The 56,946-nt window shown below is 65.3% G+C and carries 51 protein-coding genes, 1 tRNA gene and 1 pseudogene (1 of these 53 only partly in view); 29 read left to right on the forward strand and 24 right to left on the reverse strand.

Features of this window, described 5'->3' with window-relative positions; all coding sequences use genetic code 11:
• Nucleotides 1-767, forward strand: partial view of an LpxI family protein gene (locus tag AUL33_RS00350; RefSeq protein ID WP_280137789.1) — the 3' portion only. The gene continues 112 nt to the left of window position 1, outside the view; 767 of the gene's 879 nt are visible here — the last part of the coding sequence; its start codon lies off the left edge, out of view; its stop codon occupies nt 765-767.
• Nucleotides 764-1,945, forward strand: a complete 1,182-nt coding sequence (locus tag AUL33_RS00355) for a lipid-A-disaccharide synthase (protein ID WP_062202499.1) — start codon at nt 764-766, stop codon at nt 1,943-1,945. Before AUL33_RS00350 ends, AUL33_RS00355 begins: the two co-directional genes overlap by 4 nt.
• A gap of 38 nt (nt 1,946-1,983) precedes the next feature.
• On the opposite strand, the gene gltA is transcribed toward AUL33_RS00355, so the two are convergent.
• Nucleotides 1,984-3,273: a citrate synthase gene (gene gltA, locus AUL33_RS00360; protein WP_062202501.1), complete on the reverse strand. Its 1,290-nt coding sequence runs from the start codon at nt 3,271-3,273 to the stop codon at nt 1,984-1,986.
• 151 nt (nt 3,274-3,424) lie between these two features.
• On the reverse strand, nt 3,425-4,846 hold the full coding sequence (gltX, locus tag AUL33_RS00365) for a glutamate--tRNA ligase (protein WP_062202503.1): 1,422 nt from the start codon (nt 4,844-4,846) through the stop codon (nt 3,425-3,427).
• A 323-nt stretch (nt 4,847-5,169) separates the two neighbouring features.
• On the opposite strand from gltX, the pseudogene AUL33_RS23000 reads away from it, so the two are divergent.
• Both AUL33_RS23000 and AUL33_RS00370 read left to right on the forward strand, forming a co-directional pair.
• Nucleotides 5,170-5,607, forward strand: a pseudogene (locus tag AUL33_RS23000) (DUF4131 domain-containing protein); the annotation flags it as partial.
• A gap of 150 nt (nt 5,608-5,757) precedes the next feature.
• Entirely contained in the window at nt 5,758-7,395 is a 1,638-nt protein-coding gene (locus tag AUL33_RS00370; RefSeq protein ID WP_244491791.1) for a ComEC/Rec2 family competence protein, read from the forward strand.
• Here AUL33_RS00370 and lexA read toward each other — a convergent pair.
• The 6 genes from lexA to AUL33_RS00400 all read right to left on the reverse strand — a co-directional run bounded on the left by lexA (nt 7,349) and on the right by AUL33_RS00400 (nt 13,547).
• Entirely contained in the window at nt 7,349-8,074 is a 726-nt protein-coding gene (gene lexA, locus AUL33_RS00375; RefSeq protein ID WP_062202507.1) for a transcriptional repressor LexA, read from the reverse strand. The two genes, AUL33_RS00370 and lexA, sit on opposite strands and share 47 nt — an antisense overlap.
• A 68-nt stretch (nt 8,075-8,142) precedes the next feature.
• On the reverse strand, nt 8,143-9,357 hold the full coding sequence (gene glp / locus AUL33_RS00380; protein ID WP_062202509.1) for a gephyrin-like molybdotransferase Glp: 1,215 nt from the start codon (nt 9,355-9,357) through the stop codon (nt 8,143-8,145).
• A complete protein-coding gene (gene moaC / locus AUL33_RS00385) occupies nt 9,354-9,830 on the reverse strand; it encodes a cyclic pyranopterin monophosphate synthase MoaC (RefSeq protein WP_062202511.1) in 477 nt (158 codons plus the stop codon). Before moaC ends, glp begins: the two co-directional genes overlap by 4 nt.
• A complete protein-coding gene (gene trpC, locus AUL33_RS00390; protein WP_062202513.1) occupies nt 9,827-10,636 on the reverse strand; it encodes an indole-3-glycerol phosphate synthase TrpC in 810 nt (269 codons plus the stop codon). Before trpC ends, moaC begins: the two co-directional genes overlap by 4 nt.
• Complete coding sequence (gene trpD, locus AUL33_RS00395) at nt 10,633-11,664, reverse strand: anthranilate phosphoribosyltransferase (protein ID WP_062202515.1); 1,032 nt, start codon at nt 11,662-11,664, stop codon at nt 10,633-10,635. The genes trpC and trpD overlap by 4 nt, the downstream gene beginning before the upstream one ends.
• Complete coding sequence (locus tag AUL33_RS00400) at nt 11,661-13,547, reverse strand: peptidylprolyl isomerase (RefSeq protein ID WP_062202517.1); 1,887 nt, start codon at nt 13,545-13,547, stop codon at nt 11,661-11,663. Before AUL33_RS00400 ends, trpD begins: the two co-directional genes overlap by 4 nt.
• 163 nt (nt 13,548-13,710) lie before the next feature.
• Here AUL33_RS00400 and tpiA point away from each other — a divergent pair, with 163 nt between their 5' ends.
• The 15 genes from tpiA (at nt 13,711) to AUL33_RS00475 (ending at nt 29,008) form a co-directional block, all read left to right on the forward strand.
• Entirely contained in the window at nt 13,711-14,469 is a 759-nt protein-coding gene (gene tpiA / locus AUL33_RS00405; RefSeq protein ID WP_082652219.1) for a triose-phosphate isomerase, read from the forward strand.
• 84 nt (nt 14,470-14,553) lie between these two features.
• A complete protein-coding gene (secG, locus tag AUL33_RS00410) occupies nt 14,554-15,219 on the forward strand; it encodes a preprotein translocase subunit SecG (RefSeq protein ID WP_062202519.1) in 666 nt (221 codons plus the stop codon).
• Nucleotides 15,220-15,330: 111 nt separating this feature from the next.
• The gene (locus tag AUL33_RS00415) at nt 15,331-16,959 is read left to right on the forward strand and encodes a CTP synthase (protein ID WP_062202521.1); all 1,629 of its coding nucleotides are present in this window, start codon (nt 15,331-15,333) and stop codon (nt 16,957-16,959) included.
• Nucleotides 16,959-17,789: a VOC family protein gene (locus AUL33_RS00420; RefSeq protein WP_062202523.1), complete on the forward strand. Its 831-nt coding sequence runs from the start codon at nt 16,959-16,961 to the stop codon at nt 17,787-17,789. Before AUL33_RS00415 ends, AUL33_RS00420 begins: the two co-directional genes overlap by 1 nt.
• Nucleotides 17,790-18,620, forward strand: a complete 831-nt coding sequence (gene kdsA / locus AUL33_RS00425; RefSeq protein WP_062202524.1) for a 3-deoxy-8-phosphooctulonate synthase — start codon at nt 17,790-17,792, stop codon at nt 18,618-18,620.
• An 89-nt stretch (nt 18,621-18,709) separates the two neighbouring features.
• The gene (gene eno, locus AUL33_RS00430) at nt 18,710-19,987 is read left to right on the forward strand and encodes a phosphopyruvate hydratase (protein WP_062202527.1); all 1,278 of its coding nucleotides are present in this window, start codon (nt 18,710-18,712) and stop codon (nt 19,985-19,987) included.
• A gap of 258 nt (nt 19,988-20,245) precedes the next feature.
• The gene (locus tag AUL33_RS00435) at nt 20,246-20,575 is read left to right on the forward strand and encodes a septum formation initiator family protein (protein ID WP_062202531.1); all 330 of its coding nucleotides are present in this window, start codon (nt 20,246-20,248) and stop codon (nt 20,573-20,575) included.
• A 147-nt stretch (nt 20,576-20,722) separates the two neighbouring features.
• On the forward strand, nt 20,723-21,817 hold the full coding sequence (gene pdhA, locus AUL33_RS00440; protein WP_082652220.1) for a pyruvate dehydrogenase (acetyl-transferring) E1 component subunit alpha: 1,095 nt from the start codon (nt 20,723-20,725) through the stop codon (nt 21,815-21,817).
• A gap of 9 nt (nt 21,818-21,826) precedes the next feature.
• On the forward strand, nt 21,827-23,242 hold the full coding sequence (locus AUL33_RS00445; RefSeq protein WP_062202533.1) for a pyruvate dehydrogenase complex E1 component subunit beta: 1,416 nt from the start codon (nt 21,827-21,829) through the stop codon (nt 23,240-23,242).
• A 300-nt stretch (nt 23,243-23,542) separates the two neighbouring features.
• A complete protein-coding gene (locus AUL33_RS00450; protein WP_062202535.1) occupies nt 23,543-24,934 on the forward strand; it encodes a pyruvate dehydrogenase complex dihydrolipoamide acetyltransferase in 1,392 nt (463 codons plus the stop codon).
• A 35-nt stretch (nt 24,935-24,969) separates the two neighbouring features.
• Nucleotides 24,970-25,611, forward strand: coding sequence for an SGNH/GDSL hydrolase family protein (locus tag AUL33_RS00455; RefSeq protein WP_062202537.1), 642 nt, complete (start codon nt 24,970-24,972; stop codon nt 25,609-25,611).
• A gap of 64 nt (nt 25,612-25,675) precedes the next feature.
• The gene (lpdA, locus tag AUL33_RS00460) at nt 25,676-27,127 is read left to right on the forward strand and encodes a dihydrolipoyl dehydrogenase (protein ID WP_062202539.1); all 1,452 of its coding nucleotides are present in this window, start codon (nt 25,676-25,678) and stop codon (nt 27,125-27,127) included.
• Between the two features lie 130 nt (nt 27,128-27,257).
• The gene (locus AUL33_RS00465) at nt 27,258-27,512 is read left to right on the forward strand and encodes a GlsB/YeaQ/YmgE family stress response membrane protein (RefSeq protein WP_062202541.1); all 255 of its coding nucleotides are present in this window, start codon (nt 27,258-27,260) and stop codon (nt 27,510-27,512) included.
• A gap of 41 nt (nt 27,513-27,553) precedes the next feature.
• Nucleotides 27,554-28,528 carry a lipoyl synthase gene (lipA, locus tag AUL33_RS00470; RefSeq protein WP_062202544.1) on the forward strand — a complete coding sequence of 325 codons (975 nt, stop codon included), beginning with the start codon at nt 27,554-27,556 and terminating at the stop codon, nt 28,526-28,528.
• Between the two features lie 15 nt (nt 28,529-28,543).
• On the forward strand, nt 28,544-29,008 hold the full coding sequence (locus AUL33_RS00475; RefSeq protein WP_062202546.1) for a type II toxin-antitoxin system RatA family toxin: 465 nt from the start codon (nt 28,544-28,546) through the stop codon (nt 29,006-29,008).
• Here AUL33_RS00475 and AUL33_RS00480 read toward each other — a convergent pair.
• Both AUL33_RS00480 and AUL33_RS00485 read right to left on the reverse strand, forming a co-directional pair.
• Nucleotides 29,005-29,517, reverse strand: a complete 513-nt coding sequence (locus AUL33_RS00480) for a CinA family protein (protein ID WP_062202548.1) — start codon at nt 29,515-29,517, stop codon at nt 29,005-29,007. The genes AUL33_RS00475 and AUL33_RS00480 overlap by 4 nt on opposite strands.
• Before the next feature lies 1 nt (nt 29,518).
• Nucleotides 29,519-30,703 carry a bifunctional 2-C-methyl-D-erythritol 4-phosphate cytidylyltransferase/2-C-methyl-D-erythritol 2,4-cyclodiphosphate synthase gene (locus AUL33_RS00485; protein WP_062202737.1) on the reverse strand — a complete coding sequence of 395 codons (1,185 nt, stop codon included), beginning with the start codon at nt 30,701-30,703 and terminating at the stop codon, nt 29,519-29,521.
• A gap of 127 nt (nt 30,704-30,830) precedes the next feature.
• Here AUL33_RS00485 and AUL33_RS00490 point away from each other — a divergent pair, with 127 nt between their 5' ends.
• From AUL33_RS00490 to hflX, 8 genes are all read left to right on the forward strand, one after another.
• Nucleotides 30,831-31,973, forward strand: coding sequence for a tRNA-dihydrouridine synthase (locus AUL33_RS00490; protein ID WP_244491793.1), 1,143 nt, complete (start codon nt 30,831-30,833; stop codon nt 31,971-31,973).
• Nucleotides 31,974-31,977: 4 nt separating this feature from the next.
• Nucleotides 31,978-33,123 carry a nitrogen regulation protein NR(II) gene (locus AUL33_RS00495; protein ID WP_062202550.1) on the forward strand — a complete coding sequence of 382 codons (1,146 nt, stop codon included), beginning with the start codon at nt 31,978-31,980 and terminating at the stop codon, nt 33,121-33,123.
• A complete protein-coding gene (ntrC, locus tag AUL33_RS00500) occupies nt 33,123-34,571 on the forward strand; it encodes a nitrogen regulation protein NR(I) (protein ID WP_062202552.1) in 1,449 nt (482 codons plus the stop codon). Before AUL33_RS00495 ends, ntrC begins: the two co-directional genes overlap by 1 nt.
• A gap of 75 nt (nt 34,572-34,646) precedes the next feature.
• Nucleotides 34,647-36,890, forward strand: coding sequence for a PAS domain-containing sensor histidine kinase (locus AUL33_RS00505; RefSeq protein ID WP_062202554.1), 2,244 nt, complete (start codon nt 34,647-34,649; stop codon nt 36,888-36,890).
• The gene (locus AUL33_RS00510; RefSeq protein ID WP_062202556.1) at nt 36,890-38,251 is read left to right on the forward strand and encodes a sigma-54 dependent transcriptional regulator; all 1,362 of its coding nucleotides are present in this window, start codon (nt 36,890-36,892) and stop codon (nt 38,249-38,251) included. The genes AUL33_RS00505 and AUL33_RS00510 overlap by 1 nt, the downstream gene beginning before the upstream one ends.
• A gap of 22 nt (nt 38,252-38,273) precedes the next feature.
• Nucleotides 38,274-39,650 carry a Trk system potassium transporter TrkA gene (trkA, locus tag AUL33_RS00515; protein ID WP_062202563.1) on the forward strand — a complete coding sequence of 459 codons (1,377 nt, stop codon included), beginning with the start codon at nt 38,274-38,276 and terminating at the stop codon, nt 39,648-39,650.
• Nucleotides 39,651-39,897: 247 nt separating this feature from the next.
• Nucleotides 39,898-40,146 (forward strand): RNA chaperone Hfq, encoded by a 249-nt coding sequence (gene hfq / locus AUL33_RS00520; protein WP_062202564.1) that lies wholly within the window; start codon nt 39,898-39,900, stop codon nt 40,144-40,146.
• A 57-nt stretch (nt 40,147-40,203) separates the two neighbouring features.
• Nucleotides 40,204-41,526 carry a GTPase HflX gene (gene hflX, locus AUL33_RS00525; protein WP_062202742.1) on the forward strand — a complete coding sequence of 441 codons (1,323 nt, stop codon included), beginning with the start codon at nt 40,204-40,206 and terminating at the stop codon, nt 41,524-41,526.
• Nucleotides 41,527-41,568: 42 nt separating this feature from the next.
• Here hflX and mazG read toward each other — a convergent pair whose 3' ends face one another.
• From mazG to pcsA, 13 genes are all read right to left on the reverse strand, one after another.
• Nucleotides 41,569-42,447 (reverse strand): nucleoside triphosphate pyrophosphohydrolase, encoded by an 879-nt coding sequence (gene mazG, locus AUL33_RS00530; protein WP_062202566.1) that lies wholly within the window; start codon nt 42,445-42,447, stop codon nt 41,569-41,571.
• Between the two features lie 405 nt (nt 42,448-42,852).
• Entirely contained in the window at nt 42,853-43,680 is an 828-nt protein-coding gene (locus tag AUL33_RS00535; RefSeq protein WP_062202568.1) for an MBL fold metallo-hydrolase, read from the reverse strand.
• 4 nt (nt 43,681-43,684) lie between these two features.
• A complete protein-coding gene (locus AUL33_RS00540; protein ID WP_062202569.1) occupies nt 43,685-44,491 on the reverse strand; it encodes a TatD family hydrolase in 807 nt (268 codons plus the stop codon).
• Nucleotides 44,488-46,035, reverse strand: a complete 1,548-nt coding sequence (gene metG, locus AUL33_RS00545) for a methionine--tRNA ligase (protein ID WP_062202571.1) — start codon at nt 46,033-46,035, stop codon at nt 44,488-44,490. The genes AUL33_RS00540 and metG overlap by 4 nt, the downstream gene beginning before the upstream one ends.
• A gap of 83 nt (nt 46,036-46,118) precedes the next feature.
• A complete protein-coding gene (locus tag AUL33_RS00550; RefSeq protein WP_062202573.1) occupies nt 46,119-47,180 on the reverse strand; it encodes a DNA polymerase III subunit delta' in 1,062 nt (353 codons plus the stop codon).
• On the reverse strand, nt 47,177-47,878 hold the full coding sequence (gene tmk / locus AUL33_RS00555) for a dTMP kinase (RefSeq protein WP_062202575.1): 702 nt from the start codon (nt 47,876-47,878) through the stop codon (nt 47,177-47,179). Before tmk ends, AUL33_RS00550 begins: the two co-directional genes overlap by 4 nt.
• A complete protein-coding gene (locus tag AUL33_RS00560; RefSeq protein WP_062202577.1) occupies nt 47,878-49,071 on the reverse strand; it encodes a D-alanyl-D-alanine carboxypeptidase family protein in 1,194 nt (397 codons plus the stop codon). The genes tmk and AUL33_RS00560 overlap by 1 nt, the downstream gene beginning before the upstream one ends.
• Before the next feature lie 111 nt (nt 49,072-49,182).
• Nucleotides 49,183-50,343, reverse strand: coding sequence for a septal ring lytic transglycosylase RlpA family protein (locus AUL33_RS22905; protein ID WP_082652222.1), 1,161 nt, complete (start codon nt 50,341-50,343; stop codon nt 49,183-49,185).
• A 452-nt stretch (nt 50,344-50,795) separates the two neighbouring features.
• On the reverse strand, nt 50,796-51,092 hold the full coding sequence (locus AUL33_RS23005; protein WP_082652223.1) for a helix-turn-helix transcriptional regulator: 297 nt from the start codon (nt 51,090-51,092) through the stop codon (nt 50,796-50,798).
• 25 nt (nt 51,093-51,117) lie between these two features.
• A tRNA-Ser gene (locus tag AUL33_RS00575) sits at nt 51,118-51,207 on the reverse strand.
• Between the two features lie 48 nt (nt 51,208-51,255).
• Nucleotides 51,256-52,452, reverse strand: a complete 1,197-nt coding sequence (locus AUL33_RS00580; protein WP_062202583.1) for an acyltransferase — start codon at nt 52,450-52,452, stop codon at nt 51,256-51,258.
• 57 nt (nt 52,453-52,509) lie between these two features.
• Complete coding sequence (locus AUL33_RS00585; RefSeq protein WP_062202585.1) at nt 52,510-53,484, reverse strand: quinone oxidoreductase; 975 nt, start codon at nt 53,482-53,484, stop codon at nt 52,510-52,512.
• A complete protein-coding gene (gene pcsA / locus AUL33_RS00590) occupies nt 53,481-54,221 on the reverse strand; it encodes a phosphatidylcholine synthase (protein WP_062202587.1) in 741 nt (246 codons plus the stop codon). Before pcsA ends, AUL33_RS00585 begins: the two co-directional genes overlap by 4 nt.
• A 152-nt stretch (nt 54,222-54,373) precedes the next feature.
• Here pcsA and AUL33_RS00595 point away from each other — a divergent pair, with 152 nt between their 5' ends.
• Nucleotides 54,374-55,597: a UbiH/UbiF family hydroxylase gene (locus AUL33_RS00595; protein WP_062202589.1), complete on the forward strand. Its 1,224-nt coding sequence runs from the start codon at nt 54,374-54,376 to the stop codon at nt 55,595-55,597.
• A gap of 77 nt (nt 55,598-55,674) precedes the next feature.
• Nucleotides 55,675-56,007 carry a heat shock protein HspQ gene (hspQ, locus tag AUL33_RS00600; RefSeq protein ID WP_062202744.1) on the forward strand — a complete coding sequence of 111 codons (333 nt, stop codon included), beginning with the start codon at nt 55,675-55,677 and terminating at the stop codon, nt 56,005-56,007.
• An 89-nt stretch (nt 56,008-56,096) separates the two neighbouring features.
• On the opposite strand, the gene AUL33_RS00605 is transcribed toward hspQ, so the two are convergent.
• Complete coding sequence (locus AUL33_RS00605) at nt 56,097-56,663, reverse strand: invasion associated locus B family protein (RefSeq protein WP_062202746.1); 567 nt, start codon at nt 56,661-56,663, stop codon at nt 56,097-56,099.
• Nucleotides 56,664-56,946: the final 283 nt, after the last annotated feature.

The following is a 56,946-nucleotide window of genomic DNA, read 5'->3' on the forward strand; positions in this document are numbered from 1 at the left end:
CTTTCATCGTACCGATCGCCGACGGGCGTGCGGGCGACTGGTCGGCGTGGGATCACAAGCCGCTGTCTTGGGCGAGGACGGGCGACGTCTTTGCGCTCCTGCGCTCGCGCGGCGTCGGCACCGTCGTGTTCTGCGGCACGATCTCGGTGCGGCCCGACTACCGTTCGATGATTCCGAGCCTTCGCACGCTCGCCTTCATGCCCGAACTCTTCCGAATGGTCAGGGGCGGAGATGACAGCTTGATTCGCGCGGTTTCGCGAGCGTTCGAGGCGCGCGGGTTCGAGGTCGTCGGCGTCCAGTCGATCGTGCCGACGCTGCTGATGCCGGCGGGCGTCCTCTCGGCTCGCACACCCGATCTCCGCGAAATGGACGCGGTGCGGCGGGCTGCCGAAGCGGCGGACCTGATCGGCCGTCTCGACGTTGGCCAAGCCGTGGTGGCGTCCTGCGATCGGGTCATCGCGCTCGAAGGCATCGAGGGCACGCAGGAGATGCTGCGACGTGTTGCCGATCTTCGCGCCCGCGGCCGAATCGGCCGCCGCGAGCCGACGGTTCTCTTCAAGGCTTTCAAGCCGCAACAGGATGCGAGGTTCGATCTTCCCAGCATGGGCCGCGACACCGTGGATCAGGCGGTGGCTGCGGGACTGTCGGGCATCGCGCTGACGGCGGGTCGGTCGCTGCTCATCGAGTCCGAACGCGTGCTCGAGGCGATGAGCGCCACGGATCTCTTCCTCGTCGGCATGGAAACCCATAGCGAGAGCGCCGCATGAAGATCGCATTCGTCCTCGGCGAAGAGTCTGCCGACCGGATCGGCGCCGATCTTTTGCGTGGCCTGCGAAGGGGAAGCGATGAACCGATCGAGGCGATCGGGCTCGGTGGCGACGCCATGCGGGCCGAGGGCCTTGAAAGTCTGTTCGATATCGAGGACCTGTCGATCATCGGCATCGGTGCGATCGTCGCCCGGCTTCCCAAGCTGCTCGGCCGTCTCCGCCAGACCGTGGACTTCCTCGTCGCGGAGCGTCCCGATGCGGTGGTGACGATCGACAGCTTCACCTTCACAAACCGGGTGGCGCTGCGGTTCCGCACCGCGTTGCCGCAGACGCTGATCGTCAACGTGGTACCGCCGGCGATCTGGGCTTATCGCCCGCAGCGGGCGCAGGCGCTCGCCGCGGCCGTCGATCACAGCTTCAGCCTCTTTCCCTTCGAGCCCGCTGTGCTGGCCGAACATGGCGGACCGCCAGCCACCTATGTTGGCCATCCCCTGATGGGGAACGAACGGCTGGCAAGGCTCATCGAACGCGATCGTCTGGTCGGCATGCGTCAGCCTGCGGCACCTCCGCGATTGCTGATCCTCCCCGGTTCACGGCGCGGCGAGATCTCCCGCCTGATGGACGATTTCGGCCGCACCTTCGCATTGCTCAGCGAACGGATCCCCGGCGTGACCGGCGTCCTTCCCGCCATTCCTCGTGTTCGAAGCCTGATCGAGGACAAACTGAAGACTTGGCAGGTGCGTCCCGAGGTCGTCGAGGGCGAGGACGCCAAGTGGCAGGCGTTCGCATCGGCGGATGCTGCTCTAGCGGCCTCCGGCACAGTCGCGCTTGAGTTGGCGCTCGCAGGCATCCCAATGGCGCTCTGCTACCGAGTCGATCCGCTTACCTACCTGCTACGCCACATGATCACGGCCTGGACGGCGGCGCTTCCGAACTTCATCGCCGGTCATCCGCTCGTGCCCGAGCATTTCCACGAGTTCATCCGTCCCGAAGCTCTTGCGCGAAGGCTTGAACGGCTGATGACCGAGACGCCGGAGCGCCACGCGCAGATGGCGGGCTTCGCTGAGATCCGGAGAGCCATGAGCGTCCCGACTTCGCCCGGTGAGACCGCCGCGAAGCTGCTGCTCGAACAGATCGCCCGGCGCCGTCTTCATTCGCATAGTAAAACGGGCGCCTGAGCGCCCGTCTCTTATAGCGATGGGTCGATCGGGGCTGTTCAGCCGCGCTCGCCGACCGCGACGTAGTCCCGCTGCGGGGCGCCCGTGTAAAGCTGGCGCGGACGACCGATGCGCTGATGCGGATCCTCGATCATCTCCTTCCACTGCGCGATCCAGCCGACCGTGCGAGCGACGGCGAAGAGCACCGTGAACATGGTGGTGGGGAAGCCCAGCGCCTTCAACGTGATGCCCGAGTAGAAGTCAACGTTCGGGTAGAGCTTCTTCTCGATGAAGTAGGGATCGTTGAGCGCGATGTGCTCGAGCTCCATGGCCACTTCGAGCAGCGGATCGTCCTTGAGGCCGAGCTCGTCAAGCACCTCATGGCAGGTCTGCTGCATGATCTTGGCGCGTGGATCGTAGTTCTTGTAGACCCGGTGACCGAAGCCCATCAGGCGGAACGGGTCGTTCTTGTCCTTGGCGCGGGCAATGAACTCCGGGATGCGGTCCTTCGTGCCGATCTCGGTCAGCATGTTCAACGCCGCCTCGTTAGCGCCGCCATGCGCGGGGCCCCAGAGGCAGGCGATTCCGGCCGCGATGCAGGCGAACGGATTGGCGCCCGAGGAGCCTGCCAGACGCACCGTCGAGGTCGACGCGTTCTGCTCGTGGTCGGCATGAAGGATGAAGATCCGGTCCATGGCTTTCGCGAGCACCGGGTTGATGTGGTACGGCTCGCAGGGCACCGCGAAGCACATGTGCAGGAAGTTTTCCGCGTAGGAGAGGTCGTTGCGCGGATAAACGAAGGGCTGCCCAATGTGATACTTGTAGGCCATCGCTGCCAGCGTCGGCGTTTTGGCGACCATGCGGATCGAGGCCACCATCCGCTGATGCGGATCGGCGATGTCCGTCGAGTCGTGGTAGAAGGCCGACAGTGCGCCGACAGAGCCGACCATGACGGCCATCGGATGCGCATCGCGGCGGAAGCCGGTGTAGAAGCGCGACATCTGCTCGTGAACCATCGTGTGACGCGTCACGCGGTAGACGAAGTCGGTCATTTCGTGCGCGGTCGGCAGTTCGCCGTAAAGCAGCAGATAGCAGGTTTCGAGAAAGTCGCCCCGCTCGGCCAACTGGTCGATCGGATAGCCGCGATGCAGCAGAACGCCTTCGTCGCCGTCGATATAGGTGATCTTCGACTCGCAGGAGGCAGTCGACGTGAAGCCCGGATCGTAGGTGAAGAGGCCGGTGTTCTTGTAGAGGGACGCGATGTCGACGACATCCGGCCCGATCGTCCCATGGCGGAGTTCGAGTTCGGTACTCTTGTCACCAAGGGCCAGTTTCGCCGACTGATTCATGCGTTACCCCTTCTTCGAAAGCTCAAAGACATCGGGCCGCCGAGCGCCCGAAAGCCAGCTTCGATCGAATGCCTATCGGAAAGGCGGACACGGAACAAGATTTGGACACCGGTCATGTTGCATCGCAACCGCCGGCATCGCAAAAATTCTTTCAGTTCGCCTGATCGCGGAGCCGGGCGAGCGTTTCGTCGCGTCCCAGAACGGCCAGAACGTCGAAGACGCCGGGCGATGTCGTCTTGCCGGTGAGCGCGGCACGAAGCGGCTGCGCGGCTTTGCCGAGCTTCAAGCCGTTCGCTTCCGCGTACTGCCGCACCGCATCCTCGATCGTCTCGACCCGCCAGTCGGCAACCGCTTCGAGGGGCTGCAGCAAGCCCTTGATGATCTCGCGCCCTCCGCTGGCGAGAATCTCCTCGGCCTTCGGTTCGATCGGCAGAGGCCGCGCGGCGAAGAGGTAGGCGCAGCTCTCGGTCAGTTCGACGAGGGTCTTGGCGCGCTCCTTCAGGCCCGACATCGCCGCCGTCAGCATCCGGCGAACCGTCTCGTCGTCCTGTGACTTGAGGATGGCACCGTTCGGCAGCACGTCGCGCTCGCGCATCAGCGTCTCGACGAGATCGCCGTCGTTGCTCGCTCGCAGCCAGTGGCCATCGATCGCGTCGAGCTTGGCGAAGTCGAATCGCGCCGCGCCCTTATTGATGTCGACGATGTCGAACCAGTCGATCATCTCCTCGATCGACATAATTTCGTCGTCGCCGTGGCTCCAGCCGAGGCGCGCCAGATAGTTCAGCAGCGCGGACGGCAGGTAGCCCATTTCGCGATAGGCCTCGACGCCGAGCGCGCCGTGGCGTTTCGACAGCTTGGCGCCATCGGCCCCGTGGATCAGCGGAATATGCGCCATGACCGGCACGTCCCAGCCCATCGCCTGATAGATCAGTGTCTGGCGACCGGCATTGGTCAGATGGTCGTCGCCACGGATGATGTGGGTGACGCCCATGTCGTGATCGTCGACGACGACGGCATGCATATAGGTCGGGGTGCCGTCCGAGCGCAGGAGAACGAAATCGTCGAGGTCCTTGTTCGGGAAGCGCACGTCGCCCTGAACCTTGTCGGCAACAAGCGTCGTCCCGTCGAGCGGTGCCCGGATGCGGATCACCGGCTTGACGCCTTCGGGGGCCTCGCTCGGGTCGCGGTCGCGCCAGCGTCCGTCGTAGCGCGGCGGTCTCTTCTCGGCCTTCGCGAGCTCGCGCATCTCCTCAAGCTCCTGCTGGGAGGCGTAGCAGAGATAGGCCTTGCCGGCGGCAACGAGGTCCTCGGCGACCTCGCGGTGGCGGGCGACGCGGGCGAACTGCGAGATCGGAGGCTCGTCGGCGGTCAACCCGAGCCAGTCCAGCCCTTCGATGATGGCGTCGACGGCGCCCTGCGTCGAGCGCTCGCGGTCGGTGTCCTCGATCCGCAGCAGCATCTTGCCGCCCATGCGGCGGGCATAGAGCCAGTTGAACAGGGCCGTCCGCGCACCTCCGATATGAAGGTAGCCGGTCGGCGAGGGGGCAAAGCGGGTCACGACGCTGGATGTCATCGGCTGTCCTCGGCGCAATATCGGGCAAGACAAGGCGGGCGAGTGGCGCACAACTGACGGTGGATTATCATCGCGTGTGGCTGGAAAACGCCTGCTTTCGGTCGGTGGGTGTGTAGCATAGGGTTCGCTCGGCACAAGGCAGGCTGCTCCCGGTGACGTCGTCGCAAATTCCGGCCGGATCGGCTCCGCCTCGTCGCCTGCGGCCCGTCTTGTTCCGTACGATCGCAGGTGCTCGACAGTTTTCTTTCGCCGGTTGGTGGCAGCGGCAGATCGAGGTCGAGCGGGCTGCCCGGTCGGCCTTTGCCGTTCTCCCGATCACCATGATGGTCGGCATCCTCGCCGTGTACGGAGGCGGGTGGCGACCATCGATCGACCTCTGTGTGGCAGCGGCGGTGCTCGCCTTGGCGGGCCGGGCGCTTCTTCGAAGCCAGCCGTTTACGAGGCTCGCCTTGATGACCGCGACCTGGGTCGCGATCGGGATGGGCTCCGCAGGCATCGAACTCGCCCGGACCGATACGGTCATCCTGTCGGGCGACGCGACCGTTCGCATATCCGGTCGCGTCCTCAAGCGGGAGCGGGACGAGCGCGGACGCTATCGCTACACGATCGCCATCGAGGGCACCGAGCGACCGGTGCTGACTCGGCCGCCGGGTCGCGCCCGGATCCTAGTCTCGAGCCGGCACGAGCCGCTGCCCATCGGCGGAACCTATCGCGGCCTCGTGCGGCTCCGACCGCCTGCGGGTCCGGCCTATCCCGGTGCCTACGATTTCGCCTTCTCGCCCTACTTCGATGGCCTCGGCGCCTACGGCTTCTCACTGGGCGCACCGCAGGTGTCGACCGCGATCCGCCCACCAACCTTCGCGGACCGGGTCGCGCGCCTGCGTCTCGCCATGGACGAGCAGATTCGCGCCGTGCTGCCGGGCGCCACAGGCGCCGTCGCCTCCGCGCTGATCACCGGCGAGCGCGCCGGCATACCCGACGAGATCGAGGATGCGCTGCGCGCCACCAGCCTGGCGCATGTCCTTTCCATCTCCGGATTCCACATGGCGCTGGTGGCCGGCTTCACGATGCTTCTCGTTCGACTGGCGATCGCCGGGTTCCCGGCGGTCGCCCTGCGCTTCTCATCCAAGAAGACTGGCGCCGTCGCGGCGCTTGGCGTCTCCGCGTTCTACTTCCTCTTGTCTGGCGACAACGCCGCGACCGAACGGTCCTTTGTCATGCTCGCCATCATGCTGACGGCGATCCTCGTGGATCGGCCCGCGCTGACACTTCGCAATGTCGCGATCGCAGCGCTCGTGGTCATGGCGCTTTCGCCGCACGCCGTTCTCACCGCGACGTTCCAGATGTCGTTCGCCGCCACCGCGGCCCTGATCGGGGCCTACGGCGCCTATGCCAGATGGCAGACGGATCGGGCGCGCACCGTGGGCGGTGCTTCTTCCTCACGACTGCGGAGCGCTCTTCTCGTGATCGCCGGACTGGCACTGTCCTCGGTGATCGCCGGCGCGGCGACGGCGCCCTACGGCGTGTTTCATTTCCAGCGCGCCGCCCCGTTCGGCCTCGTCGCGAACGTCCTGGCGACGCCGATCTTCAGCTTCTGGATCATGCCGCTGGCGCTGCTCGCGGCGATGGCGATGCCCTTCGGCGCCGAGGCTCTGTTCCTGCATCCGATGGGCTGGGGTCTCGACGCCGTGTTCCGGCTCGCGACGGTTCTGGCACGGTGGCTGCCGGATCAGGCCGTCGGGCAGATCAGCGTCGCGGCCCTCGTGCTGTTCACCGCGTCCATCATCGTGGTGTCCTTTGCAGCCAGCGCCGCCCGCTGGCTCGCAATCCCGGTGGCGGTCGCGGCGTTCGCCGTGTCGCAACCATCACCTTCGCCCGAACTGCTGATCTTCGAGGACGGACGCGAGGTTGCACTGGGATTGGGTTCAGGAAACGTCGCCGCAATCCGCGACAAACCGAATGCCTTTGTCTGGGACCAGTGGCGCCGTGCCTTCGGTTGGAACGCGCCGATCGGACCGGTTCTGGCGGATGAGCCGCAATCGGGAGCCACCGCCGGCCCAAAGTTCCAAAGCGACGCGGCCGGGCGCTTCCGTTGCGAAGCCTCGATATGCCGCGCCGTCACGCCCTCCGGTCTGCGAGTGGCCTGGACGGACGACTATGAAAAGCTCGGCGAGGTCTGCGACACCGCTGATATCGCTATCGTGGCACGGGCGGTTCGCCTGGAAAGCTGTCGTTCGGGCGCCATGCTCATAACGCTTCGCACGCTTCGACGATCGGGAGCGCTCGCATTCCCGCCTATCACCAGCACCAGGGTGACGTCAGCTTCCATTCGCTCGATCGCCATCGAGCCGGACGAGTGGAACGCACACCGTCTTGCGCCTTGGCCCGAGTTTTGGCGCAATCCGGTGAAGATGGACACGTCCGAGCCATCGATGCGACCCTCGCCTGCGTCGACGATGACGCCAATCCCGGACGGGGCCAGCGGTCGAATCTCGGATGACGTCAGTGGTAGCGACGAATCAATCCCACCAGCTTCCCCTGAACCTTGACCCGTTCGGCGCCGAAGGTGCGGGTCTCATAGGCGGGATTGGCGGCCTCCAGCGCGATCGTGGCACCGCGCCGACGAAACCGCTTCAGTGTGGCTTCCTCGTCGTCCACGAGCGCCACGACGATTTCGCCGGCTGACGCGGTGTCGGTGCGCTGGATCACGACGGTGTCGCCGTCGAAGATCCCGGCCTCGATCATCGAATCGCCCTTCACCTCGAGGGCGTAATGTTCGCCGAGGCCGATCATGTCGATGGGCAACGTGATCGAGTGGGTGTTCTGCTGGATCGCGGAGATCGGAACACCCGCGGCAATCCGGCCCATGACGGGGATCGACACGACGTCGTTCGCGGCGATCACCTGCCGCGCAGGGGTCTCCGCCGTGTAGCGACCGGCGCCTACGGCGGGCCTGACTGAGGCAGGGAGATCGACTACGGTCTCCGGCTGGGCCTTCGGCGTCTTTGGCGCCGAGTCCGGCAGCTTCAGCACCTCCAGGGCGCGAGCCCGATTGGGCAGGCGGCGAATGAAGCCGCGCTCCTCCAGGGCTGTGATCAGCCGGTGAATACCCGACTTCGACCGCAGGTCGAGCGCATCCTTCATCTCGTCGAAGGAAGGAGGCACGCCGACGGACTGCAGCCGCTCGTGAATGAAGGTCAGCAACTCGTGCTGTTTACGCGTCAGCATCCCGCGACTCCGAAAAACAAAACCTGAACAAAGCTATCTGTTCCGTATGTGTTCCGCAAGGATTCGCGTCAGTCGAGCCGGATGAAACGGCACTCGTCGCCGATTGCCGCAGCGGGCGCGTTGGCGGGACGGTAGAGCAGGGCGTCGGCCTCGGCAAAGATCGACAGGAGTGACGAGTCCTGTCGCGGCAGCGGCGTCAGATGGAAACGCCCCTCGGCATCCTCACTTAGGTGAGCGCGCATGAACTCGGCCCGATGGTCGTTCGCCGGAAGGGTCGACCCGAGGCGGCCGCGTAGAAATCGATCGCCGCGATCGGCGCGACCAGCGAGGCGCTCGATCAGCGGCACGAGGAACAGTTCGGTGGTCACGAGGCTCGATGCCGGGTTGCCGGGCAGCCCAAGCACCCGCATCGCGCCGAGGCGACCGGCCATCATCGGCTTGCCCGGCCGCATCGCAATCTTCCAGAAGTCGAGCGCAACGCCCCGGCTTTGAAGCACCGGCGCCACGAGATCGCGGTCACCGACGGAGGCCCCGCCGATGGTCACGAGGATATCGATGCCGTCCGCGATGGCTTTGTCGACGCAGGCTCCGAGAATCCGCTCGTCGTCGCGGACGATTCCGTAGTCGACGACCTCGGCGCCGGCCGCGCGGGCCAGCGCTGCGATGCCGTAGCTGTTCGACGCGACGATCTGCGACGGGCCGACCGGCTCGCCGGGCGCGACGAGTTCGTCGCCCGTAGCCGCAATGGCGACGCGAGGCCGCCGCAGGACGGGAACGGCGCCGTAGCCGCCGCTCGCGGCGAGCGCCACCGCAGCCGCGCGAAACCGAGTGCCGCGGGCGACGAGCACCGCACCCTCGCGAAAATCGTTGCCGGCGGGGCGGATGTTCCGGCCCTTCGCCTCGCGCTCATGGATTCGAACGACATCGGCGGCGGGTCGCTCGGTGTTCTCTTGAATTATGACGGTGTCGGCACCGCAGGGCACCGGTGCGCCCGTGAAGATCCGTACGGCCTCACCCGGCCCAACGGTACCAGCGAAGGCCAGACCCGCAGCCGATTCGCCGACGAGGCGGAGCTCTGCGGGGAGGTGATGCAAATCGTCAGCGCGAACGGCATAACCGTCCATCGCCGATGCGTCGAAATCCGGTTGGGTACGCCGTGCTACGAGCTCGGTCGCCGCCACGCGGCCGACGAGATCGGCGAGAGCGACATCCTCGGTCGTCTGTAACGGCACGGCATCGCGCAGAAGCAGCGCCTGCGCGTCTTCGACCGGCATCAGGCTCATGCGGCCTGCCAGTCGCCGGACACGCCGCCGGCCTTTTCGAGCAGCCGGATACCGCTGATCACCATGCCTCGGTCCACCGCCTTGGCCATGTCGTAGATGGTGAGACAGGCCACGGAGACGGCGGTCAGCGCCTCCATCTCGATGCCGGTCTTGCCCGACACGCGCGCGGTCGCGGTCACGCGGATGCCGGGAAGCGCTGGCTCGAATGTCAGGTCCACGCCGACCTTTTCCAGCATCAGCGGATGGCAGAGCGGAATGAGCTCATGCGTCTTCTTGGCACCCATGATGCCGGCGATGCGCGCGATGGCGACGACGTCCCCCTTTTTAGCGGCGCCGGATCGGATCATCTCCAGCGTCTCGGCCGCCATCATCACCAGACCCTCGGCGCGCGCGGTGCGGACCGTCGCGGCCTTGTCGCCGACATCGACCATCGAGGCCGCGCCGGCGTCGTCGAGATGGGTCAGCGAAGTCATGCGGCGGCCCGTCCGTTTCCGAAGAGAAGCGTTCGCGTCGCCGCCTCGACATCGGCCTGCCGCATCAGGCTTTCACCCACGAGGAAGGTCTGGATACGATGGGCGGCCAGTCGCTCACAGTCGGCATGCGTTGCGATCCCGCTCTCGCCGACGAGGATACGATCGTCCGGCACAAGTGCTGCCAGACGTTCGCTGACGGCGAGATCGGTAACGAACGTGCGCAGGTTCCGGTTGTTGACGCCGACGAGGGGCGAGCGAAGGCGCAGCGCGCGCTCCATTTCGGCCTCGTCGTGAACCTCGATCAGAACGTCCATCCCGACGTCGAACGCTGCCGATTCGAGATCCGACGCCAGTGCATCGTCGACGGATGCGAGGATGACGAGGATCGCGTCGGCGCCCCAGGCTCGCGCCTCGGCCACCTGATAGGTGTCGAAGAGGAAGTCCTTGCGAAGAGCGGGCAGGGCGGTCGCCTCGCGTGCCGCCGTCAGGAAACGCGGATCGCCCTGGAAAGACGGAGAGTCGGTGAGAACGCTGAGGCAGGCGGCGCCTGCCCGCTCGTAGGCGAGCGCCAGTTCGACCGGTTCGAAGTCAGCACGGATCAGCCCCTTGGACGGGCTGGCCTTCTTCACTTCGGCGATGAGGGCGAAGTGCCCGGCCGCGTGCTTGCGACGCAAGGCGTCGGCGAAGCCGCGCGCCGGGCTCGCCGCACGCGCCGCAGCCTCGACCTCGGCGAGAGGTCGCGCAGCCTTCGCCGCGGCGATCTCGGCACGCTTGTAGACTTCGATCTCGGCAAGGATGTCGCTCAACGCGCCGCTCCGTTTTGTTCGTTCGAGGCAAGAACCAAGCGTTCGAGCGCCGCCATGGCGTGGCCGTCCCGCAGCGAGGTCTCCGCAAGGCGCAGCCCATCCTCCAACGACGCGGCACGGTCGGCGACGATGAGAGCGCCCGCGGCGTTGAGAAGCACGATCTCGCGATAGGCACTCGGCTCGTCCCGAAGCACCGCGCGCAAGGCTGTCGCATTCTGCACGGCGTCACCCCCGACGATGTCGCTCAACTGGCGACGGGCGAGGCCGAGTTCCTCCGGCTGGATCGTGAACGTCTCGATCGCGTCGGCGTCCAAAGCCGCGACATCGGTGGGCCCGCAGACGGTCATCTCGTCGAGGCCGTCTCCGTGCACCACCCAGGCCTTCTCGGCGCCCAGCGCACGCAGCGCTTCCGCGACCGGCCGGACCCATTCCGACGCGTAGACACCGACGAGAAGTCGACGCACGCCGGCGGGATTGGCCAGCGGGCCCAGCATGTTGAAGATCGTGCGCGTGCCGAGTTCGACCCGGCTTGGGGCGACGAAGCGCATCGCCGCATGATGCGAGGGCGCGAACATGAAGCCGATGCCGGCCTGCGCGATGACGCGCGCGATCTCGCTTGGGGCCAGATCGACATTGACGCCGAGCGCGCCGAGCACGTCCGCCGCGCCGGATCGCGACGAGAGCGCCCGGTTGCCGTGCTTGGCCACGATGACCCCGCAACCGGCGACCACGAGCGCCGTGCAGGTCGAGACGTTGTAGGTGCCGGCATGATCGCCACCGGTGCCCACGATGTCGATCGCGCCCGCCGGGGCCTCGACCCCGATCATGTTGGCCCGCATCACGTCGACGGCGCCGGCGATCTCGTCCACCGCTTCGCCCCGCACCCGCAGCGCCATCAGGAAGCCGCCAATCTGCGACGGCGTCGCCTCGCCGGACATGAGGATGCGGAACGCATCCCGCGCCTCGTCGCGCGTCAGCCGCTCGCGGCCCGCGACCTTGGCGATGTGCGGCTTGAGCCCCAGGCTCATCGAACTCCGACCTTCGCCTGGTTGATCGCCGCGAAATTGTAGGAGACCGGCGTGGCGGCCTGCAGCGCGGCGACGTAGCTCTGGAAGAGGTCCTCGCGTACGGTGTCGTCGAGGCTCTGGCGAAGGTTCGGCGCGACGTTGGACAACGGGTCGGCCGGTTCGGCGACTTCGGCCACCTGCAGCACGATCGCTTCGCCCGATGCGAGGGCCGGGCCATGTGCGGTCGTGCCTTGCGACCCCGAGAAGGCTGCACGGGTGCCGGCCTGTCCGAGAACGGCCGGGCCGCTGTCGCGGGTGACGAAGTTGGCGGACTGGACGATCAAGCCCTCGACCTCGGCCATGGCGGCGAAGGTCTCGCCCTTGCGAACGCGCTCGGCGAGCGCCTGGGCGCGTTCCTCGACGAGACGCTGCGCCTCGTCCCGCTTCCAATCAGCGGTCACGCGCTCGGTCACTTCGTCCATCTTCCGGTCGCGCGCTGGCACGATATCGCCGAGAGCGAAGAAGACATAGCTGTTGCCGTCGAAATTGACCGGCGTCGTCTCGGCGCCCGGATCGGCCGAAAAGACCGCAGGCAGTACGGTGGCCTCGGACGGGATGTCTGCGATCTTCACGCCGGCCTGCGTCTGCGCCGAGCGGTCGATCGGCTCCACCACCTGGACCGTCAGGCCGGCCTGGGTTGCGGCTTCAGAGAGCGCGGCACCGCTGGTCAGGGCCTCGTTGATCGTGGTGTAGGCCGCGGTCACCTTCGCGTTCGCGGCGTCGAGCGCCACCGTCGCACGGATCTCCTCACGCGCCTCGTCCAAGGGCTTCACCACCTCGGCGGTCACGGTCTTGGCGAGAAGGATGACCGGGCCGAACGGGCCATCGACGACAGCGGTGGGCACGTTCGGCGCCGCCGAGAAGGCGGCGTCGGCGAGGACGGCGTTCGGGATCGCCGTGCGCGGGACGAGCCCGAGGTCGGCGACGGGCAGGCCGGCTGCGGCGGCGGCGTCGGCCAGTGTCGCACCGCCTGCGATCGCAGCGGCCGCCTTGTCGGCCGCCTCGCGGTTCGGGAACACGACCTGCTCGATCTGGCGACGCTCCGGCGTGGTGAACCGAGCTTTATTGGTCTCGTAATAGGCCGAGACCTGCTCGTCGGTCACGGCGGTTGCGTCGGCCACGGCAGCGGGCGACAGCAGCACGTAGGAGAAGCCGCGATATTCCGGCGCCCGGTAGTCGTCGTGATGCTCGGTGAAGAAGTCGTCGAGCTCGTCGACGGCCGGGTCGGCGATCTCGTCGGCCGGCGTCGGCTGCAGCGTGACGTAGTTCACGGTGCGCCGCTCGCCCGTGTAGGTCCCCAGCGCTTCGGCGAAGGCCGCCGGGGCGGCGGCACCATCCGAGAGCGAGGCGACGAGCTGATTGCGCGAGGCGCTGCGACGCAGATCGTCGAGATACATCGCTTCGGTCATGCCGACATTGCGCAACACCGACGCCATCGCCGTGCGCGAGAAGTTGCCGGACCCGTCGCGGAAAGCCTGCTCCTGCTGGATGAGAGAGACGAGCCCGTCGTCGGAAACGCCGAGGCCGACTTGGCGTGCCTTCTCGTCAAGGAGCGCACCGGCGGTCAGCTGCGCCAGCACTGACTGGTCAACACCGCGCATCTCCGCTTCCTCCGCGTTCGGGCGGCGCTGCAACTGTTGCGCGAGGCGGTTGAGACCCTGCTGGTAGGCTTCCTGATATTCGCGCACGGTGACGCTGGTATCACCGGCCGTCAGCACGGAATGACCGGTGCCGGGGCTGCGCAACACGTCCGCGATGCCCCAGCCGACGAAACTCACCGCCAGCGCGCCGAGGAACACCTTGGCCACCCATCCCGAAGCGCCACGTCGCATCTGGTTCAGCATTTTGCCTCGATCTCCTGCGGTGTCGAACACGAACTCTCTCGCGGGAATAGGGATTTCCGCCGCCGAAGGGAAGTCGCAGCCGTTCGCCTCATTCATGTTTGATTCCCGCGCCTTCCACGGGTAGCTCTCGAGGCACCAAGATGCCGCTGGGTGGGAGAGACGCGTGACTCGCAGACGATTGATCGCCGGAAACTGGAAGATGAACGGCACGCGCGCACAGCTCGAGGAGCTTCGAGCCGTCGCGGCTGCGGTCGAAGCCGGCGAGGCGGACGGGCTCGACCTGCTTCTCTGCCCTCCTGCGACGCTGCTTCTCGCAGCGCGCGACACGCTGCCGGCATCGGTTCTGGTCGGCGGGCAGGATTGCCATGCCAACGAGAGCGGCGCCCACACCGGCGACGTCTCCGGCGCCATGCTGGCCGATGTCGGCGCGACACATGTCATCGTCGGCCATTCCGAGCGCCGCGCCGATCACCGCGAGAGCGACGACGTGGTTCGCGCCAAGGCGGCGGCGGCGCGGGCTGCGGGTCTCGTCCCGATCGTCTGCATCGGCGAGACCGAGGCGCAGCGCGAAGAAGGTGTGACGCTCGAGGTTCTGGGCGCGCAGCTGGCCGGATCGCTGTCGGACGACACGGATGCCGACAACACGGTCGTCGCCTACGAACCCGTCTGGGCGATCGGCACGGGCAAGACGCCAACGGTAGATGACGTGGCCGAGGTGCATGCGTTCCTACGCAAGCAGATTGAGATGCGGTTCGGTTCGAAGATCGCCGACGGGCTTCGGCTGCTCTATGGCGGGTCGGTCAAGCCCGCGAACGCGGCCGAACTTCTGGACGTCGCGGACGTCGACGGGGCGCTGATCGGGGGCGCCAGTTTGAAGGCTTCAGACCTCATGGCGATATGCAAAGCCGCGCTCGCCGACTAAGAGCTTTTCCCTGACGGGTTGGAATAACCCGAGCCCTCCTATAGAAGGCGCGCAACTCCTGAACGATTGCGCGCGTCCGAACCCATGCAAACTGTCCTGATCGTCGTCCATCTCCTGATCGTGCTCGCCCTTGTGGTCGTGGTGCTTCTGCAGCGCTCCGAGGGCGGCGCTCTCGGCATGGGCGGCGGCGGTGGCGGCGGCCTGATGACGGCGCGCGGTGCGGCGAACGTGCTGACCCGCACGACGGCGATTCTCGCGACGCTGTTCTTCATCACATCGATGGCGCTCGGTATCCTGGCGCGTTACGGCGGCAGCCCGCTCGACATTCTCGACCGCGTTCCGACCCAGTCGGGCACGGCCACCGGAGCGGCGCCGGCCAGTGGCTCGTTGCTCGACCAACTCGGTGGCCTGCCGGGCGAGACGCCCGCGACAGACGCGCCTGTCGACGTTCCCTCGGGCGCGACCCCGGCATCGCCCGCCGGTTCATCCAGCACTGCGCCGACAGCCGCGCCGGCGACGGTTGCTCCGGCGACCCAGAGCGGCGTGCCCACCGGCGCCTCGACCGCAACGGCCCCGGCGGTCATTCCGGCCAATCCCGCTCCCGAAGCGTCGAATGCCGATCCCGTTCCGACGGTGCCGCCGGTGGAAGCACCTGCCCCCGGCGCGACGACGACAGGTACGGCAACGGAGACGACCGCTCCGGTCACCGACGTTCCGGCGACGACCACACCCGCTCAGCCCGCCCAGTAAGGGCCCAGCGGTTCGAAAGTCTCATTCGCGGGGCGCTCTGGCGCCCCGTTTCGTTTGGCGGCCGTAATTTCGGCTGGCCGAATCCAGTTCGAGAGCGTATCGGGAAGGCCCATGGCGCGATATATTTTCATCACCGGCGGCGTGGTCTCATCACTGGGCAAGGGAATCGCTTCGGCGGCTCTCGGCGCCCTGCTTCAAGCCCGCGGATACCGCGTGCGGCTTCGAAAGCTCGACCCCTATCTCAACGTCGATCCGGGCACGATGAGCCCGACGCAACACGGCGAGGTCTTCGTGACCGACGACGGCGCGGAAACGGATCTCGACCTCGGCCACTACGAGCGGTTCACCGGGCGCTCCGCCAACAAGCGCGACAACGTTACTACCGGCCGGATCTATCAGGAGATTATCGCCAAGGAGCGACGCGGCGACTATCTCGGCGCGACCGTTCAGGTCATCCCGCACGTCACCGACGCGATCAAGGAGTTCGTCGTCGAGGGGAATGAGGACTACGACTTCGTCCTCTGCGAGATCGGCGGCACTGTCGGCGACATCGAGGCGATGCCGTTCATGGAGGCGATCCGACAGCTCGGCAACGACCTGCCGCGCAACGGCGCGGTCTACGTCCATCTGACGCTGATGCCCTACATCCCGACCGCTGGCGAGTTGAAGACCAAGCCAACCCAGCATTCGGTGAAGGAACTCCGCTCGATCGGCATCCAGCCGCATATCCTGCTCGTCCGCGCCGATCGTCCGATCCCGAAGGAGGAGCGTCGCAAGATGAGCCTCTTCTGCAACGTGCGGGAAACGGCCGTCATCCAGGCGCTCGACGTCGCGACGATCTACGACGTGCCGATCGCCTACCACCAGGAAGGTCTCGACACCGAGGTTCTCGCGGCCTTCGGCATCGATCCCGCTCCCAAGCCCAAGCTGGAGCGCTGGCATCAGGTCGTCGATGGCATCACCAATCCCGAGGGCGAGGTGACGATCGCCGTGGTCGGCAAGTATACGGGCCTCAAGGACGCCTACAAATCGCTGATCGAGGCGCTGCAGCACGGCGGCATCGCCAACAAGGTGCGCGTCAAGCTCGACTGGATCGAGTCGGAGGTCTTCGAGAAGGAGGACCCGACGCCCTACCTCGAACGCGTCAACGGCATCCTGGTCCCCGGTGGCTTCGGCGAGCGCGGCTCCGAGGGCAAGATCCTCGCCGCCAAGTTTGCGCGCGAGCACAACGTCCCCTATTTCGGCATCTGCTTCGGCATGCAGATGGCGGTCATCGAGGCGGCTCGTTCGCTCGCCGGCATCGAGCAGGCGGGCTCTACAGAGTTCGGCGCGACCCCCGAGCCGGTGGTCGGCATTATGACCGAGTGGATGAAGGGCAACGAACTGGAGCAGCGGGCCAGCGAGGGCGACCTCGGCGGCACCATGCGTCTCGGCTCCTACGAGGCCCGTCTCAAGGCTGGTTCGCGGATCGCCGACATCTACGGCGACACGACCATCAATGAACGGCACCGCCACCGCTACGAGGTGAACCGCACCTATCGCGAGCGGCTGGAAGCGGCCGGGATGACGTTTGCTGGCATGTCGCCGGACGGCCTGTTGCCGGAGACGGTGGAGCTTGCCGATCACCCCTGGTTCATTGGCGTGCAGTATCATCCCGAGTTGAAGTCGCGCCCGTTCGAGCCGCATCCACTCTTCGCCTCTTTCATCGAGGCGGCGATGGAACGGTCCCGGCTCGTCTGATGTCGGTGGTCGTGGGCCCCGCCGGTTCGTCGCCGCGGCCCGTGGATCACGTCGTTATGCCGGTCGCATCGCTGGATGATGCGCGCCGTCTGTTCGAAATGCTTGGGTTTCAGGTCGCGCCCGATGCGGCCCATCCGTTCGGCACGGCAAATGCCTGCGTGTTCTTCGCCGATGGCAGCTACATTGAACTTCTCGCGGTCGGGGACCGGTCTGCCTACGACGCGGCGATCGCTGCCGGTTCCGTCTTCGTCCGGCATGACCGCGCGTTCCGCGACGCCTTCGAACTGCCGGTGATGTCGGGCGTCGCCTTTCGGTCCGACAATGCGGACGCCGATCACGAGCGCCTCGCGGCAGCTGGTTGGAGCGAATCCGACGTCTTCGAGTTCGGGCGGTCGTTTCGGCTGCCGGACGGTCGCGAGGGCCGGATCGCGTTTCGTCTGGCCTTCGCGAGGCAGGACGACCCGAGCGAACCCCTGTTCTTCTTCTGCCAACCCGCCGGCTCGACGAGGCCCGACCGGTCGGCATTGGCCATTCATCCGAACGGCGCCACCGGGCTCGCCGCGATCGTCCTGAACGGCGACGATCGGCAAGCGAAGCTTCGGATGATTCGAGGCGGCGTCGATGACGACACACCGTTCCTTTCGCTTGGTCGTGCCGAAGGCGATGCCTCCAGCACCGGCATCGCCGGCTTGATCATTCGGATCCCCGCCATCGATCCGGTCATCAACGCGGCTGCACGGGCCGCTCTCCCGGTTCGGCGGGACGTGGGGCGGTTCGCCATTTCTATGGGGGCGGGCCGTGTCCCGTTCCTTGCTTTCGAGGACGCCTAGATGCCGACAAACGCCACGGTCCGCGCCAAGGGCGCCACCTTCGCCGCCGATCGCCCGTTCGCGCTCATCGCTGGTCCCTGCCAGATGGAAAGCCGGGATCATGCTTTGATGATTGCCGAGCGCATGGTGCGCATCACCGGCGATCTCGGGATCGACTTCGTGTTCAAGGCAAGCTTCGACAAAGCCAACCGCACGAGCCTGAAGGGCCAGCGCGGCATAGGGCTCGACGGCGCGCTCAAGGTGTTCGAGGAGGTTGCGCGCACGTTCGAGGTGCCCGTGTTGACCGACGTCCACACCGAGGACCAGTGCCGTGTCGTCGGCGAGGTCTGCGACATCCTGCAGATCCCGGCGTTCCTCTGCCGGCAGACCGATCTTCTCATTGCTGCCGCCAAGACCGGTCGTGTCGTGAACATCAAGAAGGGCCAGTTCCTGGCCCCTTGGGACATGACGAACGTTCTCGCCAAGGTCACCGAAAGCGGCAATCTCGACGTGCTCCTGACGGAGCGCGGCGCCTCATTCGGCTACAACACGCTGGTGTCCGACTTCCGCGCCTTGCCGATCATGGCCGAGACGGGCGCGCCCGTCGTGTTCGACGCCACGCATTCTGTGCAGCAGCCGGGTGGTCAGGGTGGCTCCTCCGGGGGCGAGCGCCGTTTCGTGGAGACGCTGGCGCGTGCCGCCGTCGCGGTCGGCGTTGCCGGCCTTTTCATCGAGACGCACGAAGCGCCCGACGACGCGCCGTCCGACGGGCCCAACATGGTGCCGCTCGACGGAATGCTGGAGTTGTTGCGCCGTTTGCAGGCCCTCGACGCGGTGGCGAAGGGCTTCTGACACCAGACGCCGCCCGCGAGGCGGTTTGCGATCTGCATCCGATGTTCTAGAAGGCGCCGGACGCAGCCCCACTTCAACGGGAGACGAGCATGACGGCGATCATCGACATCATCGGCCGGGAGATCCTGGACAGTCGCGGCAATCCGACGGTCGAGGTGGACGTCTTCCTCGAAGACGGCTCCATGGGCCGTGCCGCCGTTCCGTCCGGTGCCTCCACCGGAGCGCACGAAGCGGTGGAACTGCGCGACGGCGACGAGCGCTACGGCGGCAAGGGCGTGCAGCAGGCCGTGCAGGCCGTCAACAACGACATTCTCGAAGCCATCGTGGGCTTCGAGGCCGAGAACCAGATCCGCATCGACTCGGTCCTGCGTTCGCTCGACGGAACGCCGAACAAGAGCCGCCTCGGCGCCAACGCCATCCTCGGCGTTTCACTCGCCGTTGCCAAGGCCGCGGCCGACTCGGCCGGCCTGCCGCTTTACCGCTATGTCGGCGGCGCCTCGGCCCACGTCCTGCCCGTGCCGATGATGAACATCATCAATGGCGGCGCGCATGCCGACAATCCGATCGACTTCCAAGAGTTCATGATCATGCCGGTCGGCGCGGAGAGCTTCCGCGAGGCGCTGCGCATGGGCGCCGAAATCTTCCACACGCTGAAGAAGGCTTTGAAGGACGCCGGCCACAACACCAATGTCGGCGACGAGGGCGGCTTCGCCCCGAACCTCGCATCGGCGAAGGCCGGGCTCGACTTTGTGCTCGGCTCCATTGAGAAGGCCGGCTACAAGCCCGGCGAGGACGTCTACCTGGCGCTCGACTGCGCATCGACGGAGTTCTTCAAGAACGGCGTCTACGATCTCGAAGGCGAAGGCCGCAAGCTTTCCGGCGAAGAGATGGCCTCCTATCTCGCCGAACTCGCGGGCGCCTACCCGATCATCTCGATCGAGGACGGCATGGGCGAGGACGACTGGGCGGGCTGGAAGAGCCTCACCGACAAGATCGGTTCGAAGGTGCAACTCGTCGGCGACGATCTCTTCGTGACCAATTCGGTTCGCCTGCGCGAAGGCATCGAGAAGAAGGTCGCCAACTCGATCCTCGTCAAGGTCAACCAGATCGGGACACTCAGCGAGACGCTCGATGCGGTGAGCGTCGCCCACCGCGCCGGCTACACGGCCGTGATGTCGCATCGCTCGGGCGAGACCGAGGATTCGACCATCGCCGACCTCGCGGTCGCGACGAATTGCGGGCAGATCAAGACCGGTTCTCTCGCCCGGTCCGACCGGCTCGCGAAGTACAACCAGCTCCTGCGCATCGAGGAAGAGCTCGGCGACCAGGCGGTCTACGCCGGCCGTTCGATCCTGCGCGCCCGCTAGGGGTCCCAATTCTCGGCCAAGACTGGAAGGCGCCCGATCGGGCGCCTTCTTTCGTTTGGAGGCCCACCGACTCGCACCGTCGGCATGCTGCTCGCGCCTGTGCGAGGGGCAGCGTTGACGGGTCTGGCTCAGAGGCAAAGAATTGCGCCAACGGCTGCCTTTGCCTCTGGGAGCCACCCGACATCGCGAGCTGCCGAATGTTAGCCTTAACGCAATCTCAACGGCGGGCGTGCGAAGGTTGGGCGAGGAGATCGACCCATGCAGACGCGACAGAAACGCAAATCCTGGCTGAAGCCGCTGATCGTTCCCGCGATCACGATTCCCTGCCTCGTCTACTTCGCGCAGCAGTCACAGGGCGGGCGTTACGGCGTCGAAGCCGGGCTGGTCATGCAGGCCGAACTGATCCGGAAGGCTCAGGTCTACGAAGACTTGCTCACCGAGCGAAAAGCTCTGGAGCAACGGGTCAAGCTGCTGAGCGACGGCACGTTCGAACGAGACATGATTGACGAACGGGCACGACGTGCCCTCAATATGTCCAACGAAGACGAAATCACGATCCTCAACTTCCCACAGGCGAACCAAGAATAACCGCAGTCTGGTTCATTCATCGCGTTTGCGACATTTGAACCGCTTGGCGGTTAAAGCGAGTTGGTACGCTTGCTACGGTAGTCGGCCCCGGTATACTTGGCGAAAATTGGCCCACGCACGGTGGGCGTCAAGGGATAGGGAGCCTACATGGCCTCGGGCAAGCAGAAGAGCGGTGGCATCGACGTCGCTGCACAGGACGCCGCATCCTCCGCCGAAATCGTCAAGACGCTGAAGAGTTTCGATCCGCCCGCGCCGCTCGAATTCTCGAAGGACGAGGAGGTCCGTGCCTATCGCGACATGCTCCTGATCCGCCGCTTCGAGGAGAAGGCGGGCCAGCTCTACGGCATGGGCTTCATCGGCGGGTTCTGCCATCTCTACATCGGGCAGGAGGCAGTCGTCGTCGGCATGCAGATGTCGATGAAGCACGGTGATCAGGTCGTCACCGGCTATCGTGACCATGGCCACATGCTGGCCACCGGCATGGAATCGCGCGGCGTCATGGCCGAGCTCACGGGTCGCCGTTCCGGCTACTCGAAGGGCAAGGGCGGCTCGATGCACATGTTCTCCAAGGAGAAGCATTTCTACGGTGGTCACGGCATCGTCGGGGCGCAGGTGTCGATCGGCACAGGTTTGGCCTTTTCGAACCGCTACAAGGGCAACGACTCCGTCGCCATCACCTATTTCGGCGACGGCGCGTCGAACCAGGGGCAGGTCTACGAGAGCTTCAATATGGCCTCGCTCTGGAAGCTTCCGGTGATCTACATCATCGAGAACAACCGCTATGCCATGGGTACGTCGGTCAGCCGCGCCTCGGCCGAGACGAACTTCGCCCACCGCGGCATCTCCTTCAAGATTCCGGGCATCCAGGTCGACGGAATGGACGTGCGGGCCGTGAAGGCCGCCGGCGATCTGGCGATCCAGCATTGCCGCGATGGCGAAGGCCCGATGATCCTCGAGATGATGACCTATCGCTATCGCGGTCACTCGATGTCGGATCCTGCGAAGTACCGGACGCGCGACGAAGTTCAAAAGATGCGCGCCGATCATGATCCGATCGAGCAGGTACGCCAGCGTCTCGTCGAATTGCACGGTATGAGCGAAGACGAGTTGAAGGCTTTCGACAAGGACGTCCGCGACATCGTCGCCGATGCCGCCGAATTCGCCCAGAACGATCCCGAGCCGGACCCGTCGGAGCTGTGGACCGACATCTACGCCGACGAGATCCCGCAGGCTGCAGAGTAAGAGGGCGCCATGCCGACCGAGATTTTGATGCCCGCGCTTTCTCCGACGATGGAGGAAGGAACGCTCTCGAAATGGGTGAAGCAGGAGGGCGATACCGTCGCCCCAGGCGACGTCATCGCCGAGATCGAGACCGACAAGGCGACCATGGAGGTCGAGGCCGTCGATGATGGCGTCCTCGGGAAGATCGTGGTGCAGGCGGGAACCGAAGGCGTGAAGGTCAACGCCGTGATCGCGATCCTGCTCGCCGAGGGCGAGAGCGCCAGCGATATCGGATCGACGCCAGCGAAGGCCGAGCCGAAGGCAACGGCCTCGACCGACGACACGTCGAACGCCGAGCCTGCGGAGAAGGCCAAGCCCGCGCCCGTGCCGGCGCAGGGAATGTCGCATCCCGAGCCGGACGATGCCGACGGCGACTACGCCGAAGAGATCCCGGCTGGAACGAAGATGGCCACGCAGACCGTGCGCGAGTCGTTGCGCGACGCGATGGCCGAAGAGATGCGCCGGGACGAGGGCGTCTTCCTGATGGGCGAAGAGGTCGCCGAATATCAGGGCGCCTACAAGATCAGCCAGGGTCTGCTGGACGAGTTCGGTGCCCGCCGCGTCGTCGACACGCCCATCACCGAGCACGGGTTCGCCGGTCTGGGCGTCGGCGCGGCCTTCGGCGGTCTGCGCCCGATCGTCGAGTTCATGACGTTCAATTTCGCCATGCAGGCCATCGACCAGATCATCAACTCCGCGGCCAAGACGCTCTACATGGCGGGCGGCCAGATGGGCTGCCCGATCGTGTTCCGTGGCCCGAACGGCGCGGCGGCTCGCGTCGCGGCGCAGCACAGCCAGGATTATGCCGCCTGGTACGGCCAGATCCCGGGCCTGAAGGTCGTGATGCCCTATACGGCAGCCGACGCGAAGGGCTTGCTGAAGTCGGCCATCCGCGATCCCAATCCGGTGGTCTTCCTCGAGAATGAGATCCTCTACGGCCAGTCCTTCGAAGTGCCGCAGGGCGACGACTGGACCGTGCCGATCGGCAAGGCTCGTGTTCATCGCAAGGGCAAGGACGTGACGATCGTCTCGTTCGGCATCGGCATGACCTACGCCGTAGCGGCCGCCGAGCAGCTCGCCAAGGACGGGATCGACGCTGAGATCATCGATCTTCGGACGATCCGTCCGATGGACGTCGATGCGATCGTGCGTTCGGTCAAGAAGACCAATCGTTGCGTCACCGTCGAAGAAGGTTGGCCGCAGGGCTCGATCGGCTCCGAGATCGCTTCGCAGCTCATGGTCCGCGCATTCGATTATCTGGATGCGCCTGTGCTGAAGGTCTGCGGCAAGGACGTCCCGATGCCTTACGCGGCCAATCTCGAGAAGCTGGCGCTGCCGACGGTGAAGGACGTGATCGAGGCGGTGAACGCCGTCTGCTACCGCTAGGATCATTCGGATGGCGGCTGCCGCGGAGATCGAACCCAGCGCATTCCAGTCGATGACATGTGCTGGGCGGTCGAACTTCCGGCCGTCGCCATCCGATTTGGTTTGGCATGCCGTCTCGTCATTGGCAGGATCGATGCCCTGAACGAGGCCGAGCCGCCGTTGCGTGAGGCTCGTATGAGCTTTGCGATGCGGGCTCGACCATTTGAGATTCACGACACCGGCCCATTCACGCCGGTGGCGCCCAGTCCGGCAAATTTCGCCTTGAGTTGATCGAGGCCCCATGAATCGCGGGAGCTTGTAATGCCCACCAACATCACGATGCCGGCCCTTTCGCCTACGATGGAAGAGGGCAACCTGGCGAAGTGGCTGGTAAAGGAGGGCGATAAGGTCTCGTCCGGCGACGTCATCGCGGAGATCGAGACCGACAAGGCGACGATGGAAGTCGAGGCGGTCGACGAAGGCATCGTCGCCAAGATCGTCGTGCCAGCGGGAACGGAAGGCGTGAAGGTCAACGCCGTCATCGCGATCCTGGCGATCGACGGTGAGAGCGCCGAGGCCGCCTCGTCCGGTGGCGGCGCCGGCTCGTCCGACGCCAAGGCTGACGATGCCGTGATCGGCACCGTCGCGGACGCCAAGAACGTCAATCAGCGTGGCGATCAGCGCCCGGCTGAAACGGCTTCTACGGGTTCAGGCGCGTCCGCGCCGGCATCCACCTCTGCGCCGACGAGCGGAGACCGCGTCTTCGCCTCGCCGCTCGCGCGCCGCATCGCCAAGGACAAGGGCGTCGATCTTTCGTCGGTAACCGGCTCGGGTCCGCATGGTCGCATCGTGAAAACGGACGTCGAGAGTTTCGATGTGTCGGTGCCGCCGGCTGCGAAATCCAAGGCGAGCGACGCGCCGCAGACATCGGCAGCGCCCGTCCCGGCGGCTGCTGCCAAGCCGGCGAGTGACGAGTCGGTGCTCAAGCTGTTCGCCGAGGGGTCTTACGAGAAGATCCCGCATGACGGCATGCGCAAGACGATCGCCAAGCGGCTCGTCGAGTCGAAGCAGACCGTGCCGCACTTCTACCTGTCGGTGGACTGCGAACTCGATGCGCTTCTGGCGCTGCGCAAGCAGCTGAACGCCGCCGCCCCGACCGTGAAGTCGGAGGCAGGAGAGCGTCCTGCCTACAAGCTTTCGGTCAACGACATGGTCATCAAGGCGATGGCGGGCGCGCTCAAGGCGGTGCCGAACGCCAACGTCTCGTGGACCGAGACGGCCATGTTGAAGCACAAGAACGCCGATGTCGGCGTCGCAGTCTCGATCGATGGTGGACTCATCACGCCCATCATCCGACGCGCCGACGAGAAGACGCTGTCGGCCATCTCGAACGAGATGAAGGACCTCGCCAAGCGTGCCCGGTCCCGCAAGCTGAAGCCCGAAGAGTATCAGGGTGGCACCACGGCGGTGTCCAATCTCGGTATGTTCGGCATCAAGGACTTCTCGGCGGTCATCAACCCGCCGCATGCCACGATCCTGGCCGTGGGAGCCGGCGAGGAGCGCGCCGTCGTTAAGAACGGTGCGGTCGTCGTCGCGACGGTGATGACGGTGACGCTTTCGACGGATCACCGCGCGGTGGACGGAGCGCTGGGCGCCGAACTGATCTCGGCGTTTAAGCAGTTGATCGAGAACCCGATGAGCATGCTCGTGTGAGCGAAACAGAACGGTGGCGGCGGGGAGGCTGCGGGATGAAGACCGTACTCTGCTACGGCGACTCGTTGACCTGGGGCTACGATGCGAGCGGCCCCGGACGTCACGCCTACGACGATCGCTGGCCGAGCATCGTGGCGGATGCCCTGTCTGGACGCGTCCGGGTCATTGCCGAGGGATTGAACGGGCGTACGACGGCCTATGACGATCATCTGACAGCGGCGGATCGGAACGGCACGCGTCTGCTCCCGACGATTCTGGCGACGCACGAGCCCGTCGATATCCTGATCATCGCGCTTGGAAGCAACGACCTGAAGCGGCACACCGGCGGCGGACGCGTGTTCGAAGCCGTCCGCGGAGTCGAGCGTCTGGTGGAGATCACCCGCTCGTTTGCCTCCTCGTTCGGATACGCTTCGCCGGAGATCCTGATCGTCTCGCCGCCGGCTCTTGTTCCGACCGCGGACGCAGCCTTCGACGAGATGTTCGGCTTCGCCATCGAAGCCTCGAACACGTTCTCGCAAGCCTATGGACGGCTGGCGGCCGAGTTAGGCTGCCATCACGTCGCGGCCTCGGCTGTCTGCGAGGCGACGCCGCTCGACGGCATCCATCTCGACGCAGCCAACACACGAAAGCTGGGGCTCGCGATTGCGGCCGCGCTGGAGCCGCTGCTGCAGGACTGATTTCCCGTTGCGCCAGATGGCGCGGACCCAACGACCTCGGTCGAACCGAACGGACACGAAGCCCATGACCGACACCTACGACATCCTCATCATCGGCGGCGGACCCGGCGGATACGTCGCGGCGATCCGGGCCGCGCAACTCGGCTTCAAGACGGCCGTCGTCGAGCGCGAGCACATGGGCGGTATCTGCCTCAACTGGGGCTGCATTCCCACGAAGGCCTTGCTGCGCTCCGCCGAGATCTACCACTACGCGGAGCACGCGCAGAATTACGGGCTGGAGATCGCCAAGCCGAGCTTCCAGATGGACGCCGTGGTCAAGCGCTCACGCGGCGTGTCGGCGCAGCTCAATGGCGGCGTCTCCATGCTGATGAAGAAGAACAAGATCGATATCATCTGGGGCGAGGCCAAGCTGTCGAAGGCCGGGAAGGGCGGTCCCGTCGAAGTGACCGTAGGCGAGCCCAGCAAGCCCGCCGTGCTGCCGCAGAACCCGGTGCCGAAAGGCGTTCTGGGCCATGGGGCCTACAAGGCGAAGCACGTCATCGTCGCGACGGGTGCGCGTCCGCGCGTGCTGCCGGGGATCGAGCCGGACGGCGACCGCATCTGGACCTATTTCGAGGCGATGAAGCCGGCGGCGATGCCAAAGTCGCTCATCGTCATGGGATCGGGTGCGATCGGCATAGAGTTCGCCTCGTTCTACCGGACCATGGGTGCAGATGTGACGGTGGTCGAGCTCCTGCCGCAGATCCTTCCCGTCGAGGACGCCGAGATCGCCGCCGTGGCGCGCAAGCAGTTCGAGAAGCAGGGGATGAAGATCCTCATCGACGCCAAGGTTGCCAAGGTCGCCAAGACCGGGTCCGGTGTCGAGGTGACGATCGAGCAGGGCGGGAAGACGCAGGTTCTCTCCGCCGAACGGCTGATCTCCGCCGTCGGCGTGCAGGGCAATACCGAGGGCCTGAACCTCGAGGGCGTCGGCGTCGTCATCGAGCGCGGCCTCGTTAAGATCGATGCGTACGGGCGCACCAACGTCGAGGGCGTCTACGCGATCGGGGACGTCGCGGGCGCGCCGATGCTGGCGCACAAGGCCGAGCATGAGGGCACGATCTGCGTCGAGAAGATCAAAGGCCTCGACGCGCATCCGATGAAGAAGACGCAGATCCCGGGATGCACCTACTGCCAGCCGCAGATCGCTTCTGTGGGCCTTACCGAGGCGAAAGCGAAGGAGGGCGGACGTGAGGTGAAGGTCGGCCGGTTCCGCTTTATCGGCAACGGCAAGGCCATCGCCCTCGGGGAGCCGGACGGAATGGTCAAGACGGTTTTCGATGCGAAGACCGGCGAACTGTTGGGCGCCCACATGGTGGGTGCGGAAGTCACCGAGTTGATCCACGGCTTTGTGATCGCCATGGGCCTTGAGACCACCGAAGAAGACCTGATGCACACGGTTTTCCCGCATCCAACCCTCTCGGAAATGATGCACGAGAGCGTTCTCGACGCCTACGGGAAGGTCATTCACATGTGAATCCGGCCGCGGCGTCGATTTTCGCCGCCGCCTTGTCGGAATCTCACGACACGGAGACTTGACCCGTCACATTTTGGTCCATTTACCCGTTAGGCGAGCGAAAGTGCCGCAGGTAAAACAGGAGTAGGGTATGAACGGCGTCGGAATTATTATGTCGATCATTCTCGGCGGTCTCGCCGGGTTCATCGCCGAGAAGATCATGAAGGCCAATGTCGGCCTTCTCACCAACATCATTCTCGGCATCGTTGGCGCGTTGTTCCTCAATTTCATTCTCGGTCTGCTCGGCGTCTACACGGCGCCGTCGCTGATCGTTCAGTTCATCGTCGCCATTGTCGGCGCCTGCATCCTGATCTTCATCTGGCGTGCCATTCGCGGCCGCGCGTAAGTCGCGTTGCGTCGAGCGGTGGCCTGTCTTAAGTAGGCTTCATGGTCACCGTTCTCGACAGCCGTTCCGTGGCCGGGGTTTCTCCCCGGCCACGCCATCCCGAAAAGGCGCATCGGCCTGACAGCGAGGTTCTGCCGAAGCCCGACTGGATCCGCGTGAAGGCGCCGGTCTCCGCGGGTTACCAAGAGACCCGCAGCATCGTGAAAGCCGACAACCTCGTCACGGTTTGTGAAGAGGCGGGCTGCCCGAACATCGGGGGATGCTGGGAGAAAAAGCACGCGACGTTCATGATCATGGGTGGGATCTGCACCCGGGCTTGCGCGTTCTGCAACGTTGCCACCGGCATGCCGCATGCGCTTGATCCGACAGAGCCGGCCAGCGTCGGCCGCGCCGTCGCCAAGATGGGCCTCAGTCACGTCGTCATCACATCGGTCGATCGAGACGATCTCCCCGATGGTGGCGCGCAGCATTTCGTCGAAACGATCCGCGCAATCAGGGCCTCGGCGCCCGGCACCACGATCGAGATCCTGACGCCGGACTTCCTGCGCAAGCCGGGAGCGCTCGAAACGGTTGTCGCGGCGAAGCCCGACGTGTTCAACCACAATCTCGAGACCGTCCCTTCGAACTATCTGACCGTCCGTCCGGGCGCCCGGTACTTCCATTCCATCCGCCTGCTTCAGCGGGTGAAGGAGCTTGATCCGACGATCTTCACCAAGTCCGGCATCATGGTCGGATTGGGTGAGGAGCGGAACGAGATTCTTCAGCTGATGGATGACCTGCGCACCGCCGATGTCGATTTCATTACGATCGGGCAGTACCTGCAGCCGACACGCAAGCACCACGCGGTCATTCGCTACGTGACGCCCGAAGAGTTCAAATCCTATGAGACCGTGGGCTACACCAAGGGCTTCCTCGTGGTCGCCTCGAGCCCTCTGACGCGCTCGTCGCATCACGCTGGCGAGGATTTCGAGAAGCTCAAGGTGGCGCGGCTCGCCAAGCAGCCCGTCGCGGCCTGACGCGACGGGACGACGATGCCTAAATTCGAGAACTCCCGAACCGTCCGTCACACCCCGGAGGAGATGTTCGCACTGGTGGCGGACGTCGAGCGTTATCCGGAGTTCCTGCCGCTGTGCCAGAAGCTTGTGGTGCGCTCGCGCAAGGAGCGCGACGGCAAGACGCTGCTGATTGCCGACATGACCGTCGCCTACAAGATGATCCGGGAAACGTTCGCATCTCAGGTGCTGCTGAAGCCCGGCGAGCGTGAGATCGACGTGAAGTATGTCGACGGCCCGTTCCGTTATCTGGAAAACCGCTGGACCTTTCTCGAGGTGCCGGCGGGATGCGAAGTCCGCTTCTTCATCGACTACGAGTTCAAGAGCCGCACGCTCGGCATCCTGATGGGCTCGATGTTCGACTATGCCTTCCGCCGCTTTGCCACGGCCTTCGAGGAACGCGCGGATAAGGTCTATCCAAGGGTGCCGGCGGTGGCGACCTAACGCGACACCGGTTCCATTGTGTCCAAAGCACAGAACAGCATGTTCAGCGCAACGAGGACGCTGGCGTTACGGACCTCGGACCGTCCAAGGTCGCCGAAACGACATTCCCGGTGCCATGCGTCTGAAGTTGTGGCGCAGCCGAAGTGGACAAGCCCAACCGGCTTGGTCTCGGTCGCCCCGCCGGGCCCGGCGATTCCGGTGATGGAGACCGCAATCTCGGCATGCGAATGCGCAAGGGAACCTCGCGCCATGGCTTTGGCAACCACCTGAGACACCGCGCCATGGGCCTCGATCGTCGACGCCGGGATCCCGAGCATCTCGCTCTTGGCAGCATTCGAGTATGTGACGAAACCGCGATCGAGAACCGCCGAGGAACCGGGAATGCCGGTGAGGGCCGCCGCAACGAGACCGCCTGTGCAGGACTCCGCCGTTACGATCCGTACCCGGAGTTGAGTGGCACGGGCGACGATCTGGGTGGCCAAGGCCTCGATCCCGTCGGCGGTTGTCATCTCAGCCACCGTAGACGACGCTGGCGGTGGCAATCGCGGCGATGCCTTCGCGCCGACCGACAAAGCCTATCGTCTCGTTCGTCGTCGCCTTGACCGAAATCCGGTCGGGCGTCAGCCCTGTCATGTCGCCGATGGCCCGCACCATCGCCTCGCGATGCGGCGAGACCTTCGGAGCCTCGCTGATCAGGGTGATGTCGACGTTGCAGATGCGGCCGCCGTGATCGCCAACGATCCCGACGGCATGTCGCACGAAGATCTCGGAGGCGGCACCGCGCCACTGCGGATCGCTCGGCGGAAAGTGGGTTCCGATGTCGCCGGCCCCGCAGGTTGCGAGGATAGCGTCGGTCAGGGCATGAAGTCCGACGTCGGCATCGGAATGGCCGAGCAGCGTTTGGTCATGGGGGATGCGCACGCCGCAGAGCGTCACATGGTCTCCCGGTACGAGTTGGTGAACGTCGTAGCCGTTGCCGGTGCGAACGTCGATCATCGGTGAACCCTTCAACTTGCGGTCGGCGACGTCGATGTCGATCGCCAGCGTCAGCTTGACGTTCTCGGCAGCGCCGGGAACGAGCGCGACCGCGAGCCCGGCCCATTCGGCGATCGAGGCATCGTCCGTGAAGGTTGTGTCGCTGGCATCCGCGGCGTTTTCGTGGGCCGTGAGGATGGCGTCGTAGCGAAAGCCCTGCGGGGTCTGTGCGGCAAAGAGCGACGAGCGGTCGATCGTCTCGATGATCGTGGCGCAGTCGCTGGACCGTTTGATCGTATCGGTCAGCGAGATCGCCGGGATCGCGCCCATTCCCGCGCGGGTGCCGTCGATGACGGCATCGATGACGGCGTCGCTGGCGAAGGGACGCACGGCGTCGTGGATGAGAACGATGTCGGGCGCGTCGTTGCGCAGGTGCCGAAGCCCCCTGAGAACCGAAGCCTGCCGCGTCGCCGCGCCGTGAACGAGTTCAACCCGGTTCGTGTCCGCACCGACCGCACCTTGGGCAAGCGTTTCGTCGTCGGGATGAATGACCACGACGATCCGGTCGATGTCGCTGCGCTGGAGAAAGGTCGCGAGCGTCCACGACAGAACGGGCCTGCCGCCGATGCGGCGATACTGCTTTGGCCCCTCCGAACTGCGGCCAGCCCGTTCGCCGCGGCCTGCAGCCACCAGAACCGCCGCGATCTTTCGTTCTGCCATCTCGACCTCGTCTCCTCGATGGGAAGCGAAGACCATATCAGGGGGAGCGCGGCAAGCGTTCGCCGCTGGAGGATCGCGAGGCACCCGGTTTCCCCTCCGGATCTGCGCAAATGCGCTGCAGCATTTTATGTGCAGTCCCGCCCATTTTGATTGTCAAATGAGCATGCCTCGATATGATACAGCGATGTTGACGAATCTATCGCCAGTCTCGACGGATGATATCGAAGTAGGCGTTTTCGCGGATCGCGTGGTGCCTCCGCTGACGATTGGGTCGCTGAAACTCTCGGCGAGCGTTGCTCTGGCTCCGCTCTCCGGGATCACCGACGTTCCGTTCCGTGCGCTGGTTCGATCCTTCGGGGCGGAACTCGTCTACAGCGAAATGGTCGCCAGCGGCGAACTGTTGCGGGGGCTGACCGAGACGCGTCTGCGGGCGAGCCCTGATGGTTCCGGTCTTCATGCCGTCCAGCTTGCGGGACGCGATGCCGGCTCGATGAGCGAAGCTGCGCGGCGGGTTGCCAGCGACGGCGCCGATCTCATCGACATCAACATGGGCTGCCCGGCAAAGAAGGTCGTGGGAGGGCTGTCGGGCGCCGCGCTGATGCGAGACCTCGATCATGCGCTTCGTCTGATCGAGGCGACCGTGGAAGGCGCCGGCGCAGTGCCCGTGACCCTGAAGATGCGGCTCGGCTGGGATCGCGCCTCGATCAACGCGCCTGAACTGGCGCGTCGGGCCGAGGCGGCCGGGATCCGCCTCGTGACGGTTCATGGCCGTACGCGTGATCAGTTTTACGATGGCCACGCGGATTGGCCGGCCATCGCGGCCGTGAAGGCGGCGGTGTCCATCCCTGTGGTCGCCAATGGCGATCTTCGTGATCGGGCCGGCGAAATTCGTATGCGTCGCGAGAGCAGGGCGGATGGGGTGATGATCGGGCGGGGCGCCTGCGGGCGCCCATGGCTGCCTGCGATGCTCGCGGGAACGATGCCCGCCGCGCGATGGCGCGAGAGCTTCGGAGACCTCGTGTCGGGCCATTATGAGGCGATGCTTCGGCATTATGGCCACGACGTGGGCATGCGCCATGCCCGCAAGCATTTGGGCTGGTATGTCGATGCGTTCTCGGCCGCGAGCGGCGTGGATCTCACCCTCGACAAGGCTGCCATGTTGCGGGCTGTCGATCCCGCTGCGGTCGTCGCTCAGATCCGCGCTCTGTTCGCGGAGGCTTCGCTGGCCGACGTCGATCGCGCCCCCGCTTCATTCCAAAAGGCTGCCTGACACGATGACGCCTTCCGACGACGCCTCGTTCTCCCCGACCGAAACGGGCGTTCTGAACGCGCTTCCGCATCCGGTCTTCGTGCTCGGGCCCGACGGCAAGTTCGCGTTCGTGAACTCCGACGCCGAGCAGTTCTTCTCGTCCGGTGCCGCCAGCCTCGCCAAACGCAAGCTCAGCGACTTCATTCCATATGACAGCCCCATCTTCGGGTTGATCGATCAGGTGCGCCAGAACCATTCGCGGATCAGCGAGTATCGGGTCGATGTCTCGTCGCCGCGCCTCGGCGGCGAGCGGCTGGTGGATGTCTACGTCTCCAGCATGGCGGATCGACCGGAGCATCTGGTGGTGATGATCCAGTTGCGCTCGATCGCCGACAAGATGGACCGGCAACTGACCCATCGTTCCGCCGCTCGAACGGTTACGGGGCTGGCGGCGATGCTGGCCCATGAAATCCGCAACCCGCTCTCCGGCATCAAGGGCGCGGCGCAGTTGCTTGAAACGGCTGCGACCGACGAGGACCGGGTGCTGACGCGCCTCATCCAGGAAGAGAGCGACCGCATCGTCAAGCTCGTCGACCGGATGGAGGTCTTCTCCGACCAGCGCCCGATCGAGCGCTCGGCCGTGAACATCCATTCCGTGCTCGAGCATGTGAAGACGCTGGCCAAGAGCGGATTCGCGCGCGGCATCCGCATTCACGAGACCTATGATCCCTCGTTGCCATCGGTCTATGCGAACCGCGACCAGCTCGTTCAGGTCTTCATCAACCTCCTGAAGAACGCCAGCGAAGCGGTCGCCGGGCGCGAGGATGGCGAGATCCGTCTCTCGACGGCCTTTCGCCCGGGTGTGCGGCTGTCCGTGCCGGGAACCAAGACACGCGTGACGCTGCCGCTGGAGTTCATCGTCGAGGACAACGGCGTCGGCGTGCCCGACGACATCCGCGAACACATCTTCGATCCGTTCGTGACTACGAAGCCGAGCGGTACGGGCCTCGGCCTCGCGCTCGTCGCCAAGATCATCGGCGACCACGGCGGCGTCATCGAATGCGAGTCTCATTCGGGGCACACGATGTTCCGCGTGCTCATGCCGGCCTGGACGGACCCCAAGCGCTCCGACGAGGCAGCCAACCAACCCATGGGAAGGCGGACCCGCTGATGGCGACGTCGCAGATCCTCGTGGCGGACGACGACGCCGCCATTCGCACGGTCATTTCGCAGGCGCTGATGCGCGCCGGGTTCGAGGTGCGCGTCACGTCCAACATCGCGACGCTCTGGCGCTGGATCAGCTCCGGCGACGGCGATCTGGCGATCACCGACGTCCTGATGCCCGATGGCAACGTCTTCGACATTCTTCCGAAGATCAAGAACACCCGGCCTGACCTGCCGGTGATCGTCATGAGCGCGCAGAACACGTTTATGACGGCCATCAAGGCTTCGGAAAAGGGCGCCTACGACTACATTCCGAAGCCGTTCGATTTGACCGAACTTGTCGCGATCGTGCGACGAGCGCTGGCCGAGCCCAAGGCCTCGACGCGTCTGGCGGGACCGGAGGAGGGCGGCGAGGCGATCCCCCTTGTCGGCCGTTCGCCGGCCATGCAGGATATCTATCGCGCTCTGGCGCGCATGATGCAGACCGACCTGACGGTGACGATCACCGGCGAGTCCGGCACCGGCAAGGAACTCGTGGCACGCGCGCTCCACGACTACGGGCGCCGTCGCAAGGGACCCTTCGTCGCCATCAACATGGCCGCGATCCCGCGCGATCTCATCGAGTCCGAACTCTTCGGCCACGAGAAGGGCGCCTTCACCGGCGCTCAGAGCCGCACGAGCGGTCGGTTCGAGCAGGCCGAAGGCGGGACGCTGTTTCTCGACGAGATCGGCGACATGCCGATGGAGGCGCAGACGCGCCTTCTGCGCGTGCTCCAGCAGGGCGAATACACCGTCGTCGGCGGCCGGACGCCGATCGCGACGGACGTCCGCATCGTCTCGGCGACGAACAAGGACCTGCGCCAGCTGATCCAGCGCGGCCTGTTCCGCGAGGATCTGTTCTACCGGCTGAACGTCGTACCGCTGCGCCTGCCGCCGCTACGCGAGCGGATCGAGGATCTCGTCGATCTCACCAACCATTTCTTCGCCATCGTCCAGAAGGAAGGGCTTGCCCGCAAGACGCTGACCTCGAGCGCGCTCGACGTAATGCGGCGCTACTCCTGGCCGGGCAACGTGCGCGAACTGGAAAATCTGGTGCGGCGCCTCTGTGCGCTCTACCCGCAGGAAGAGATCAGCGGCGAACTGATCGACCACGAGTTGGCGAACGATCATGCGAAGTCACCGGGCGGTGACGGCGACTCCGCCAAGCCGATCGATCTCTCGGCCTCGGTGGAACGCTACCTGTCGGATTATTTCGCATCCTACGGCAACGATCTGCCGCCGCCGGGCCTGCACGGACGCATCCTGCGCGAGGTGGAATATCCGCTGATCGCGGCTGCTCTGGCGGCAACGCGGGGCAATCAGGTGAAGGCAGCGGACCTTCTCGGGGTCAACCGCAACACGCTGCGCAAGAAGATCCGGGACCTCGACATCTCGATCGTTCGATCAATTCGTTAAGACCCGTTTCATTTTTCGTTGCATTTTAGACACAATACGTTGCAAGCATGCCACGTGATTCACGGTGGGCATGGCATGACGGTACAGCCGATATCGACCGAAGGGGATCTGCCGGCGCCGAGCGAGCGCCGTCGGTTCATGCTGGTGCCCGGCATTCTCGCCGTCATCGGCGCGTTGGTGACGGGCGCGATCTCCTTCGTGGTGCTGATGGGCCTGACGCCGATTGCGCCGACGGACCGGGTCGTGACGATCGCCTCGCTCGTCAACGGCGTCTTCGTCGTTCTGCTCTGCACGCTCATCGCGCGCGAGGTGCTGCGCATGACGAGCGCGCGGCGGAACGGCAAGGCGGCCTCGCGCCTGCATGTGCGCATCGTCGTGCTGTTTGCGATCGTCGCGGCGCTGCCGGCGCTGCTCGTCGCCGTCGTCGCCGGCATCACGCTCGATCTCGGGCTCGACCGCTGGTTCGAGATCCGCACGCGTGCCATCGTCGATTCGTCGATCAGCGTGGCCAAGGCCTATGTCAACGAGAACGCCCGCAACCTGCAGGGCTCGACGATGTCGATGGCCTTCGATCTCGGAGCCCAGCGCCAGCTCTTCGATCTCGACCGGACCGGCTTCGAGCAGCTGATGACCGAGCAGGCGAAGGGGCGTTCGCTCCTCGGCGCGCAGTTGCTCACCGAAGACGGAACGCCGTTCCTGAAGGCCGACGTGCCGGTCGAGCGTCCGCTTCCGGTGCCGCCCACCGACGCGCTGCAGCAGGCCGCCGAAGGCAATCTCGTTTTCATCCCGCCGGGCGTCACCAATCTGGTCGGCGCGGTCATGCGGCTGCGCGGCTTCGGCGACGTCTATCTTTACACGGTGCGCGTCGTGGATCCGCAGGTCATCTCTGCGCTCAGCCTGATGGAAGAGCGAACCGCCGAATATTCCAGCCTGCAGAGCAACCGCTTCAACCTGCAGATCGCCTTCGCGCTGCTTTATCTCGGGATCACGCTGATCGTGCTCCTGTCGGCGATCTGGACCGGTATTGGCGTCGCCGACCGGCTGGTGCGACCGATCCGTCTCCTGATCGGCGCCGCCGACGAGGTCAGCGAGGGCAATCTCGGCGTGTCCGTGCCGGTCCGCGCGTCGGACGGCGACGTCGGCTCGCTGTCGAACACGTTCAACAACATGATCCGCCAGCTCCGCAGCCAGCGTCACGAGCTCGTTCACGCCAAGGACCTGATCGACGAGCGCCGTCGCTTCACCGAGGCGGTGCTGTCGGGTGTCACGGCCGGTGTCATCGGCGTCGGGGCGGACGGGCGCATCAGCATGTTGAACCCCTCGGCGGAGCGCATTCTGGCGACCCCGGCGAGCGAAGCCGTCGGCGAGCCGCTCGGTGTCCGCTTTCCGCTGATCGACGAGATCTACGAGAGCGCGCGGGCCTCGCGTCATGCCGAGCACCAGCAGCAGATCAAGCATCGCTCCCGCGAGCGCGAACGCGTGCTGACGATCCGGGTAACGTCCGAAGCGGTGGGCGAGGGTGCCTACCCCAGCGTCATCACGATCGACGACATCACCGATCTCGTGGATGCGCAGCGTTCCTCGGCCTGGGCCGACGTCGCTCGCCGCATTGCCCACGAGATCAAGAACCCGCTGACGCCCATCCAGCTCTCGGCTGAGCGCATCCGCCGCCGCTACGGCAAGATGATCGAGGGGGACCGCGAGGTCTTCGACCGCTGCGTCGACACGATCATCCGGCAGGTTTCCGATATCGGTCGAATGGTCGACGAATTTTCGACCTTTGCCCGCATGCCGAAGCCGAAGATGGAGGATCGCGACCTGCGCGAGGCGCTCCGCGAGGCCGTCTTCATGCGCGAGATGGGCGATCACGGCATCACCTTCGACACCGGCTACGGCGACCAGCCGCTACTCGGCTCCTTCGACATCCGGCTGCTGTCCCAGGCCTTCGGCAACCTCGTGAAGAACGCGGTCGAGGCGATGGAGACGTTGGAGGGCCACAAGGGCCGAATCTCGATCGGCGCACGTACCGAAGGCGACATGCATGTCGTCGAGATCGCCGACAACGGCCGAGGATTTCCTCGCGAGGATCGCGACCGGCTGCTCGAACCCTATATGACGACGCGGGAGAAGGGGACGGGGCTCGGCCTCGCCATCGTCCGCAAGATCGTCGAAGAGCATGGCGGCTCGATCGAACTCGACGACACGCCGAACGAGCCACATGGCGCGCTCGTGCGCATCCGGCTTCCCGCCACGCATGCCCCCGCGCCGGCTCGGATCGCTCCGGCACGCCCACACACGAACGAAGATGGTGAACGCTGATGGCATCGGACATCCTGATCGTCGATGACGAAGCTGATATCCGCGACCTGGTCGCCGGCCTGCTCGAGGACGAGGGGCACGAAACCCGGACGGCCAGCAACTCCGACGCGGCGCTGCAATCCATCGCCGACAGGGTGCCGAGGCTGATCTTCCTCGACATCTGGCTGCAGGGCAGCCGGCTGGACGGGCTCGACATGCTTGACGCCATCAAGGCGCAGCACCCGGACGTGCCGGTCGTCATGATCTCCGGTCACGGCAATATCGAGACCGCCGTGTCGGCTATCCGCCGCGGCGCCTATGATTATATCGAGAAGCCGTTCAAGGCCGATCGCCTCGTTCTGGTCGCCGAACGGGCACTGGAAAATTCCAAGCTCAAGCGCGAGGTCTCGGAGCTTAGGCGCCGGTCCTCCGATTCGCCGGAGCTTCTCGGCAAGTCGCACCCGATGAACCAGTTGCGCCAGACGATCGAACGCGTGGCGCCGACGAACAGCCGCGTGATGATCCTCGGGCCGTCCGGTTCCGGCAAGGAGATGGTGGCGCGCGCGATCCATGCGGCGTCGGCCCGCTCGAAGGGGCCCTTCGTGGCGCTGAACGCAGCGGCGATTACGCCCGACCGGATGGAGGTCGAACTGTTCGGGACCGAGACCCCGCCCGGCGTCGAGCGCAAGGTCGGCGCGCTCGAGGAGGCGCATGGCGGCGTCCTGTATCTCGACGAGGTCGGCGACATGCCGCGAGAGACGCAGAACAAGATCCTGCGGGTGCTCACCGACCAGACCTTCGAACGCGTCAACGGCGCCAAGAAGGTGAAGGTCGATGTGCGCATCGTCTCCTCGACGGCGCAGAACCTTGAATCGCTGATGGCGGAGGGTACGTTCCGAGAGGACCTGTTCCATCGTCTGGCGGTGGTGCCGATCGCCGTGCCGCCGCTGGCCGATCGGCGCGCCGACATCCCCATGCTGATCGACGCGTTCATGAAGCAGATCGGCGAGCAGACCGGCATCCGGCCAAAGGCGCTCAGCCCGGAGGCGCTCGCCGTTCTCCAGTCGAGCGACTGGCCGGGCAACATCCGTCAGCTTCGCAACAACATCGAGCGGCTGATGATCCTGTCGCGCTCCGACGGCTCGGATGCGATCTCGGCGGACATGCTGCCGCACGAGGTCGGCGACATGCTGCCGCGCACGCCGAGCCAATCCGACGGGCGCATTCTGGCGCTGCCGCTGCGCGATGCGCGCGAGGTCTTCGAAAAGGAGTATCTCGTCGCGCAGATCAACCGCTTCGGGGGCAACATCTCCCGCACCGCCGAGTTCGTCGGCATGGAGCGCTCGGCGCTGCACCGCAAGCTGAAGTCGCTGGGCATCTGACCCTAGCAGGAGAGCACGCCTCGTGAAGATCGTCATCTGCGGTGCCGGCCAAGTCGGCTATGGCATCGCCGAAAGCTTGGCCGCCGAGCAGAACGACGTGACGGTCATCGACACGTCGCCAACGCTGATCGCAGGCATACGCGAGACGATCGACGCCCGCGGTATCGTCGGCCATGGGGCCTTTCCGAGCGTGCTGGCCGAGGCGGGTGCGGGCGAGGCCGACATGCTCATCGCCGTGACGCTGCACGACGAGGTGAACATGGTGGCCTGCCAGGTCGCCCATTCGCTCTTCAACGTGCCGACGAAGATCGCCCGCATCCGCTCGCAGGCCTATCTCCAGCCCGGCCACAACCCGCTCTTCTCGGCCGACAGCCTGCCGATCGACGTGGTGATTTCGCCCGAGCTCGAAGTGGCGCAGATGGTCTTGCGGCGGATCGCGCTACCGGGCGCGCTCGACACCGTCCGTTTCTCGGACGAGGCCATTGCGCTGTTGGCCATAGAGTGCCGCGAAGACTGTCCGATCCTCAATACGCCGCTCGGCCAACTGTCCGAATTGTTTCCCGATCTCGGCGCCACGGTCGTCGGCATCATGCGCGACGACGCGATCTTCATTCCGAACTCGGTGGACCAGCTTTATCCCGCCGATCTCGCCTACGTCGTCGTCGAGCAGATCCGCGTGCGGCGGACGCTGACGCTGTTCGGCCATGAGGAGCCCGACGTCGGGCGCATCGTGATCGCTGGCGGCGGCAATGTCGGGGTGGCGGTGGCGCGCGCCATGGAGAAGCAGAAGCTCGCTTCGAAGCTGCGGATCATCGAGGCGGACCGCTCGCGCGCGCTTCAGATTGCGGACGAGCTGAAGAAGACGATCGTGCTGCATGGCAGCGCCCTTGACCCGTTGATCCTCGAGGAGGCGGAAATCCGGGAGGCCGATCTCCTCGTCGCGCTGACGAACGACGATCAGGTGAACCTCCTCTCCAGCGCCATGGCGAAGCGTCTCGGGGCGCGCTCGAACATGACGCTGCTGAACAGCCGGACGTTCCAGCAGCTGGCGAAATCCATCGGCGTCGATGCGGTGATCAGCCCGAAGTCGGTGACGATCTCGCGCATTCTCCAGCATGTCCGGCGAGGTCGGATCCGCGCGGTGCACTCGGTCCAGAACGGGCTGGCGGAGGTCATTGAGGTCGAGGCGCTGGAGACGTCGCCTCTGGTCGGAAAGCCGCTGCGTGAGCTCGATCTGCCGGACGGGATGCGAATCGGGGCTGTGTCGCGCAACGGCGTGTTCATGCGACCGAACGCACAGACACGGATTCGCGCGAAGGACCGCGTCGTCATCTTCGTCCAGGCCGGTGCTGTGCGGCAGGTCGAGCAATTCTTTCGGGTCAGTCTTGAGTTCTTCTGATGTCGCCTCGATACGGTCGATGGTTCTCGCCCCGTCAATCGTCATCGGATCGCCGCTAACGAGAACCGGTGCTTGAAAGAACGGGCCGGACGTGTTCGAGAATGGAGCAGCGTCGGGTCCTCGGGCCCGCGTCGTCTTGAACGCGGCTGCCGCCGACTTCGGCGCGTCGGCCGGCGCACAAGACCCAACAAGCAGGTCTCTCTCGATTACCGGGCGAGCAAGCCAAGAACAAGATCGGAAGCCACTCATGGCCGAGCGCACGCAGAACCTCCAGGATCTCTTCCTCAACACCGTCCGCAAGCAGAAGATCTCGCTGACGATCTTTCTCGTCAACGGCGTCAAGCTGACCGGCGTGGTCACGTCGTTCGACAATTTTTGCGTCCTGCTTCGTCGCGACGGGCACTCGCAACTTGTCTACAAGCACGCCATATCCACGATTATGCCGTCGCAGCCCGTCAACATGAACGACGGTGGAGACGAAACCGGGAAAGACTGATTGACCGAACTCGACAAAGAGAGCGCGCCGCGAGGCCCGATCGAGCACAAGCAGGCGATAACGCGGGCAGGGGTCTTCGTGCCCGTGCTCAAGCAGCGCGGGGCCCCCACCGAGGGCACGGAGACCGTGCGGCGGACGGACGAGGACCGCCTGATCGAGGCGGAGGGACTGGCGGCCGCCATCGATCTCCGGATCGTCGCGCGCGGCGTCATTCCCGTGTCGAAGGCGCAGCCCGCGACCCTGCTCGGCTCCGGCAAGGTCGAGGAGCTGAAGGCGCTGGTGGAGGCCGAGGAGATCGGCCTCGTGATCATCGATCACCCGCTGACGCCGGTGCAGCAGCGCAATCTGGAAAAGGAACTGAACGCAAAGGTTCTCGACCGGACCGGGCTGATCCTCGAGATCTTCGGCAAGCGGGCGCGCACGAAGGAGGGTCGTCTTCAAGTCGAACTCGCGCACCTGAACTACCAGCGCGGCCGGCTCGTGCGCAGCTGGACCCACCTTGAGCGCCAGCGCGGCGGTGCCGGCTTTCTCGGTGGTCCCGGCGAGACGCAGATCGAGTCCGATCGGCGACAGCTGCAGGAAAAGATCAAGAAGCTCGAAAAGGAACTGGAGCAGGTGCGGCGGACCCGCACGCTACACCGGGCCAAGCGTAAGAAGGCGCCGCATCCCGTCATCGCGCTTGTCGGCTACACCAATGCTGGCAAGTCGACGCTGTTCAACAAGGTGACGGGCGCCGATGTTCTGGCGAAGGATCTGCTCTTCGCGACGCTCGATCCGACGCTGCGCCGGATCACGCTCGCGCACGGCACCGAAGTGATCTTCTCCGACACGGTCGGTTTCATTTCCGACCTCCCGACGCATCTGGTGGCCGCGTTCCGCGCGACGCTCGAAGAGGTGATCGAGGCCGAGATCGTCCTACATGTCCGCGACATGTCGGACCCCGATGCGAGGGCACAGGCCTCCGATGTCGAGAAGATCCTGACGGATCTGGAAATCGATATCGGCGATCCCGAGCACGTGGTCGAGATCTGGAACAAGGTCGACCGGCTAGACGAAGGCGCCCGGGCCCATCTCGAAGCGGTGGCGGCCTCGCAGCCTGGCGGGCGAACGGCTCATGTCGTTTCCGCCTTGACCGGCGAAGGCGTCGACGCACTGCTGGCGGATATCGAACGCCGCATCGCCGGGCGGGCGGATCAGGTCGCACTCGACGTGCCCTCGGACAGCATGCAGCTTCTGCCGTGGCTCTACGAGAATTCGATCGTGCGCGAGCGCGAGGATCTCGAAGACGGCGGCGTTCATCTGGTGCTCGACGTGACGCGTCAGGCGCGCACCGACCTGCAGCGGATGGGCACGCGCTACCCGAACGTCCGCTTCGACTGATCGCAGGGCATGTCCAGTGAACCTATAGTCGCTGGACATGCCCTAGGAGACGGGGCCGGCGGTTTTCGACGCCACCCAGAGCGCTTCCTGGTCGTCCAGCGTCATGGATTTCAGGTCACGCGCGTCGAGGGCCGCGCTCGCTTCCATCGCCGCAAACCGCCCGCGGAATTTTGCGACCGTGCGCCGTAAGGCCTGATCCGGATCGATCTTGCAGCGGCGCCCGAGATTGACGGCGGTGAAGAGGATATCGCCGAGCTCGTCCTCCTGCGCATCGCGATCGGCCGAGGCCACGACGGTTTCGAACTCGTCGGTTTCCTCGCGGAGCTTGGCGATGATCGGCTTCACCTCGGTCCAGTCGAAACCGACGGTCGCGGCCTTTTCCTGCACCTTGCGGGCCAGAAGCAGCGCCGGGAACGCGCCGGGAATGCCGGCCAGAAGTCCGGTCGGCGGCGCGGCCTCAGAGCCGGGCAACCAGTCACCTGTGACGACCTTGCCGGCATCCACCGCCTCGTGGCGGAGGCGGCGCGCCTCGGCGCGCTCGCGCTTTTCCTCGGCCTTGATGCGCTCCCACTGACCCTTGGCCGAGCGTGCGCTTCGTGCGGTTTCGTCGCCGAAGACATGCGGATGGCGTCGGATCATCTTGCGCGTCACGGTCTCGACGACATCGTCGAAGGTGAACAGCTCGGCCTCGGCGGCGAGCTGCGCGAAGTAGACAACCTGCAGCAAAAGGTCGCCGAGTTCCTCGCGCAGATCCTCGGGATCGCGGCGCTCGATCGCGTCGACGACCTCGTAGGTTTCCTCGATCGTATACGGCACGATCGTATCGAAGCTCTGCTCAAGGTCCCACGGGCAGCCGGACCCGGGCTCGCGGAGCGCGCGCATGATCTCGACCAATCGGGTGACGTCGCGGGAGGGTTCCATGGGGCGCTCGCTGGGGTTCGAAGCTTCTCGTTTCTTTGCCAGCCAAGCGAGCCATCGGTCAATCGATGCATGACGCGGCTCGGACGTCGGGACCAGACGGTTCCGACTTCGGACGTCGGAGCAACTGACTGACGATAAGAGAGGCTAGAACTATCGGGGGAGACTACCCAGGTGCCAAACTCGCGACGACCTACCCATCTGGCACAATCCAACGATGGCATAATATGGATTATGGAACATAACGCGGCGGAGGCTAAGGTATTGATTGCGTTGGGTATATGGTTAACGCGTCTATCCCTCGTCTTCTTCGACATCGAGACCAGATAGCGTCCGACCGCCAATCAGCCGCCATCACTGCCTCCAATGCCCGGAAACCCGGCCTTCGACGTTGCCGAACTTTGGCGTTCAGTCCGCGCCGAGTTCATTCGCCATTGGGAACTCGATCTCGAGCCCATCATGGGCCGGACGGATGTGCCCCGGTAGCGCCGCGCAGAGCGTCGCGTAGTCCAGCGGCGTATGCATGTGCGTCAACAAGGCGTTGGGCATGCGCAAGCGCTTGATCCAGACGAGCGCCTCGTCCAGCGAGAGATGGCTGGGATGGGTCGAATACTGCAGCGCGTCGATCACCAGCAGTTCGGCGCCGTCGATCTGTTCGCAGGCCGCCGCCGGGAAATCGCTGACATCGGAACAGTAGGCAAACGGGCCGATCCGGAAGCCCAGCGAATGGATCGAGCCGTGGACCTGCGCGAACGGCTGGATCTCGATCGGTCCGCCCGGCCCGTCGATGGTGAACGGCTCGCCGGGCGTGATGAGCCGATGGCGAACGATGGGCGGATACTGGCTTCCCGGCGGCGTTCGGAAGCAATAGGCGAACGCCTCGAACAGGCGCTCGTAGGTCGGCGCATCGGCATAGAGATCGACGCGCTGGCGGCTGTCGAGAAAGTAGCCGCGGAGATCGTCGAGGCCGTGAAAATGGTCGGCATGCGGATGCGTCACTAGAACGGCGTCGATGCGGGCGACCTTTGCCGCAAGCATCTGCTCACGAAAATCCGGGCCGCAGTCGATCACGACGACGGTGCGCCCGCGCGGTCCGATCCGCTCGACCAGAGCAGCGCAACGCGTTCGCCGGTTGCGCGGATTGGCGGGGTCGCAGGCGCCCCAGTCGCCGGTGATGCGCGGCGTACCGGGTGACGAGCCGCAGCCGAGGATCGTCAGGCGGAGCGTGTCGCCCATCGCGTCACGAGACCGGACGCGGGTCCGGGACCTTTCGGAACAGCCGGAAGAAGTTGTCGCTCGTCGCCTGAGCAATCCCGGCGAGATCCGTACCTTTCACGCTGGCCAGCACCTCGGCGGTGTGGCGGACATAGGCCGGCTCATTGCGTTTGCCGCGAAACGGCGGCGGCGCCAGATACGGTGCGTCGGTCTCCACGAGAAGCCGTTCCATCGGCACGTCCGCTGCGATGTCGCGGATCTCCTGAGACTTGTTGAAGGTCAGGATGCCCGAGAACGACACATAGCCGCCGAGTTCGACGCCGACCTCCGCCAGCCGGCGCCCGGACGAAAAGCAATGGAGGATGAACGGGAACGCGCCCTCCACGGTTTCCTCGCGCAGGATCGTTTCCATGTCGTCGTCGGCCGCCCGCGCGTGGATGACGAGCGGGAGGCCGGTCTCGCGCGCAGCCGCGATCTGCCGGCGGAAGACGGTGGCCTGCACGTCGCGCGGAGCGCGGTCGTAGAAGTAGTCGAGACCGGCCTCGCCGATCGCGACGATGCGTGGGCCGGCGCTCAGGCGAACGAGTTCCGACGTCGCGATGTCGGGCTCGTCGGCGGCATTCAGAGGATGCGTGCCGACCGAGGCATAGACATTGGGATAGCGTTCGGTGAGCGCCACGAGGTTGGGCAGCTTCGACACGTAGGTCGAGATCGTCACCATCAGCCCGACGCCGTTGGCTGCTGCACGAGCCACAAGGTCGTCGCGCTCCTCGTCGAACTCGGCAAAGTCCAGGTGGCAGTGGCTGTCGACGAGGAACGGTTCGGAGGTCATGCGGCCTGCGGATCCTGCTCCACGAAACGCGGGAAGATGCCGACCGGTGCCGGCAGCGGACGACCGGGTTCCAGAACGCGTCCCTGCGCCAGTTCGACGAAGCTGCGTTCATGCGGCTCGACCGCCAGGATGTCGAGAAGCTTGGCGCAGGAGTCCGGCATCACCGGCTGAAGCAGGATGGCGAAGCGGCGCACGACTTCCGCCGTCACGTAGAGGACGGTTCCCATGCGGGCGGTGTCGATCTTGCGCAGCACCCAGGGCTCCTGTCCCGCGAAGTAGCGGTTCGTCTCCGAGACGGCAGACATGACGGCCGAGAGCATGCCGTGCAATTCCTGCCGATCGATCGCCGCGCGACACTTTTCTAGAAGAAGTCCGGTCATCTCGAGGATCGCCTGGTCCGCTTCGGTGAAGGCGCCGGGATGCGGCACCCTGCCCTCGCAGTTCTTGGCGATCATCGAAAGCGAGCGCTGCGCGAGATTACCGAGGTCGTTGGCGAGTTCGGAGTTCATCCGCGCGACGATCGCCTCGTGCGAGTAGTTGCCGTCCTGGCCGAACGGCACCTCACGCAGAAGGAAATAGCGGAACGGGTCCAGGCCATAGGCGTCGATCAGCGCCAGCGGATCGATGACGTTGCCGACCGACTTCGACATCTTCTCCCCGCGATTGAACAGGAAGCCGTGGACGAAGATCCGCTTCGGCAGATCAATACCCGCCGACATGAGGAAGGCCGGCCAGTAGACGGCGTGGAACCGCACGATGTCCTTGCCGATGACATGAAGGTCGGCGGGCCAGAAGGCCTTGCGCTCGCCGTCCTCGAGATAGCCGGTCGCCGTCAGGTAGTTCGTCAGCGCGTCGACCCACACATACATCACGTGCCGTTCGTCGCCGGGCACCGGGATGCCCCAGTCGAAGGTGGTGCGCGAGATCGACAGGTCGCGAAGGCCCGAACGCACGAAGGACAGGATCTCGTTGCGCCGCTCGGCCGGGCCGATGAATTCGGGATGCGCCTCGTAATGCGCCATCAGGCGATCGGTGAAAGCCGAAAGCTTGAAGAAGTAGCTGGCTTCCTCAACCCATTCGACCGGCGTGCCCTGCGGCCCCAACCGCACGCCGCCCTCGCCGAGGCGCGTCTCGTCCTCGGCGTAATAGGCTTCGTCGCGGATCGAATACCAGCCGGCATAGGACCCCTTGTAGATGTCGCCGGCATCCGCCATCCGGCGCCAGATCTCCTGGCTGGCGCGCTTGTGCCGTTCCTCGGTGGTGCGGATGAAGTCGTCGTTCGAGCTGCCGACGCGGCGTCCCATTTCCTGGAATTCGGCCGAGTTGCGGGCCGCGAGGTCGGCGGGTTCGATGCCCAGCGCGCGGGCCGTCTGCAGCATCTTGATGCCGTGCTCGTCGGTGCCGGTGAGAAACAGAACCTCGTAGCCGTCCAGCCGCTTGAACCGCGCGATGGTGTCAGTCGCGATGAGTTCGTAGGCATGGCCGATATGCGGCCGACCGTTCGGATAGGAAATCGCGGTGGTCAGGTAGAAGCGCTCGGACATGTCGACAGTCTTGCAAGCTTGAGAAGGTTGGGACGGAGATAGACCATTGCGGCAGTTGCCTCAACGCCGCTGGCCACCGGGATTCAGCGCTCCCCGCCGAACTCGGCCCGTGCCGCATACAATCGCGCGAAGAAAGTAAGCATCATCTGCTTGCGGTCGAGATTGAAAGCGGTGGCCTCGCGCCAGCGCGCGGCTTCTGTTTGCCAGAGCCGCGCCATGATCTCGGCGCCCGCGACATCCCCTCGCTCGACGCGCCCCCGCGCCTCGGCTGAAACCTTACCGAGCAGCGCCTCGAGCAGCAGCGCCCAGGCGGCCTCGCGGCCCTTCTGAAGCAGCGCGTCGAGCGTCGACTGGATGGCGCTCCAGTCCGGCCTTGGCGCGGCATAGAGGCGGTCGGCCTGCGCTCCGACCTCCAGCCCGCCGTTCGTCAGCATCAGCAGCGCATCCCGCAGGCTGCCCCCCGACATCGCCACGGCGGTGCGAATGCCTTCAGCGCCCGCGCTCGGCTGTAGATCGGTGAGTGCCTCTGCGATGACATCGCTCGCAAGCGGTTCGAACCGAAGGACCCGGCAGCGCGAGCGAATGGTCGGCAGCAGTCGACCGGGCGTGTGGTTGGCAATGAGGAACAGCGAGCGCTCCGGCGGCTCCTCCAGCGTCTTCAGCAATGCGTTGGCAGCGCTGCGATTGAGGTCGTCGGCGGGATCGATGATGGCGATGCGCCATCCGCCGCCGGCGGTGGCTCGGAAGAACTGGTTCAGCCGGCGGATCTCGTCAACCGTGATCTGCGTCTTGAAGCCGTCACCGCGATCGACGCGTGGGCGGCTGAGGTGGATGAGGTTCGGATGGCTGCCCTGTGCGATCTGCCGCACGGCGGGGTGTTCGGGATCGAACATGGGTTCCGTGTCCGACCCGCCTCGCAACGTCGATGGCCCGCCCAGCACCATGCGCGCAAAGGCGAAGGCCGTGGTCGCCTTCCCAATACCGTTGGGCCCCTGCATCAGCCAGGCATGATGCATCCGGCCGCCTTCGAAGGCCTGCTGCAACTCATGCCATTCGGCCGAGCGCCCGCGCAGACGCAGAGTCGCGGATGGTGGCGACACCTCGTCGAGATCGTCATGGCCCTCCTGCGGCGCGATTTCGCTCATGCTTCGCGTCGCCGTTCGACGGCACCACCAGCGTCGGCCCAACGCGGCAGACGCGAGCGGAAGGCAGCCTCCACCGCAGCTTCGATGGCCTCGGCATTTCCGGTCGCGTCGATGACCACGCAGCGATCGGGCTCCTGATGCGCGATCTCCAGGAAGGCTTGGCGACGTCGTTCGTGAATGGCGAGATCTTCCTTCTCGAACCGGTCCACCGCCCGCCCCGATCGGCGCACGGCCGCCCGGTGCAGGCCGATCTCGGCGGGCACGTCGAGGAGAAGCGTCAGGTCGGGACCGCGCATTTCCAGCGTCGCATCCTCCAGGCTTTGCAGAAACTCGGCATCGGCGCCGTCGCTCGATCCCTGATAGGCCCGCGTCGAATCGTGGAACCTGTCGCAGAGCACGATGGCATCGCGGTCCAGCGCCGGCAGGATGAGCGAGGTCAGGTGATCGAGCCGCGCGGCAGCAAACAGGATCGCCTCCATCTCGTTGCCGAGGCTCTCGGCCGCGCCGGACAGGATGATCTGACGCAGCGCGTCGGCCCCGGGCGTTCCCCCAGGCTCCCGAGTTTCCACGACGTCGAAGCCGCGACCGCGCAGCCGCGCGGCCAGACGTGCGATCTGCGTCGTCTTCCCGCTGCCCTCGCCGCCTTCGAACGTGACGAAGCAGCCGACACCGCTGCGCGTTTCCACTGTGGGCGGCATCAGAGACTGCGAATCCAGCCGAAGGCCAACTCGCGAGCGGCATCGAGAGCCTTCATCGAGAACGTCCCCTCGACGACGTCTTCGGCCGCAAAGAGGTCTCGCCGAAGGTTCGTCTTGCCATCGACCTTGATCTCGAGCGTTCCGATTTTGGCGCCCTTTCCGATCGGCGCCCGCAACGGCCCGTCATAGACGACGGCGGCGGCCGTCAGCGTCCTGTCGGCGGGAACGTAGGCGACGAGGTCGTCCTGCAGGACTAGAGGGACGCTCTGCGACAGCCCACCGAAGACGTCGGCGAAACCGACCGTCTCGCCGCCCGTGAACAGGCGGCGGCGCTCGAAATTGTCCTGCGTCCAGTTGGCCAGCCTTTCGGTCTCCTTCGTGCGAATGGCGTCGGTTTCCAAACCGGCGAGCACCAGCACCGTCCGGCGTCCGCCCCGATCGGTGACCCCGACGATCGAATAGCCGACATCGCGCGTAAAGCCGCTGGCCATGCCGGTGGCGCCGATGTCGAGGCGCAGCAGCGGGTTGCGGTTGCGCTGGAGGATCTTGTTCCATTCGAACTGCGGCTCGGCGTAGAGCGGATACCATTGCGCATCCGCCGCCATATGCCGCGCAAGCTGAGCCATGTCCCGAGCTGTGACCGACTGACCATCGGCCGGAAGCCCGGTCGGGTTGACGAAGCGGCTGGCTGTGAGCCCCAATTCCCTCGCGCGCTCGTTCATCCGCCCGGCGAAGGCCTCTTCCGACCCGGAGAGCCCTTCCGCCAGAACGATGGCGCCGTCATTGGCCGCCTGCACGACCAGACCGCGAACGAGCGCCTCGACCGGAACGTCGGATCGGACGGCGGCGAACATGGTGGATGTGCCGGAGGGCGCGCCGCCCGTTCGCCAGGCGTGGTTCGTCACCGGATAGGCCGTGGCCGGGCTAATTTCACCGCGCTTCAGGGCATCGAACACGACCTCGGCGGTCATCAGCTTGGCCAGCGATGCCGGCGGGAACGGTTGGTCAACATCCTTCTCCAGAAGGATGCTTCCGGTTTCGATGTCGAGGATGAGAGCCTGACCGGCGACGGTTTCGATCGCGAAAGGCGCCTTGTCATCCGCAGCCGACGCCGGCGCCGCGATCATCAACGCTGCGAGCCACAACAAGCCGACATGGGCCATCGTCGACGCAACATGCCGTTTCGAGGTCATCTGAACTTCCGCAATCTGCCGTCTTCTCGCGGGTCGAAGACTAGCAGGTCGACAGCGAACCCGCACGACAAGTTCGAGCGTACGGCTCGTTTTGATGAAGCGGAAAGCGTGTCAGTCGCGCAGGACGAAGGCACCATCGGCGCCCGCCTGCCAGAGCTTTTCGAGCAATCCGTCGATGTCCTGCCCGGCATGAACGTTCAAGGCGAGCGAAACCCCGGCGGCATCCCGGTCCTCGACGAGATCCGCATGGTCCCGGGCGATCTCGCCGATGCGCATCAGGAGCCCGAGATCCTCGACGACGCCGATTTCGATCCGCTCCTGCGGGTCGACGTTGGCGACCTGAGCGGTCAGGGCATCGAGCGCCGCAACCGAACCCGACTTCGTGCCTGAGGATGCATAGGAGAGCGCGAAGCCGCGGGGCTTGGGAACAGGCGCATCGCCAGCGCTGCCGATGTCGTAATTGTCGATCAGGCTTTCGATCGACGGCGTCGTCGGGGCCGGCTTGACACCGGGCAGCGACGGGATGGCTTTCGGCGCGGCAAAGGCGGATGCGATCATCAGCGGCTGGCGGGACGGACGATCATTGGAGGCGATCATCACACCGCTCGCCAGCCCGTCGTCGACCGGCCGACCGGCTGCGGGACGATAGGATGCCATCAGCATCTTGGTGTCGTCCCCTTCCAGCGGGGCCCGTCCGACATACTCGACCTTCACGTCGGCGACGCCGGCATTCTGGAAGCCGAGAAGCTCGGCGGCCTTCGACGACACGTCGAGGACGCGGTCGTGGACGTAGGGGCCACGATCGTTGACGCGAACCACCACCGAACTGCCGTTCTTGCGGTTGGTCACGCGAGCGTAGGACGGCAACGGGAACGTCGGATGTGCCGCCGACAGATGGTACATGTCGTAGATTTCGCCGTTGGCGGTCAGGCGGCCGTGGAAGTTGGAGCCGTACCAAGAGGCCGTGCCCGACTTCACGTAGCCGGGCTCTTCCTTCGGATAGTACCACTTGCCGCGCACGACATAGGGCTTGCCGACCTGATCACGTCCGCCGCCTTTAGGCACGCGCTTCAAGCGCGTCATGCGGGGGCTCGCCTTCACGCCGAAGATGCTGGAACTGAAGATCGGCGCGTCGTCGTCGGGGGCGAGCTCCTCGTGTTCGCCGTGCGTCGACGAAGAACTGGACTGGCAGGCGGAGAGCGTCAGCACGGCGCAGGTCGCGACAGCCACGAGCGCAGTCTGACGACGAAATGATCCCCCGATCGATTTCATTCGGTCGTTCCCCTCAACTCTGGCCTGCGCACGCTCGATACGATCGCGCCCATACCTCTCCCGAAAAGATTACCAGCAGATAAAAATGGAGATCAACAGTCCAAATCTGTGGCCGAAGACGGTTGTGGAAAACTGTTCGAGTTGACTGTTGCCGTCTCGGCACAGGAGGCCGGCAAGGGGTCAGACTGCGGTGTTGCCTACGATTACGGGCATCTTCGACGTTTGGAACGGTCCGCCGGACCTTGGTTCACGATGCGGGAGCGTGGACGCCAAGGAAAAGATTCGTGAGCGGCTACGCCTATAGAGCAGGCGCATATCCTGTCCTTACCTAGTCCGGACCGCCGGATCGCCCTGCCAGCAGTTTGCATCTCGTCCCCCCGCTGCGCTCGAACACGATCTGTCAGTGACGATGAGACTTCGCCAATCGACGCCATCGCCGATGTGCCGATCCGTCAGTTCGTCAATTCCACCTCGCTGACCCGAAAATGTCGCGCCAACGCCTTCAGGACGCGCGGCGAGACCTGCGTCCGTCCGTCTTCGACCGCGTGGAGAACCGAAGCCGGGATCCTCGTCGCATCGGCCACCTCATTTATGGAATGTCCGTCCGTGATCCGAAGGCGATGCAGGTTCTCGGCGAGGCTCAAAGGGGGGTCCATTCGAAAGCTGGTCGGAAGCCTGCTCGCAGCGGTCGTCACGCCAGCGACTGAAGGCGATGTGCAGCCGACCACGGTTGAACTGCGTGACTGCATAGGACCGCGACAGCCCGGGATCACATGGCGGATGGGGTGAGATTCGAACTCACGGTACGGTTCCCCGCACGGCGGTTTTCAAGACCGCTGCCTTAAACCACTCGGCCACCCATCCCTGACATTTGCTCTATGCGAGGGAAAAGCCGAGCGCAAGCCATCGAGGTCACCGTGTCGGCGCAGCCGGCATCAGCGTCGGTACCGTCGTCTCAGTCGGAGGAACCTCGGGCACGAGCACCGGCTGGGCTTCCGGCACGCGGGGGTTTCGTCCCGTCCCCACCGTCGCGGCGACCGCGGCCAGCGCCATGAAGGCAATCGCGTAGGACGAGGCGAGCACGACACGGGCGGCGCCGGGCCAGGCGTCGATGGTTCGACGCAGGATCGCGTAGAGCTTCAGATCGAGCAGCCCGTAGGGAATGGCGATCGCGAGAGGTCCGACCACACCGACGACCCAGAGCAGCGGCGATGGAATGGGCGGATGCAGGATCATCAGGGCGATGATCAGCGGAGCATGGCAGAGATACAGCGCGTAGCTCCAGTCGCCGTAGCGATCTGCGAGGCTCGCCAATCGTTCGTCGGGCCGACGATCTCCTCGATCCCACGAGACAGCCAGGCCGACGAGAAGAACGGCGGCGACGGAGGCAACCCAGCGATCGCCGCCGATCGAGAACGCCCCGCTCAACATCATGACGCCCATGGCGAGAGCGCCGACGGCCGGCTGGAACAGTCCGCGGCGCGCGAGCCATGGGATCAGCAGGCCGCCCGCGAACGCGGAGTTCACCGCCATCATCGGAAGGAGATCGATCGTCGGCGTCAGCACGATCTGTTGAGCTGGCAGCCACCAGGTGCCGAACGCGATGATGGCGAGCCAGATGAGCGCTATTGCCTCGACGCGGCGTTTGAGACCGATGAGGGAACACAGGAACAGGAACACGTAGAACGTCGTCTCGAACAGCAGCGTCCATTCCACGCCGAGATAGTAGATCCGCCCCTCGCCCACCGGCACGAGCGTCATCGCCCAGAAGTCGTATTCGTGCAGTTTGCCGCGCGCGACAATGAGCGAGCCAAGGACGATGAAGAAGATCGGATAGATGCGGACGATGCGGTGAGCGAGAAACCGCCAAGGGTCCGTCCGCGGCAAGATTTCCGCCATCAGATAGCCCGACAACGCGAAGAAGATCGCGACGCCGAGAAGCCCGAAGCGTCCGTCGAAGACGCGGACGAACCGGTCGTCGCCGACGAACCGGTCGAGATAGACGCTTGCGTGGTAGAGCAGCACGCAGATCGCGGCGAAGGCCCGAAGCCATTGCAGGTTTCGGTTTCTCGCGGGGCGCGGCGGCCCCGCCGACCGAGCAGCCATCATCAGGACATCACCGGACGCTCGTCGCCCATCGCCTGCCGATTGGTCGAAGGCATGGCGTCATACGAGAAGAATCGAGGTGCCGGTCGTGCGCCGCGACTCGAGATCGCGATGGGCCTCCGCCGCGTCGGCCAACCGGTACCGCTGGTCGACCCGGATCTTGACGGCCCCCGACGCGACCACTTCGAACAGCGCGCTCGCCGAGGCTTCGGTTTCGGCGCGAGTCGCGTTGTAGCCCATCAGGCTCGGACGCGTCGCGAAGAGCGATCCCTTCTGGTTGAGCATCGCGAGTTCGAAATTGGCGATCGTGCCGGAGGACTGGCCGAAGCTCACGAAGAGACCAAGCCTGCGGATGCAGTCGAGGCTGGCAGGGAACGTGTCACGCCCGACCGAATCGTAGACGACGTCGCATTTGCGGCCATCGGTCAGTTCGAGCACGCGTTCGGGAAAGTTCTCCTCCCGGTAGTTGATGACGTGGTCGTACCCGTGGTCGAGTGCCAGTTGCACCTTATCCGCCGATCCCGCCGTGCCGATCACGGTGGCGCCGAGGTGCTTGGCCCACTGGCCGGCGATGAGGCCGACGCCGCCGGCGGCCGCGTGGATCAGGATCGTGTGACCGGGACCGACGGCAAACGTGCGTCGCAGCAGGTACTCGGCGGTCATGCCCTTCAGCATCATCGCCGCTGCCGTCTCGTTGTCGATCGTGTCGGGCACGCGCACGGCGATCGCAGCCTTGACCAGCAACTCCTCGGCATAGGTGCCTTCGGCGCTGCTGTAGGCGACACGGTCGCCGATCCGAAGCCCCAAAACGCCCTCGCCGAGGGCAACGATCTCGCCCACCCCTTCCTTGCCCGGCACGAAGGGCAGCTGCGGCGCCTTGTAGGTCCCGTTTCTGAAATAGACGTCGATGAAGTTGAGTCCGGCTGCGAATTGGCGGACGCGGATCTCGCCGGGCGCGGGAGCGCCAACCTCGACCGGCTTCCACTGGAGAACCTCGGGCCCGCCGAGTTGTTCGACTACGATGGCGTTCGTCATGCGTGCTCTTCCCGTTCGTCGTTGCGTCCGCTGCCGCCAAAGATGCGGTCTTTCAACTGCAAGATGCCGCCGATCGAGAAGAGATAAAGGCCCGTCAACAAAATGGTGTGCCGAACCCAGGGGTCCGGATCGAAATTCGAGACGATCGCCAGGATGCCGCAGATCGACCAGACCGCGAACACGGCGAGATTGAAGGCCCGAAAGCGAACCACGCGGACGGGATGCAGGAACTTGATCGGAAGGAAGGTCGCGGCCGAGCAGAAGACGACGAAGAGGAGCGCCGTCCATTCGTTCGGTTTCGTCGCGAAGAAGGTGAAGACCACCATGTTCCACGTCACGGGGAAGCCGCGGAAGAAGTTGTCCTTCGTCTTCATCCGCGTGTCCGCGTAGTAGACGGCGCTGGTGATGACGATGAGGCCGGCCGCGACGAAGGACCATGGTCGTCCGATGATCCCGGACTGGTAGAGTGCGAACGCGGGAATCAGGACGTAGGTCGAATAGTCGATGATCGAGTCGAGGATATCGCCGGACCAGTTCGGCAGCACGCGCTTGATGTCGACCTTGCGGGCGATCGGCCCGTCGATACCGTCGACGAACAGGGCGAGCCCGAGCCAGGCGAACATGTCGACCCAATGCTGTTCCGCTGCCGCGATGATCGACATGAAGGCCCAGAAGGCGCCGCTCGCCGTCAGCAGATGGACGGAAAAGGCCCGCCATTGCCGGAAATTGGATGTCACGTCGTTTGCCTGGGTCCCGAGAGCCGATCCGCCGTGAGTATCGCAGGCGACATGTCATTGTCATCCTTGGCGTTCGCCGTATGTCAGCAAATCATGTGAACAGGCGGGTCTATGGCGATCCGTCGGCACCTCGATGACGAGAGAGTGACGATATGCCCCTGATCAAACGTCAGATCGCGGTGGTCGGCGGCGGCCTCGCCGGCTGGAGCGCGGCAGTTGGATTTGCCAAGGCCGGTTTCGACACGATCCTGCTCGCGCCGGCCTCCACCTCCGACCGGCGTTCGACGGCGCTGATCGGACCCTCCGTCGATTTCCTCGCGGGTCTGGGGCTCGCCGAGGGGTTGCGGGAGGCTGGCCAGCCGCTGGTGGTCATGCGCCTGATCGACGATACCGGTCGCCTTCTGCGCGCACCGACGGTCGAATTCCACGCCAGCGAAATCGATCTCGACGCGTTCGGGCAGAACGTGATGAACGCCGATCTCCTGAGAATGCTGAACGAGATCGGCGAAACGCTGTCCGATCGGCTGACCGTCGTCGAGGAAGGCCTGGTCTCGATCGCCACCGACGCGGACGGAGTGACGATCGAGACCGCGACCCACGAGATCCGCGCCGGCCTCGCTGTCGGGGCGGACGGGCGCAATTCGCCGGTTCGCACGCATGCCGGCATCGGCGTGCGCAAATGGTCGTATCCCCAGAGCGCGATCGTCCTGAACTTCGCACATGACCGCGATCACGACAGCATTTCCACGGAGTTCCACACGCGGACGGGGCCGTTCACGCAGGTTCCCCTGCCCGGTCGGCGCTCATCGCTCGTCTGGGTCGAGGAGCCGAAGGTCGCCGATCTTCTCGCCGACGTGTCGCTCAGCCGCCTGTCGCGGATGGTGGAGGATCGGATGCATTCCATCCTTGGCGCGGTCGAGGTCGAGGAGGGCGTCCAGTGCTTCCCGCTCAGCGGCGCCGCCGCCGAACGGATGACGGCCGAGCGAATCGCCCTCGTCGGCGAGGCCGCGCACGTGTTCCCGCCGATCGGGGCGCAGGGTCTCAATCTCGGATTGCGCGACGCCGCCGACCTCATCGAGGTCGCCGGTCGTCACCGGGACGATCCGGGATGCCCGGCGATGCTGCGTGACTACGAAGCCAAGCGCCGCGTCGACGTCGTCTCGCGAACAGCCGCCGTGGATCTCCTGAACCGGTCCCTGCTGACCGAATTCCTGCCGGTGCAGGCGATCCGCAGCCTGGGGCTCGGCTTGCTGGCGCGCGGTTCGATGCTGCGACGGTTCGTGATGAAGGAGGGCGTGACGCCGGGATCGTCGCTGCGCCGATCGCCTCGCCGCACGCCGCCAGATGACGCGCCGCTCGACCCGCTCGTGCCGTGACGCGAGCCCGCGTTTAGAGGCGTTCGAACGTGCGAAAGCCTTGCCCGATGGCTTCGGGCGGGGCTATGTCGCTCGCCATGAGCACATCGCAGAACGCCCGCTTCTTCATCGGCCAGATCGTCCGGCACCGCCTCTTCCCGTTCCGCGGCGTGATCTTCGACGTGGATCCGGAATTCGACAACACCGAGGAATGGTACCAGTCGATCCCGGCGGACGTGCGCCCGCGCAAGGACCAGCCGTTTTACCACCTCTTCGCCGAGAATGCTGACAGCGAGTACATCGCCTATGTCTCGGAACAGAATCTCGTTCCGGACGAGTCGGGGTCGGCTGTGCGCCATCCGCAGATCGCCGACCTCTTCGAGGGCCCGATTGACGGGTCCTATCGCCTGAAGGAAACGCGTCGGAACTGATCCCGACTGCCGGGCTCGAACGCGAAACCCGGACATGGAAACGGCGGCCATTGGCCGCCGTCTCGTTATCTGTAATCCTCTGCCGCGTCTTACTGCGCGGCGGGCTCGGCCTTCGCCTTGTTCTGCGCGTCCTCAAAACGCTGGCGACGGGCGTCAGCCTGGCTCTGGAGCGCTTCGTTCAGCTTCTGCTGGCGCTCGGCGAGTTCCGGCTGGGCGCGAGCCGGGCCGTCATAGGCCTGCGTGAAGCCCGAAAGGCTGACGCTGATCGGGTTCGGCTGGCGCTGGAAGTTGACCGAGGTGACCTTGAGCACCTTGCCCTTCTTCATCGAGGCGACGAGCGCGTCCGACAGCTCGGCCTCGGCGATGCAGCGATCGGGGAAGCAGACCGAGTAGTTCAGTGTCTGCGGCTTGTTCTCGTCGATCTGGATCTGGACGCCGGCGGGCACCACGCGGCCGGTCGGAACGACCGCCTGCAGCACCTTCTGCGTCACCTTGCCGGTGACGTTGATCAGGTTCACTGCGGTAATGAGCTGACGGGTGTCGGCGATCATCGTGTACTGCGTGTTGCAGATGTTGTTGTCGGCCTGCGGCGAACAGACCTTGAACCATTCGGCCGGAACCTGCTGTGCCACCGCGCCGGTCGCGGGCGCCAGCATACCGGCGACGGTCGCGAGGCCGACCACGGCTGCGGTACGCTCGATGGACTTGAAACGGGTTCTCACGGGACGGACATCCTTCTTTCGGCGTCGGCTTCGATCTCGGGTCGCCGACTGCATAACGACCTCCGCGGTCTTCTGCAAATACGCCCTTTTGAAGACCTGCCCGAAGCTTGCGCCCGGCCGGTGGGCGGTAGGCAAGCCCCGGAAGATTCGATAGTTTCCGGGATGAAAGCCACCGGAGTGCGCCCCAGAATGCCCTCGCCAGACCCTGCCCGAACCT

It is taken from the genome of Aureimonas sp. AU12 (assembly GCF_001463705.1).
Lineage (GTDB): Bacteria > Pseudomonadota > Alphaproteobacteria > Rhizobiales > Rhizobiaceae > Aureimonas.

What these genes read in the sequence shown, in the direction of transcription:
- AUL33_RS00355 (WP_062202499.1), top strand. Translation starts at nt 764, where the DNA reads ATGAAGATCGCATTCGTCCTCGGCGAAGAGTCTGCCGACCGGATCGGC.
- gltA (WP_062202501.1), bottom strand. Translation starts at nt 3,273, where the DNA reads ATGAATCAGTCGGCGAAACTGGCCCTTGGTGACAAGAGTACCGAACTC.
- gltX (WP_062202503.1), bottom strand. Translation starts at nt 4,846, where the DNA reads ATGACATCCAGCGTCGTGACCCGCTTTGCCCCCTCGCCGACCGGCTAC.
- lexA (WP_062202507.1), bottom strand. Translation starts at nt 8,074, where the DNA reads ATGCTGACGCGTAAACAGCACGAGTTGCTGACCTTCATTCACGAGCGG.
- glp (WP_062202509.1), bottom strand. Translation starts at nt 9,357, where the DNA reads ATGAGCCTGATGCCGGTCGAAGACGCGCAGGCGCTGCTTCTGCGCGAT.
- moaC (WP_062202511.1), bottom strand. Translation starts at nt 9,830, where the DNA reads ATGACTTCGCTGACCCATCTCGACGACGCCGGCGCGGCCTCGATGGTC.
- trpD (WP_062202515.1), bottom strand. Translation starts at nt 11,664, where the DNA reads ATGAGCCTGGGGCTCAAGCCGCACATCGCCAAGGTCGCGGGCCGCGAG.
- AUL33_RS00400 (WP_062202517.1), bottom strand. Translation starts at nt 13,547, where the DNA reads ATGCTGAACCAGATGCGACGTGGCGCTTCGGGATGGGTGGCCAAGGTG.
- secG (WP_062202519.1), top strand. Translation starts at nt 14,554, where the DNA reads ATGCAAACTGTCCTGATCGTCGTCCATCTCCTGATCGTGCTCGCCCTT.
- AUL33_RS00415 (WP_062202521.1), top strand. Translation starts at nt 15,331, where the DNA reads ATGGCGCGATATATTTTCATCACCGGCGGCGTGGTCTCATCACTGGGC.
- AUL33_RS00420 (WP_062202523.1), top strand. Translation starts at nt 16,959, where the DNA reads ATGTCGGTGGTCGTGGGCCCCGCCGGTTCGTCGCCGCGGCCCGTGGAT.
- kdsA (WP_062202524.1), top strand. Translation starts at nt 17,790, where the DNA reads ATGCCGACAAACGCCACGGTCCGCGCCAAGGGCGCCACCTTCGCCGCC.
- eno (WP_062202527.1), top strand. Translation starts at nt 18,710, where the DNA reads ATGACGGCGATCATCGACATCATCGGCCGGGAGATCCTGGACAGTCGC.
- AUL33_RS00435 (WP_062202531.1), top strand. Translation starts at nt 20,246, where the DNA reads ATGCAGACGCGACAGAAACGCAAATCCTGGCTGAAGCCGCTGATCGTT.
- pdhA (WP_082652220.1), top strand. Translation starts at nt 20,723, where the DNA reads ATGGCCTCGGGCAAGCAGAAGAGCGGTGGCATCGACGTCGCTGCACAG.
- AUL33_RS00445 (WP_062202533.1), top strand. Translation starts at nt 21,827, where the DNA reads ATGCCGACCGAGATTTTGATGCCCGCGCTTTCTCCGACGATGGAGGAA.
- AUL33_RS00450 (WP_062202535.1), top strand. Translation starts at nt 23,543, where the DNA reads ATGCCCACCAACATCACGATGCCGGCCCTTTCGCCTACGATGGAAGAG.
- AUL33_RS00455 (WP_062202537.1), top strand. Translation starts at nt 24,970, where the DNA reads ATGAAGACCGTACTCTGCTACGGCGACTCGTTGACCTGGGGCTACGAT.
- lpdA (WP_062202539.1), top strand. Translation starts at nt 25,676, where the DNA reads ATGACCGACACCTACGACATCCTCATCATCGGCGGCGGACCCGGCGGA.
- AUL33_RS00465 (WP_062202541.1), top strand. Translation starts at nt 27,258, where the DNA reads ATGAACGGCGTCGGAATTATTATGTCGATCATTCTCGGCGGTCTCGCC.
- lipA (WP_062202544.1), top strand. Translation starts at nt 27,554, where the DNA reads ATGGTCACCGTTCTCGACAGCCGTTCCGTGGCCGGGGTTTCTCCCCGG.
- AUL33_RS00475 (WP_062202546.1), top strand. Translation starts at nt 28,544, where the DNA reads ATGCCTAAATTCGAGAACTCCCGAACCGTCCGTCACACCCCGGAGGAG.
- AUL33_RS00480 (WP_062202548.1), bottom strand. Translation starts at nt 29,517, where the DNA reads ATGACAACCGCCGACGGGATCGAGGCCTTGGCCACCCAGATCGTCGCC.
- AUL33_RS00485 (WP_062202737.1), bottom strand. Translation starts at nt 30,703, where the DNA reads ATGGCAGAACGAAAGATCGCGGCGGTTCTGGTGGCTGCAGGCCGCGGC.
- AUL33_RS00490 (WP_244491793.1), top strand. Translation starts at nt 30,831, where the DNA reads ATGTGCAGTCCCGCCCATTTTGATTGTCAAATGAGCATGCCTCGATAT.
- AUL33_RS00495 (WP_062202550.1), top strand. Translation starts at nt 31,978, where the DNA reads ATGACGCCTTCCGACGACGCCTCGTTCTCCCCGACCGAAACGGGCGTT.
- ntrC (WP_062202552.1), top strand. Translation starts at nt 33,123, where the DNA reads ATGGCGACGTCGCAGATCCTCGTGGCGGACGACGACGCCGCCATTCGC.
- AUL33_RS00505 (WP_062202554.1), top strand. Translation starts at nt 34,647, where the DNA reads ATGACGGTACAGCCGATATCGACCGAAGGGGATCTGCCGGCGCCGAGC.
- AUL33_RS00510 (WP_062202556.1), top strand. Translation starts at nt 36,890, where the DNA reads ATGGCATCGGACATCCTGATCGTCGATGACGAAGCTGATATCCGCGAC.
- hfq (WP_062202564.1), top strand. Translation starts at nt 39,898, where the DNA reads ATGGCCGAGCGCACGCAGAACCTCCAGGATCTCTTCCTCAACACCGTC.
- mazG (WP_062202566.1), bottom strand. Translation starts at nt 42,447, where the DNA reads ATGGAACCCTCCCGCGACGTCACCCGATTGGTCGAGATCATGCGCGCG.
- AUL33_RS00535 (WP_062202568.1), bottom strand. Translation starts at nt 43,680, where the DNA reads ATGGGCGACACGCTCCGCCTGACGATCCTCGGCTGCGGCTCGTCACCC.
- AUL33_RS00540 (WP_062202569.1), bottom strand. Translation starts at nt 44,491, where the DNA reads ATGACCTCCGAACCGTTCCTCGTCGACAGCCACTGCCACCTGGACTTT.
- metG (WP_062202571.1), bottom strand. Translation starts at nt 46,035, where the DNA reads ATGTCCGAGCGCTTCTACCTGACCACCGCGATTTCCTATCCGAACGGT.
- AUL33_RS00550 (WP_062202573.1), bottom strand. Translation starts at nt 47,180, where the DNA reads ATGAGCGAAATCGCGCCGCAGGAGGGCCATGACGATCTCGACGAGGTG.
- tmk (WP_062202575.1), bottom strand. Translation starts at nt 47,878, where the DNA reads ATGCCGCCCACAGTGGAAACGCGCAGCGGTGTCGGCTGCTTCGTCACG.
- AUL33_RS00560 (WP_062202577.1), bottom strand. Translation starts at nt 49,071, where the DNA reads ATGACCTCGAAACGGCATGTTGCGTCGACGATGGCCCATGTCGGCTTG.
- AUL33_RS22905 (WP_082652222.1), bottom strand. Translation starts at nt 50,343, where the DNA reads ATGAAATCGATCGGGGGATCATTTCGTCGTCAGACTGCGCTCGTGGCT.
- AUL33_RS23005 (WP_082652223.1), bottom strand. Translation starts at nt 51,092, where the DNA reads ATGCAGTCACGCAGTTCAACCGTGGTCGGCTGCACATCGCCTTCAGTC.
- AUL33_RS00580 (WP_062202583.1), bottom strand. Translation starts at nt 52,452, where the DNA reads ATGATGGCTGCTCGGTCGGCGGGGCCGCCGCGCCCCGCGAGAAACCGA.
- AUL33_RS00585 (WP_062202585.1), bottom strand. Translation starts at nt 53,484, where the DNA reads ATGACGAACGCCATCGTAGTCGAACAACTCGGCGGGCCCGAGGTTCTC.
- AUL33_RS00595 (WP_062202589.1), top strand. Translation starts at nt 54,374, where the DNA reads ATGCCCCTGATCAAACGTCAGATCGCGGTGGTCGGCGGCGGCCTCGCC.
- hspQ (WP_062202744.1), top strand. Translation starts at nt 55,675, where the DNA reads ATGAGCACATCGCAGAACGCCCGCTTCTTCATCGGCCAGATCGTCCGG.
- AUL33_RS00605 (WP_062202746.1), bottom strand. Translation starts at nt 56,663, where the DNA reads ATGCTGGCGCCCGCGACCGGCGCGGTGGCACAGCAGGTTCCGGCCGAA.